This is a genomic window from Falsiroseomonas sp. (assembly GCF_051859025.1).
GTDB lineage: Bacteria > Pseudomonadota > Alphaproteobacteria > Acetobacterales > Acetobacteraceae > Falsiroseomonas.
This window is the reverse complement of sequence record NZ_JBHYGL010000001.1, coordinates 654,342-708,836: the sequence shown is the minus strand read 5'-3', so window position 1 is coordinate 708,836 and position 54,495 is coordinate 654,342. Positions and strand designations below refer to the sequence as shown.

The following is a 54,495-nucleotide window of genomic DNA, read 5'->3' as shown; positions in this document are numbered from 1 at the left end:
AATGGGAGACGCGGGAAAGCAGGTAGAAGCCCACCGCGACGGCGGTCCAGACGATGCCGAGGAAGATCAGGTTGAACTGCTGCGGAGAGACATCGCCGCGCCACGGGCCGGGGATGCCGCTGATGCCGTCCGTGCCGTTGGTCAGCCAGATCTCGTTGGAGGCAACCAGGCGGATGACCTCCGCGAAGCCGAGCGTCACGATGGCGAGGTAGTCGCCCCGCAGGCGTGCAACGATGAGGGCCATGATGCCGCCGGCGATGGCGGCGATGGTGGCGCCGGACAGCCAGCCCAGCGGCATGGGCAGGCCGGCCTTGGTGGTGAGCAGCGCGGAGGCATAGGCCCCGAGGCCGAAGAACCCGACCAGGCCAAGATTGACCATGCCGGTCAGGCCCCAGATCACGTTCAGCCCCAGCGCCATCAGCGCGTAGAAGCCGGCGAAGACCAGCATGGCGACGAGGTAGGCTTCCATCAGTTGCGCCCCCCGAGCAGCCCCTGCGGCCGGAAGGTCAGCACCAGCAGGATCGCCAGGAAGGCGGTGACGGTGCGGTAGGCGGGTTCGAGGATCACGCCGGCCAGTTCCTCACCCACGCCCACCACCATCGCACCCAGCGCCGCGCCGGGGATGGAGCCGAGGCCGCCGACGACGGCAGCCGCGAAGACGGAGAGCACGACGCGGAAGCCGGTCAGCGGATCGATCGACGTGTCGATGCCGATCAGCATGCCGCCCATGCCCGCCAGCCCCGCGCCGATGAAGACGGCGACGCGCGCGATGCGATTGGGGTCCACTCCCTTGATGTCCGCCAGCACGGGATTGTCCGCCACCGCCCGCATGGCGCGGCCGAGCCTGGTGAAGGCGAGCAGCGCGAAGAGGCTGCCGGCGGCGATGATGGCGTAGCCCGTATTCTGCAATTGCTGCGGGTTCACGCGGATGCCGTCGAAGCGCCAGTCCCGCAGGATCGCCAGATCATAGCCCTTCAGGTCGTTGCCGAAGAAGAAGCGGATGATGTTTTCCAGCAGGATGGTGATGGCGACGGAGGCGATGGCGACCGTCAGCGGCCCCGCGGGGCGGAGCGGCTTCAGGGCCACTTCCTCCGACAGCAGCCCCACCGCCGCCGCCGCCAGGAAGGCGATGGGCAGCGCGGCGATGACGGGCACGCCGAACTGCACATTCGCCACCCAGCCCGCGAAAGCGCCGAACGTACAGAAGCCCGCCACCGCGAAGTTCGGGTAGCGTAGCACCGCGAAGATGCAGTTGAACCCGATGGCGGGCAGCATCAACACGCTGCCCGCCATCACGCCATTCAGAAGGACCTGGGCGAGGTCGCGCCAATCCTCCATCAGACCAGTTCGAGCAGCCGGAAGCGCCCGTTCTCCGCCACTTCGTAGCGGAACTTCGTGCCCTGGATGTCGCCACGCTCGTCGAAGGAGACGGGGCCGGAAGCGCCCTCGAAATTCACGGCACGGCCGGCAGCGATCAGGCGGAGGCCGTCGGTGACGTTGTCGACCTTCTCGCCATCGCCCTGGCTGATCTTGCGGACATTGTCGCGGATGGCGGTGCCCGTCGCCTCACCGGCCTGGGCGGCGGCGAGGATCGCGAGCGTCGCGTGGTCGTTGGTCTGGGCGGAGTAGGGATCGACCTCCACATTGCCGAAGCGGTTCTTCAGGCGGTTGAAGGCGCCGCTGTCGAGGTCCGGGCTCGGCTGGAAGGTGATGAGGCCGTTCGTCACCTCATTCGGCAGGGACTGGAAGGTGGTGGCGTTGGCGGCATAGGCGAAGGTGAAGCGCCGGCCCTCGAACCCCGCGCGGAACAGTTCGCGCAGCAGGATCGTCACGTCGGGCAGGTAGCCGTTCAGCATGACGGTGTCGGAGCGGCTGCGCATGATCTGGTCGACTTCCGACCGGAAGGCGGTCTTGTCACGCTCATAGACGATGTAGCCGGAGACGGCGCCGCCGCCGGCGCGGAACTTCTCGACCATCACTTCCTGGCTGGACGCCGCGAAGGGGGATTGCGCGGCCAGGTGGAAGACGCGGCGGGTGCCCTTGGCCATCAAATAGTCGCAGGCGGTGCTGATCTGCAGCCGGCTGTTGGGCTGGGTGCGGAAGATGTAGCCCTGGTGCGGCAGCAGGGTGATGCTGTCGGCGCCGGAGACGGTGAAGAGGCTGACCCGGTTCTCCCAGCACAGCGGCGCGACGGCGGTGGTGCTGGCGCTGGCCCAGGTGCCGATGATGCAGGCGGCGCGATCGACGTCGATCAGCTTGCGGGCGCCGCGGACGGCGGCATCCGGGTTGGTCTGGTCGTCCTCCGCCACGACGCGGATCTGCCGGCCACGGATGCCGCCAGCGGCGTTGGCTTCCGCCACCACGCCCTGCACGGCGCGCAGCATGGCGGGGCCATAGGGGCCGCCCGCACCGGTCAGCGGCGGCAGGACGCCGAAGGTGATCGGCGCGCCTTGGGCTGCGACCTTGCCGCCGATGGCGAAGGTGGACAGCGCGCCGGCGGTGCCGAGCAGGGCCGCGCGGCGATTGAGGCTGAAGGTGGTCATCCCAGTCTTTCCCCTGTTGCTTGGTTGAATGGTTCAGCCGCCCAGGAACAGGCGGCGCACTTCCGGATCGGCGGCGAGCGCCGCGGCCTGCCCCGTGCGGGCGACGCGGCCATCGACGAGGACGATCCCTTCCTCCGCGATGGCCAGCGCTTCCAGGGCGTTCTGCTCCACCATCAGGATGGCGGTGCCTTCCTGGTGGATGGCGGCGATGCCATCGAACAGCGATTCCGCCGCCTTAGGCGAAAGCCCGGCCGAGGGCTCGTCCAGCAGCAGCAGCTTCGGTTCCACCATCAGCGCCATGCCCATGGCCAGGATCTGGCGCTGGCCGCCGGACAGCGTGCGGGCGGCGCGGCGGCGCTTTTCCGCCAGGATGGGGAAGCGGGTGAAGAGGCCCTCCACCCGGCGGGCGACCGTCGCGCGGGGCTCCAGGTAGCCGCCCATCTCCAGATTCTCCCGCACGGAGAGGCTGCCGAAGACGTTGGATTCCTGGGGGACGAAGGCGACGCCGCGCGCCGCGATGCCGCGGGGCGGCAGGCCGGTCAGGACCTCCCCCGCCAGGCGCACCTGGCCGGCCTTGAGCTTCACGAGGCCGGCGATGGCCTTGAGGAAGGTGGATTTCCCCGCGCCGTTCGGGCCGACGATGGCGGCCATGCGATGCGCGGCCAGGGTGACGGTAATGCCCTTCAGGATCTCATCCGCCGCGCCATAGCCGCCGACGACGCCCTCGGCTTCCAGCAGCGCGGTCACGCGTGCACCGCCCGGCGGCCCATATAGGCTTCCTGCACGCGGGGGTCGTTCGCCACCTGGTCGAAGCTGCCTTCCATCAGGGGCCGGCCCTCCGCCATGACGATCACGGGGTCGCAGAGGCTGGCGACGAAATCCATGTGATGCTCGACGATCAGCACCGTCATGCCCTCATCGCGAAGGTGGGCGATATGGGTCGCGATCTCGGCCGAGAGGGTCGGGTTCACGCCGGCCACGGGTTCATCAAGGATCAGCAGCTTGGGGTCGGCCATCAGGGCGCGGCCGATCTCCATCAGCTTCTTCTGGCCGCCGGACAGCGCGGAGGCCGGGTTGTCCAGCACCCGGGCCAGGTTCAGGCGGCCGGCGATGGCGCGGGCCTTCTCCTTCAACGCCTCCTCCCGCCGCTTCTGGGCGGGGGTGGCCAGGAAGGAAGTCAGGACCGATTCGCCGGGCTGCGCCTGGCCGTACAGAAGAAGATTCTCCAGCACCGTCAGGCGGGGGATGCCGCGGGCGATCTGGAAGCTGCGGACGAGGCCGGCGCCGGTGATGCGGTCCGGCCGCCAGCCCGTGATGTCCTGGCCATCGAATCGCACCGTGCCGGAATCCGGGCGGATGACGCCGGAGATGCACTGGAAGGCGGTGGATTTGCCGGCGCCGTTCGGGCCGATCAGGGCCGTGACCGTGCCGCGCCGGACCGTCAGGTCCAGCCCGGCCAGCGCCACCACGCCGCCGAAGCGGCGCTGCAGCCCGCGCACCTCAAGGATCGATCCCGTCATGGCCGCGGACGCTACACGGCCGGTTTACAAACAGAAAGCGGGTCATTTACGCGCGATGCTGCGGCGCGGCATCATGGGGCGACCGATGCAGGAGACGCCCATGACCCAGGACCCCCGCCTGGCCGCGATCGAGACGATGCTGGAGCATCGGGCGGACGGCAATTACGGCCTGCACGCCATCACCCAGAAGCAGCACGCCCTTCAGGCCGCCATGTTCGCGGAACAGCTCGGCTGCGCGGAGCCGCTGGTGGTGGCGGCCCTGCTGCATGATGTGGGCCATCTGGTCCATGACCTCGGCGACAACCCGGCCGAGGCGGGAATCGATGACCGGCATGAGGAGCTGGGCGCCACCTGGCTGGCGCGGCATTTCGGGCCGGAGGTGGCGGAACCGGTGCGGCTGCATGTCGCCGCCAAGCGGTTCCTCTGCGCGACGGAGGCGGACTATTTCAGCAAGCTGTCGCCGGACAGCGTGCTGTCCCTGTCGCTCCAGGGCGGGCCGATGTCCCCGGCCGAGGTCGCTGATTTCCGCGCCAACCCGCAGCACCAGGCGGCGGTGACGCTGCGGCGCTTCGACGAGCAGGCCAAGGTCACGGGGCTGGAGACGCCCCCCGTGGCGCATTTCCTGCCGATGGTGGCGCGCCAATTGCGGCCGGCAGCGTAGCCCGGGGCTCCGCCTTCGGCAGCGGCTTCCGCACCGCGGTTTCCGCTGCCGCCTGCGCCATCGTCGCGCCGCGCAACAGGCCCGAAGCGAGCAACCGCTCACGCCGGAAGTCCCTGTCAGTCATACCACTCGTCCTTCTCAACCCCGGGGCTTCCTGCCCCGCCCCGCCCCGAATGCGGGGCGGTGCCGCAACGCTTCTGCCAGGGCTTCGTGTCATCACCCCGGCAGGCGGATGACGCGAGGGTGACACGCGAAGGGCTTACGGAGTGTTGAGATCGGCGATGGCTTACTCCTCCCAGCCCGGGGCTTCGCCCGCCAGCCAGCGGCGGCCGGCGGCATAGAGGGCCTGGACCCGCTCCCCCTTCAGGCCCGGCATGTCGGTCTTCACCTCATAGCCGATCTGGGTCTGGAGATAGGCGAGGTGGCGGTAGCCCTCCGGGAAGCGGGCCAGGAGCGCGGGGTCCAGGCTGAGCTTCGCGGCCGGGTCCACCGGGTCCATCCGGTCCTTCTCATAGATCGGCTGGCGCAGGACGATGCCCCACTTGCCGTCGCGTTCCTCGATGAAGTCGTGGAAGCGGCCGGTGCAGACGACATCCACCAGCACGCCATGGACCTCCGCCCGCTGGCTGATGGTCATCTTGGTCTGGGCGATGGCGCGGTGGCCGTTCAGGTCCACGGAACAGCCGCCGAGGAAATGCAGGATCGACACGCCCTTGGCCCAGCCGGCCTTCGAGGCCTCGATGAACTGGGCGGCCGGGGCCTGGCACCAGGTGGCGAACATGCGGCCATCGCTGTGCCAGCAGGTGGCGAAGCGGTCCCAATCCCCGGCATCGCGCCAGACGGCCCAGTTCTGCACGAGTTCGGCGACCTGGAGGCGGCGGAGGAGAAGCGCGTCTGACATCGGGGGTGGGCTCCGGTGGTGGGGCGGACGGGATGTTTCGGCCTTGACGGCCCTGTCCCGTGCCGTAGGAGGACGCTTAACAAACGATTGCACGCCAATTGGCAAGGAGGTTCCGTCATGGCCCATTCCGCGAGCCTGTCCCGCCGCGCGCTGCTGGCCGCCGGCGCCGGGCTGATCGCCACCCCGGCCCTGGCCCAGCCGCGCTGGCCGGACCGCCCCGTGCGCTTCCTGCAGGGCTTCGCCGCCGGCGGCACGACGGACATCCTGGCGCGGCTCATCGCGCCTTCCATGGCGGCGGCCTTCGGCCAGCCGGTGGTGGTGGAGAACCGGTCGGGCGCGGGCGGGACCCTGGCGGCGGAGGCGCTGGCGCGGTCCACCGATGGCCACACGCTGATGCTGCTGAACAATGGCTTCGCCGTCTCTGCCGCGCTGTACCGCCGCCTGCCCTATGACCCGCGCGCCGATATCGAACCCATCGCCATGGTCGCCTCCATCGGCCTGGTGCTGCTGGCGGGTACGGGGCCGGAGGCCCCGACAGACCTGGCCGACCTGGTGCGGCGGGCGAAGGCGCGGCCGGAGCAGATCAATGTCGCCACCGTCGGCGTCGGCAGCACGCAGCATTTCGTGGCGGAAGCCATCCAGGCCGCGGGCGACTTCCGGCTGATGCACATCCCCTATCGCGGCACCCCCGCCGCCATCGTGGCGCTGCGCAACAACGAGGTGCAGGTGGTGAGCGAGACGGCCTCCGCCGTGCTCGGCCAGCTCCGCGGGGGCGAGGTGCGCGCGCTGGCCATCACCTCCCGCACCCGGTCCCCGCTGCTGCCGGAGGTGCCGACGGTAGCGGAGGCGCTGGGTCGTCCTGACTTCGATATCGAGACGTGGTATGCGATCGGCGCCCCCGCCCGAACGCCCCCCAGCGTGGTGGAGCGCATCACCGAGGTCGCGCGCGGCATGCATGCCGACACGACGCTGCGGGCCAGGCTCGGTGAGCTGGGCCTCGCGGCGCGGGAGCCCGGAACACCGGCCGAGACCAAGGCCACGGTGCATGCGGAAATCGCACGCTGGGCCGAGGTGATCGAGCGGACCCGCATGGAACGGCAATAGAGGACCTCCCCGCATGACCGACCGCAACGCGCCGACCGCCCACCCCATCCACCCGCTGATCGCGGGCCGCCACAGCCCGCGCGCCTACACCAATGCGCCGGTGACGGCGGAGCAGCTGGCCTCCATCCTCGAGGCTGGGCGCTGGGCGGCTTCCTGCTTCAACGAGCAGCCCTGGAACTTCGTGGTGGCGCGGCGGGATGCAGACCCGGAAGCCTTCGCGACGCTGCTCGGCCTGCTGGGCGCCTTCAACCAGGTCTGGGCGAAGGATGCGGGCGCGCTGGTGATCACGGTGGCGCGCAAGGTCTTCACCGGCAACGGCAACCCGAACGCCGTGGCGCTGTACGATGTCGGCCAGGCGGCGGCGAACATGGTGCTGCAGGCGGCGTCCATGGGCCTCGCCTCCCGCCAGATGCGCGGCTTCGATGTGGAGCGCGCGCGGGTGGAACTCGGCGTGCCGGCGGATAACGACCCCGTCTCCGCCATCGCCTTCGGCGTGCCGGGCGATGCGGCGAAGATCCTGCCGCCGGATGTGGCGGCGAAGGAAGGGCTGCCGCGCGTGCGGAAGCCGATCGGCGAGTTCTCGCATGTCGGGAAGTTCGGGGTGAGCTTCGGCGCGTAAGGGTCGCCCCCTCACCCAACCCTCTCCCCCTGGGTAATGCCCCTTGGGGGAGAGGGCTTTTCGAATCAGACCGCGGCGCGGATCAGGTCGGCGCGGATCTCGAGAAAATCGTCCATGGCGGCGAGGAAGCCGGCGCGTTCCTCCGCGCCCACGGCGAGCGACAGCGCGATCATGCCGCGGCGGGCGATGTAGAAGCCGCGGTCGAGCAGGTCGAGGAACAGCAACTCCTTCAGCGGCTGGTTCATGGCGCCAGCTTCCGCCGCGTTGCGGGGCGCGGCCTGGCCGAAATGGAAGGCCATCATGCTGCCGCGGCCCGTCACCAGCATCGGGACCTGGTGCCTCCGCGCCAGCGCGTTCAGCGCATCGCGCAGCGCGTCGCCATTGGCGTTGTGCGTGATGGCGACATCGGGGGTGTAGATCTCCGACAGCGCGGCGATGCCGGCGGACATGGTGAGGGTGTTGTTGTTGAAGGTGCCGGCATGGGGCACGGCATCCGGGCGACGCGGGTCGAAGATCGCCATCAGGTCCGCGCGCCCGCCGAAGGCGCCGAAGGACATGCCGCCGCCGACATACTTCCCCAGTGTCGTCAGGTCCGGCGTGATGCCCGTGGCTTCCTGGAGGCCCCCGGGGGCGAGGCGGCTGGTCATCACCTCATCGAAGATCAGCACGGCGCCGGTTTCCGTCGCGACATCGCGCAGCGCGCGCAGGAAGGCGTCCGTGGCGGGGATGCAGCCGCCACCGCCGAGCATGGGCTCCAGGATGATCGCCGCCAGATCGCCGGCATTCACGCGCGCCATCGCGACCGCGGCGTCGATGTCGTTGTAGGGGGCGAGGACCACCTGGTGCGGCACGTTAATGGGGTTGGTGGCGGCGCCGAAGGTCATCAGCCCGCCATGGTAGCCGCCCTGGAAGCCGAGGATCGTCCGGCGGCCCGTCGCGATGGTGGCGGTGGCGAGGGCCAGCAGATTGGCCTCGGTGCCTGAATTGGTGAAGCGAACCCGATCCAGCGACGGGAAACGGTCGCAGACCAGCTTGGCGAAGCGGCCCTCGAAGCGGTTATGGGCCGTCAGGTTCACGCCGGAATCGAGGGCGCGCATCACCGCCGCGCGGATGGCGGGATGCGAATGGCCGAAGAGGCCGGCGGTGAACTCCCCGATCATGCTGACGGTCTGGTGGCCGTCGATGTCGGTCAGCACGCAGCCTTCCCCCTTCTCCGCCGTGAAGGGAAAGGGGCCGTGGAACAGGACGGATCGCGTATTGCCGCCCGGCATGACGGCCAACGAGTCGCGATGCGCCGCGGCGCTGGCGGGCCGGGCGGCGGCGTAATGGTCCCGCGCCTCGACCAGCGCATCCTCGAGCATGGCGTTGCGGCCGGACATGGTGCGATCCCCTTCCAGAAGGGGAAAGCCTATTCCGCGGCGGCGCGGGCCGGAAGAGCGGCGCGGATGGCGGCGCCGTGTTCATCGAGGCGCGGTGCGGGGGTGCGCACGGCGGGCGGCGTGGCCGACAGGCTGAAGGGCGTGGCGAGGGTGGCGCGGATACCCTCCGTCGCGCCGGGGATCGTGGCCAGGACCTGCATCGCCTCGGCCTGGGGATGGGCCAGGGCCTCGTCGTAGCTGAGCACGGGTTCGGCGGGGATGCCGGCTTCCGCGAAGGCAGTCAGCCAGTGGTCGCGGGGCTTTTCCGCCATGCGGCCGGCGATGATGGTGACCAGGGCGGCGTTGTTGGCGACGCGGTCGGCGTTGGTGGCGAAGCGCGGATCGGCGGGCAAATCCGGCACGCCGATGATGGCGCAGAAGCGCGGCCAGAAATTCGCCTGGGCCGCGCCGACGGTCAGCCAGCCATCGGCGGCCGGAAAGGCGCGGTAGGGGGAGGTGCCGCGATGCGCCTGGCCAAGGCGTTCGGGCCGCGTGCCCAGCGCCAGCACATGCGCGGCCTCATAGACGCCTAGCGAGAGGGCAGAGGTGAAGAGGCTCGCCTCCACCCGCTGCCCCTGCCCCGTGGCGTGGCGGGCGTTCAGCGCGGCGAGGATGGCGATGGCGCAGTGCATGCCCGCCGTCATGTCGCTGATGGCGATGGGCAGGCGGTGGGGCTCGCCCTCCGCCGGGCCATTGCCGGCCATGAGGCCCGCCATGCCCTGCGTCATCAAATCGAAGCCGCCATGGCCGGCCCAGGGGCCGGTCTGCCCGAAGCCGGAGATGGAGGCGAGGATCAGGCGGGGATGCCAGGCGTGCAGCGCATCCCAACCCATTCCCATGCGGTCCAGAGTGCCGGGCCGCATGTTCTCCACCAACACGTCGGCCTGGGCGATCAGGGCGCGGAGGGTTTCCGGTTCCTTCTTCGCGTCCAGCACGATGCTGCGCTTGTTGCGGTTCCAGACATCGAAGGGAGCGGAGCGGCCATCGACGAAAGGGGGCATGGTCCGCGCCTCGTCGCCGCCCGGCCGCTCCACCTTGATGACATCGGCGCCGAGGTCGCCGAGCAGCATGGTGCAGTAGGGGCCGGAGAGATGCGTCGAGAGGTCGAGGACCGTGATGCCGGCAAGCGCAGACATCGTATCAGACCTTCACGATCAACTCGCGCGGGCAATCCTTCGTCCAATGGTCGTTGCCGGTGGCGTGGACGTGGAAGGTTTCCTCCGTGTGGTGCCGTACGCCGTCACAGTAGTAGCTGTACTCAACACACAGCACGCTGTCGGGCTCCACCACCGTGCGGTTCACGGCGTTCATGCGCGGCTGTTCATGGCTGCCGAGGCCGATGCCGTGGCCGAGGAATTCGCGGGGGAATTTCTCCAGGTACTTGCTGATGTGCTTGTAGCCGCGGTCGAAGATCTCGCCGCCCGTCACGCCGGGGCGGATCCAGGCGCAGAGTTCCAGCTGCACCTCGTTCAGCCATTTCCAGATGTCCTGCTGGCGCTGGCTGGCGGTGCCGATGAAGTAGCTGCGCACGAAATCAGCGGAATAGCCGAGCACCTGCGCGCCCATGTCCACCTTCACGAAATCGCCGTGCTGGAGCGTGTAGCCGCGGGGGAATGGGTCATGCGCCGCGAAGGAATTCGCGCTGCCGGCGCCCACATTGATGAAGTTCACGGCGGTGGCGCCTTCCTGCAGCATGGTCAGGCAGGCGGCGCGGTGCAGGTCGTTGTCGGTCGCCCCTGGGCGGATGGCGGCGCGGAAGGCGGCGTGGGCCTTCACCGTGATCTCGGTGGCCAGCTTCAGGCGGCGAATTTCCTCGGGGGTCTTCACCATGCGGACCATCTCCATGTCGAAGGAGATGTCTTCCACGCTGTTGCCGGTGAGGATGCCGTCCAGCAGCGTGCGGAAACCGCTGGTGAGGTTGTCGCCCTCCGTCCCCACCTTCATCCCCGTCACGCCGCGCTCGGCCAGGATCGCCTTCGCGGCGCCCGCGAAATCGTCGTAGAAATGCGTGTCCACGTCGGTGAAGAATTCCGCCATGGCGTAGGCGCGGACATCCTCGATCCAGGTCAGCGTCATCGCCAGGTGGAGATCGACGGCCGGGACGACGAAGGCGGGCTTCCTGGCGGGGTCGCGGAAGTAGAAGACGCAGAAGGGGCGGTAGCCGAGGTTGCCGCCGTTATGGAAGAACTCGCTGATGTAGCGGGAATTCTCCACGCCCCGCACGATGACGAGGTCGAGGCCCTTGCGGTCCATCATGGCGCGCATCCGCGCCTCGTTGAAGATGGTCGGGGTGCGCGGCATGCGGTCGTTCTTCCCTGGCGTTTCTGCGATCAGTCGAGGCGGAGGCCGGTTTCCTGCACCACGCGGCGCCATTTCGGCACCTCCGCACGGATCAGGGCACCGAGTTCGTCGGGCGTGCCGGGCGCGGGTTCGAAGGCCTGGCGCTTGAGGAATTCATCCACCTCCGGCAGGCGGATGACGGCGGTGATTTCGGTGTGCAGGCGGCGCAGCACCTCGGCCGGCACGCCGGCGGGCAGCAGCAGGGCCTGCCAGCTATCCACCACCACATCGGGCAGGGCCTCCGCCATCGCCGGGACATCGGGCGCGAAGGGGGAGCGGCGGGCGGAGGTGACGGCCAGCGCCCTCACCTGCCCCGACTGCATGAAGGGCAGTGCCGCGGGCAGTGTCATGATGCCGCCCTGGATGTTGCCAGCGACCGTGTCCTGCACCGCGGGGCCGCCGCCGCGATAGGGGACATGCGTCAGCGGCACGCGGGCATGGACCAGCTGCGCCACCGCCATGTGGCCGGGGGATGCGGTGCCGGCGGAGCCTATATTGATCTCCGGCCCGCCGGAACGGGCGAGCGCGATGAACTCCGCAAAGTTGCGCGCGGGGACGGAGGGATGGACGACCAGCACCTGCGACAGCGTCGCGATCATGGTCAGCGGCTGGAAGTCCCGCACGGGGTCGAAGGGCAGCGTGCGGAACAGGCTGGGGTTCACCGCCAGTGGTTCGGAGGCGATGAGGACCGTGTAGCCATCCGGCCGCGCCTTCGCGACGGCGTCGAAGCCGATATTCCCGCCGCCGCCGCTGCGGTTCTCCACCGGCACCTGCCAGCCGAGGCGTTCGCCGAGGTGGCGCGCGATCAGGCGGGCCAGGATGTCGAGGCTGCCTCCCGGTGCGGAGGGCACGATGAACCGGATGGGCCGGCTGGGGAAATCCGACTGCGCCAGGGCGGGCAGTGCCACGCTGACGAGACTGGCGGCGAGTGCCGCGCGACGCGTGAGGCGCATCGGCCTTCTCCTTCCGGGGTTCAATCCACGATGAACAGGGTGGCGCCCGTCTCCGTCTGGCTGCGGTGCGGTTCGGCGTTCTCGGCGACCTGGTAGGACACGCCTTCCTTCATGACGAACACGCGGCCATCGGCGAGTTCGGTGGTGAGCTGGCCCTTCAGGACCAGCAGGACATGGCCGCGGGAACACCAGTGGTCCGCCTTGTAGCCCGGCGAATACTCCACCATGCGGACGCGGATGTTGCCGACCTCCAGGGTGCGCCAGGTGGCGTGGCCGGTTTCGCCCTTGTGGTGCGTCTCCGGCCAGGCGGACCAGTCCACCGTCTGGAAGGGGACGCCTTCGATGATCATGGCTTGCCTGCCCAATTGAACACAGGATGAATACAAGTCTGTTGACGCCGATGCCGCAAGAGGAAAATCTATGTCGGCGTGATGCCTCGTTGGCATCGGGGCGGGAGAAGAACGACGATGATGCCACCGGGCTTGCGCTGCTTCCTGGCTGTGGCCCAGGCGGGATCGATGCGGGAGGCCGCGCTGCGGCTGCGCCTGGCGCAATCCGCCATCAGCCGGCGCATCCAGCAGCTGGAGGAGGAGCTGGGCGTCCAGCTTCTGGAACGCGGCGCGCGGGGCGTGGCGCTGACCCCGGCGGGGGAGATCCTGCTGCATCATGGGCGGGAGGCGACGCAGCTGACGGAGCGGCTGCGCGCGGACCTCGATGCGCTGCGGGGCGTGCGGCGCGGGCATGTGGTGGTGCGGCTGGTGGAGAGTTTCGCGGCATCCGGCCTTTCGGCGGCGTTGGCGTCCTTCCGCGCGGCCTATCCGGCGGTGACGCTGGACATCGCGGTGGTGGGGTCGGAGGCGATTCTGGCCTCGCTGCGGGACCGCACCTGCCACCTCGGCATCGCGTTCAATCCTTCCGCCGATCCGGAGGTGGAGGTGCTGGCCTCCGCCGCGGAGCCGCTGGCGGTGATGGTGGCGCCGAACCATGCGCTGGCAGGGGCGGAGAAGCTGACCTTGGCGGAGCTGGCGGGCCTGCCGCTGGTGGCGCCGTCCTATCTCGGTTCATCGCGCACGCTGTTCGACACGGCCTGCCGCGCGGCGCGGGCGCCGATCCGGCCGGTGCTGGAGACCAATTCGCCGCATGTGGCGGCGGCCTTCGTGGCCGATGGCAAGGGGGTTGCGGTGATGGTGCCTCGGGTGCTGGCGCTGCATGCGGCGCTGGGGCGGGTGAAGGCGATTCCGCTGGTGGACCCGCTGTTGAATGGCGGGCGGATCGCGCTGCTTGCGCGGCGGGGCCGGCGCCTGCCCGCGGCCGCGGAGGCGATGAGCGCATCCCTGGCGCGCGTGCTCGAACAGCAGGCGGGATAATTGACGATGGTCCAGGGGGCTCTGCCCCCTGGTGGATGGGGTATGGGGAAGGCAAAGCCTTCCCCATCAACCTAGGCCGCGTGCACCTCGTTCACATCACTGCCGAAGCGGTCATACCCTACCCCGTAGCAGTGGATGGAGATCGCCGTCCGGCACGACAGGTTCGCGATCCGGTGGATCAGCCGCGGGTCCGCCGCGCCATGGCTGCTCTCCCCGGGTCGCAGCAGCGTCGTCGCGGTCGGGATCGGGTGTTCCTCGCCGGGTTCGTAGTAGGTTTCCGTCAGCGTGCCCTGGTGGACAGCCAGCGCACACCAGGTGCGATGGGCGTGCACGGGGGACATCTGGCCGGGGCGCCAGACCAGCGCGACGACGGCGTAGCGGCCCTCAGGATCGGCGCCCAGCAGGTGGCGCACATAGCGGTCCGGGCAACAGGGGCAATCCACATCCGCGAGCAGCGTCGGGTCCGCCGCGAAGGCCGCGATGGCGGCGGCGACCGCGCCGGGACGTGCCTCGATCGGTTCACGCGCCGCGGCGGCGATGCCGGCGAGCATGGTGTCCAGCGGCGGGCGGGTGCGGATGTAGGTCATCGGGGCATCTGTCCTCTGCCTGCGCAGGATAACAGCGTCTTTTTTCTCCACGCAACCGCTAAAGGGATGGTTGTTCCCTTTCGTGGCATCCGGGTGGCATGGTCGTCTCCTGTCGCCATGCCGCGGAGAACGGAAGCGGCGGCGGGCATGGCCCCTGGATGCGGCGGGCAGTCCCGGTATGCTGGCGGGATACCAGGATGAGGACCGACCCGATGCGCCGCCGCACGCTGCTTTCCGCGCCGCTGCTAGCCAGCCTTGCCACCCCGGCGCTTGGCCAGGCCACCCGGCGGCCGCTGCGCCTCGTGGTCCCCTTCCCCGCAGGCGGCACGGCGGATTTGCTGGGCCGGCTGGCGGCGCGGGAGATCGAGGCAGGCATGGGCATGCCGGTGGTGGTGGAGAACCGCGCCGGCGCCGGGGGCGCCATCGGGTCCGATTCCGTCGCCAAGGGCCCGAATGATGGCAGCGCGATCGTGCTGTCCAACATCGCATCCCAGGCCATCGGCCCGGCGGTGTCGCGCAACGTGCCCTATGACCCGATCCGTGACTTCACGCATATCGCGCTGGTCGCCGCCGTGCCCTCGGCCATCGCGGTCAGCGCCGCCGGGCCGATCCGGACGATGGCGGACCTCGTGCAGCGTGCGAAGGCGTCCCCGGGCGCGGTGCGCTTCGGGTCGACCGGGATCGGGACCTCCAGCCATGTGAAGCTGGAACTGCTGAACCGCGCGGCGGGGATCGAGATCACCCATGTGCCCTATCGCGGCAGCGCCCCGGCGGTGACGGATGTGATCGGCGGCCAGGTGGAGGGGCTGATCGCGGCGGTGCCGGATATCGGCCGGAACGACCGGTTGCGCCTGCTGGCCATCACCCTGCCCGCCCGCGCCGCGCGCTGGCCGGATGTGCCGACGGTGGCGGAGGCCGGCTTCCCGACCCTGGTCGCCACCAACTGGTTCGGCCTCTCGGGCCCCGCGGGCATGCCGGCGGAGATCGCGCAGCGGATCAACGAAGCGGTGGTGGCGGGGTTGAACACGCCGGCCATGGTGGACCGCCTGGCGGATCTCGGCGCGCCGCCCAACCGGATGAGCGTGGCGGAGTACACCGCGATGGTGGCCACCGAGGTGCCGCGCTGGGCCGCGGTGGCGCAGGCCGCGAATATCCGGGCGGAGTAGGGCCGGTGGACACTTGGCTGAGGGCGCGCTCGGCGGCGCCTTTCCGCGCCTGGGGCGTCGGGGTCAGGGCGACGATGGAACCCCATCGCCGCCCCGCCCCCGCTGTGACGCCCCCTTGGCAGGCACGAAAATCCACTCGCCGATCGCATCCCGGGCCAAGTGTCCACAGGCCCTAGCGCCATGCGGCGGGGGGTGCTGGTGCTGGGGATGCACCGGTCCGGCACCTCCGCCCTGACGCGCGTGCTGTCCCTGCACGGGCCGGCGCTGCCGGCGGATCTGCTGGCGGGGCGGGCGGACAACCCGCGCGGCTTCTTCGAATCGGCGGGGATGGTTGCGCTGGATGACCGGATGCTGGCGGCGCTGGGCCGTGCCTGGGATGATCCGCGCCCGCTGCCGCCGGACGCGCCGGCGGTGCTGGCGGGCTTCGCGGGGGATGCGGCGGCGCTGCTGCGGGACCAGGTGCCGGAGGGTGCCGATTTCATCCTCAAGGACCCCCGTGCCTGCCGGTTGCTGCCGGCCTGGCTGCCGGCGCTGGCGGCGGTGGGGGCGCGGCCCTTCGCGGTGATCGCGGTGCGCAACCCGCTGGAAGTCGCGGCATCGCTCACCGAGCGGGACAGGATGGCGAAGCGGGACGCGCTGCGGCTGTGGCTGGCGCATGTGGTGGCGGCGGAGCGTGACACGCGGGCAATCGACCGCGTGGTGGTGCATTACGACGATCTGCTGCGGGACTGGCGCGGCGTGGTGGCAGATGCGGGGCTGGCGGTGCGGGGCGCGCAGGCCGCGGCGACGGAAGCCTTCCTGGCCGGCACGCTGCGGCACCATGGCCGGACCACCGATGCGCTGCTGCGGGATGCCGGCGTGCCGGCCGTGGTGAAGCGCGCCTATGCCGAATTGCGCCGCGCACCGGGGGAGGAAGGGCTCGATGCCCCCGTGTTCGACGCAGCCGAGGGATCGATTTTCCTCCGGGGCTGATCCCCTTGCCGAAGGGGCATCGCTGCCCGCATGCTCCGCCCCTGGAAAGAGCGCCGCGCAAGGCGCACCACCTTGGGAGGGGAACCGGATGTCCATCGTGATGAACCGCCGTGCCGCGCTGCTGGCCGGCGCGGGGCTGCTGGCGCTGCCGCATGTCGCCAAGGCGCAGGCCGCCTACAAATCCGAATACAAGCTGACCGTGGTCGGCAACCGGCCGATTCCGCTGTCCGAAGGCGCGTTCCAATGGGCGGACATGGTCACGCAGCGCTCCGGCGGGCGGATCAACGTGAAGGTCTATCCGGGCAGCCAGCTCGTCGGCGGCGACCAGACGCGCGAATTGGTGGCGATGCGCCAGGGCGTCGTCGATTTCGGCGTCTTCTCCACCATCAACATCTCTCCCCAGATCCGGGAGATGAATGTCTTCTCCCTTCCCTTCCTGCTGAATGACCACAAGGGCTTCGACGCCATCATCAACGGTCCGGTGGGTGAGGAGCTGTTCCGCACCCTCTCCTCCCGCGACGTCGTCCCGGTGGCCTGGGGCGAGAACGGGTTCCGGGAGATCTCCAACAGCCGCCGTGCGATCCGGGAGCCCGGCGACATGCGGGGGATGAAGATCCGCTTCGCCGCCGGCGCCATCTTCAGCGAGATCTTCACCGCCCTCGGCGCCAACCCCGTGCAGATGTCCTTCGCGGACCTCCAGCCCGCACTCTCCACCGGCGCGGTGGATGGGCAGGAGAACCCGATCAACCTGTACCTGGCGTTCCGCATGGACACGCTGGCGCAGCGGCACCTGACGGTGTGGAACTACGTCGCGGATGCCGGGGTCTTCACCGTCGCCAAGTCGGTGATGGACAGCTTCGCGCCGGCTGACCGGCAGCTGGTGCAGGAATGCGCACGGGATGCCGCGCGGGCGCAGATCGCGGCGAGCCGGAAGGGCATCGGCGTCGATGCCGACCGGTCGAGCCTCGAGGAGCTGGGCCGTCGCGGCGTGACGGTGACGACGCTCAGCGACGCGGAGAAGCAGGCCTTCGCCCGCGCCACGCGGCCTGTCTATGACAAATGGGCGCAGACCGTGGGGGCGGATCTGGTGCGTCGCGCCGAAGCCGCGGTACGCGGCGCGCGGGCCTGAACCGCTTCGGCTGACACGCCTCGCGGCCCGCCGGGATGACCGGCGGGCCGTTTTCCTTCCTGCCCCTTTTCAAGCGAACGAACCGCCATGGCTGCCGAGCCCGATCCTTCCGCCTTCCGGGAAAACCCGCCGACCCGCATCACCCTGAAGATCGAGGAGGCGCTGGTGGCGGCGGCGATGGCGGCGATGGCGCTGATCACCGCGGCGAATGTCGCCACGCGCTACCTGACAGACATCAGCATCAGCTTCACGGAGGAATACTCCGTCGTGCTGATGGTGCTGGTGGCGCTGCTGGGCACCGCGATCGCAACCGCATCCGGGCGGCACATCAAGATCGGCTACTTCACCGACATGCTGTCCCCCCAGGGGCAGAAGGTGGCGGAGATGGTGGCGATGGCGCTGACCATCCTCTGCTTCGGGCTGCTGGTCTGGCATGGCTGGCGGCTGGCCTATGACGAATACCGGTTCGAGGTTCTGTCCTCGGGCCTCGGCCATCCGAACTGGTGGTACACGGGGTGGCTGCCGGTGCTGTCCGCCATCGTGGTGCTGCGGGCGGCCGGGCGGTTCATCCGCCTGGCGCGCGGCGGGGAAGGCTGAGGCGATGATCGGCTCCATCCTGTTCCTGACCTTCCTGGTGCTGCTGCTGGGGGGCATCCCGATTGGCGTGGCACTCGGCCTGGCGGGGGCGCTGGCGATCCTGCTGGCGGACCAGTCGATCCTGGCGATGCCGACCAATGTCTATGCGGGCATCGCCAAGTACCCGCTGATCGCCATCCCGATGTTCGTCCTGGTCGGCAGCGTCTTCGACCGCACGGGGGTGGCGCTGCGGCTGGTGCGCTTCGCGACGGCGCTGGTCGGCGCCGGGCGCGGGGCGCTGGCATCCGTCTCCGTCCTGGTCGCCATGGTGATCGGCGGCATCAGCGGGTCGGGGCCCGCAACATCGGCGGCCGTGGGGCAGGTGGTGACGCGGAGCATGGTGGCGGATGGCTATCCCCGCCCCTTCATCGCCGCGACGGTGGCGGCGGCGGCGGCGACCGACATCCTGATCCCGCCCTCCATCGCCTTCATCATCTATGCGGTGCTGGTGCCGGGCGTCTCCGTCCCCGCGATCTTCATGGCGGGGATGTTCCCGGGGATCCTGGCGGGCTGCGCCATCATCGTGGCGGTGCTGGCGCTGTCCTTCGTCAACGGCTTCGGCGGCAAGGCGCGGGCGGAGGAAAGGCTGCATGTCTGGCAGACCTTCAAGGAGGCGATCTGGGGGCTGATGGCGCCGGTCGTGATCCTGGGCGGAATGCGCATCGGCGCCTTCACGCCGACGGAAGCCGCCGTCATGGCCGTGTTCTACGGGCTGTTCGTGGGCGTCGTCGTGTATCGCACCCTCACCTGGCGCGACATGTACGAGATGCTGGTGGAGGCGGGGGAATTATCCGCCGTCATCCTGATCGTCGTCGCACTCGCCAGCGTCTTCGCGTGGTCCACCTCCACGCTCGGCATCGTGCAGCCGGTGGCGACCTGGATCGTCGGGCTGGGGCTCGGCGAATACGGGACCATCGCGCTGCTGATGATCGTGCTGATCTTCATCGGCATGTTCCTGGACGGTGTCTCCACCTTCCTGATCCTGCTGCCGGTGCTGATCCCGATCGCCAACGCCTTCCAGTGGGACCTGACCTGGTTCGGCGTGATCCTGACCATGAAGATCGCGATCGGGCAGTTCACGCCGCCGATGGCGGTGAACCTGATGGTGTCCTGCCGGATCGCCGGCGTGTCGATGGAAACGACCATCCCATGGGTGATCTGGATGATCCTGGCGATGTTCGTGTCGCTGGCGCTGGTGGTGGTGTTCCCGGACATCGCGCTGTGGCTGCCGCGGACGCTGGGCACGATGTAGCAGCGCCTCCGCGGGGCGGGACGGGCGCGGCAGGCGAACAGGGGTACGCGACGCAACCGCGGCCCCGCGCGCGCGAGAATGGCGGCGGCCCTAAACTGTTGCGTCATCGCACTATTATGTATTAACTGTTTTTTAATCATAAACGCCCTGCGGTTGAACGGTACCGCATGTTACACAAGCCCGGTGGGCAGCAGCGTTCGTATAACGCCTTCAGGTAGTCGTTATACACGCATCCTGTGCCGCAATCGGACTGCCAATTCCGGGAGCTGGGCGATGCGGGCTGTGGCGGCGACAGGCGTAGCATGGCTCTGCCATGCGTGCATCCAGGAAAGCATAAACAACCTGGGATTGTCGCCTCGCGGCACCGTGCAGTCAGGAAATGTCGGCTTCGTTTAGATTCACAACGTAAGTGAATGATAGCGAAGCCTACGCGACTGTAGAGCGCCTGGATCGAGTCACGATGACCCATAGGCTCCCCCTCCCCGCGCCGACCCTGACGCCTTCGTCGCGGGGCCCCGCGCGATGACCACCTTTTCCGCGCTGACGCCGCTGGACGGCAGCGGGCCAGGCGACCGCATCCGGGGCCGGGCGCTTCCCATGATGCAGCGCGCGGCGGTCGGCATGGCGGTGGCGGCGAGCATCGTGGGTGCCTGGTGGCTGGCGGCGCGGGTCACGGATGATGCGGCGCAGGCGGAAATGTCGCGCGTCTATGCCCGTGCGGAATCGGATGCGCTGGCGGCGGACAATCTGGTGCGCCGCATCGCGGAGGACGGGCGGGTGCTGCGCGACCTGGCGCAGCGCTGGGTCCTGGCGGAAGGCCCGCAGGCGGAGGCCCGGCAGGAAGAGATCGAGCTGTCGCTGCGCACGCTGCTCTCGCTGCGCAGCCTGCCGGTCTTCCACCTGATGATCACCGGGCTGGATGGCGTGACGGTGTGGCAGAGCGGGCCCGGGCGGCCCACGGTGAGCCTGGCGGATCGCCCGCATGTGCTGGTGCACCGGACGAACGTCCCCTCGCCCTGGTTCGGCACGCCCGTCACCTCCCGCGCTACCGGGGAACAGGTGGTGCCGGTGACGCTGCGGCTGGATGATCCGCTCGGCCGCCAGGCAGGCGTGCTGGTGATGCATTACCGGCCCGCCGATCTCGGCCGCGCCCTGGCGCTGATGGGCAGCGGCAGCGACACGAGGCTCTCCCTGATCCGCAATGACGGCGTCCTGCTGGCGCACAGCGCCATGCAGCCGGAGCTGCTGGGCCGCCGCATCCTGCCGGATGCCGTGCGGCAGGTGAATGAGGGCGCGCGCGTCCTGCGCCAACGCACCACCGGCAGCGCCGAGGAGGAGGCGATGCTGGTCGTGCTGCGCGCGTCCGACCAGGCAAATATCATCGCGGTGGCGGGCCAGGCGGCGGAGACGGCGCTGGCGCCGGTGGTGCGGGTGCGGAACCTGTCCCTGGCCACCGCGGGCGGCTATTCGCTGGCCGCGCTGCTGATGCTGGCCTTCGGCTATGGCGTGGTGCGGCAGCGGCGGCTGCGGCGCGAATCCGCCATGCTCCGCGCCGGGCGGGCGGAGGTGGAGCGGCTGCAGGGCAAGCTGCCTGTCGTGATCTTCCTGCGGAAGGTGTTCCCCGATGGCTCCTCCCGCATCCTCTACCGCACCGGGGATATCGGCGGTGTCACCGGCTGGACGAACGGGGAACTGGAGGGGCTCGGCCCCTGGGACAGCTACGTGATCGAGAGTTCCCTGTCTCGCGCCGAAGGCAATTCGATCGTGCTGCGCGACGGCTTCGCGCAGGCCACATGGAAGCTTCGTCAGCCCGATGGCAGCCACCGCCGGATGCTGACGCAGATGGAGCGGCTTTCGGTGAACCCGGCCGGCGGCGGGGAGATCGTCGGCTACATCAGGGACCTGACGGCGGAACACAGTGCCAGCGAGCGCGAGGCGGCGGCGCGGCAGGAGCTGGACGACACGCTGGCCCTGGCCCCGGTCATCGTCTTCCGCGCCATGCTGGCCTCCGACGCCCGCGCGATGATCGAGGCAGGCCGGCCCTGGTACCGGGAGGTCTTCGTGAGCCGCAGCGTCGAGCCGGTTTCGGGCTGGACGCCGGAAACGCTGGCCGCCGAAGGCGGGCTGCCGGGGGTGCTGGAACCCTGGGACAGCCTGGCGGAGGGGATCGAGGCGCTGAAGCAGGACGGCGCCTGGGCCGCCGACCTCGGCCTGCGGCACGGCAACGGGGGCAGCATCGTCGTGCGCATGACGGTGCGGCTGGTGGCGGAGGACGGGGATGCGCTCTCCGTCGTCGGCTACATCGCGGATGTGACGGCGGAACGCGATGCCAAGGCGCGCGCCATCGGCAGCGCCAGGCTGGCCTCGCTGGGTGAATTGTCGGCCGGGCTGGCGCATGAGCTCAAGCAACCGCTGCAGGCGATCGAACTGGCGGTAAGCAACGCGCATAGCGCGCAGAAGCGCGGCAACATCGGTGCCATCGGCCAGCGGCTGGACCGCATCACCAGCTACACCCGCCGCGCCAACCAGGTGATCGAGCATCTGCGCCGCCTGGCGCGCGGCACGGATGACGCGGCGCCGGCGGAGCCCGTCCATATCGAGGAAGCGCTGGCCGGCGTGCTGGCGCTGATGGCCGGGCCGCTGCGCGATGGCGGGGTGGTGACGCGGGTGGAGCTGACGGACCCGCCGCCGCGGGCGATGGGGCACAATGTCGCGCTTGAACAGGTGCTGGTGAACCTCCTGGCGAATGCGCGGGACGCGATGCAGTCCCTTCCGCCGGACGATACCCGCCTGGTGACCCTGAAGGCGGAGACGCTGGCGGAGGGCCGCGTGCTGATCACCGTCTCCGACACCGGGGGCGGCATCCCGGCCCCCGTCATGGCGCGTCTGTTCGAACCCTTCGTGACCACCAAGGGGCTGGAACGCGGCACCGGGCTCGGCCTGTCCATCTGCCAGGGGTTGATCCGGCGGATGGGCGGCACGATCACGGCGACGAATGAGGGGCCGGGGGCGGTGTTCCGCATCTCCCTGCCCGCCGCGCCGGCGCCGGCCGCGGTGGCGGAGCCGTCGCTGGACCAGGTGCGGGGCGGCCAGGCGGCGGCGTAGGCGTAAGCGCGGGCTGGGAAGCCCCCCTCACCCAACCCCTCCCCCCCCGGGGGGGGAGAGGGCTTTCCGGTGACTACAGGCTCATGTCCAGCGCCGGCGTCGCATCCGGCGGCAGGGGGCTTTCATAGGGCTTGCCGCCGGTGCGCTTCCGGTGGTCGGCCTTGGCCTCCGTGATGATGGTGGGGTTCAGCAGCGCATCCACCGCCGTGCCCGCCATCACCTTTGCCACATGCACCATGCCCTTGTGCGCGGCCGGCAGCTTGCCCTGGCCGGTCAACTGCCAGGAATGGAAGGGCGTGCCGATGGCGCAGGTGGCGCCGCGGGCCTGCACGGTCGGCACCTTCCAGGACACGTCGCCGACATCGGTCGAACCGATCATCGGCACGCCCTTGGCGGATTCGGGGACCACTTCCTCGCACAGCACCTCGCCCGGGCGGGGCTCCACGCCGACGCGGCGCCAGGCGGAGGAGATGTCCTCCGGCAGCAGGGTCGCCTGGAAGGCGGCGGCGACCTCCCGGTCCTTGTCGTCCCAGACGGGGGCGCCGAGGCGGGCGAGGTTGGCGTGCATCGCCTTTTCCAGCGCCGTATTGCCGACGAGTTCGGAAACGGCCGAGACGACGCGGGTGGAGACGGTGCATTCCGTCATCAGCGCCGCGCCATCGGCGATCTTGCGCACGCGCGTGACCAGCTGCTTCAGCTCCTCCACGTTGCGAGCGCGGATGAGGTAGCGGACCTTGGCGGTGGCCTGCACGACGTTGGGCGCGATGCCCCCGGCATCGAGATAGGCGTAGTGCACGCGGGCGTCGCTCGGCATGTGCTCCCGCATGTAGTTCACGCCGACATTCATCAGCTCCACCGCGTCCAGCGCGGAGCGGCCGAGATGCGGCGCGGCGGCGGCGTGGGAGGCGCGGCCGACAAAGGAGAAATCGATGCGGGTATTGGCGAGGCTGATCGCGTCATCGACGCCCGCGAAATTCGCGGGGTGCCAGGTGATGGCGATGTCCACATCGTCGAAGGCACCGTCGCGGACCATGAAGCCCTTGGCGGCGCCACCTTCCTCGGCTGGGCAGCCGTAATACCGAACCCGACCGGGCAGGTTGTTGGATTTGAGAAAATCCTTCACCGCGGCGGCGGCCATCAGGCTGGCGGAGCCCAGCAGATTGTGGCCGCAGCCATGGCCGCGGGACTCGCCGGGCACGGGGCGCGGCTCCGTCACGCCGGCTTCCTGGGACAGGCCCGGCAGCGCGTCGTATTCGCCGAGGATGGCGATGACGGGACCGCCCTCCCCGAATTCGCCCATCACGGCGGTGGGGATGCCGGCGACGTTGGTCGTGACCTTGAAGCCCTCGGCTTCCAGCATGGCGCGGTGTTCGGCGCTGCTGCGGTGCTCGTCGTAGCAGAGCTCCGGCATGCCCCAGATGCGGTCTGCAAGCTCGACATAGGGCTCGCGGCGCTGATCGACCAGGCGCCAGATCTCTTCTTCATTGGCCATGGGGGTGCTCCTTCGGGACTGGCGGCATTGTCGCGCGGATCGGCTGGGGCGACCAGAAGGGCCAGGCGGGATTGAGATAAGTCATTGGCGAGGCGCCCCGCCCTGGCGGACAGTGGGGCCATGCCGATCCCGATCATCATCGACGGACACGCGATCGAGGCCCCGCCCGGAGCCTCCCTGATCCAGGCCTGGATCGCCGCCGGGCTGCCGCTGACGGAGAATGTCGGCTGCATGGGCCTGGGGGTCTGCGGGGCCTGCCGCGTGCTCGTGCGGCGGGAGGGGGAGCGGATCGCCACCGCCGCCCTGGCCTGCGAGACCCGGGCGGAGCCAGGCATGCAGGTGGCCTTCATCGACCATTTCCCGGCCCGGCGGCCCCATGCCTATGACCTAGCGGCGATGGGCGACAGCTGGACGGCACTCGGCCAGGTGGATGCGGTGTTCCCGGAGGCGAAGCACTGCCGCCATTGCGGCGGCTGCGACGCCGCCTGCCCCAAGGGGATCGAGGTCCAGAAGGCGGTGAACCTGGCGGTGGAAGGCCGCGCCCTGGCGGCGGGCGCGCTGTTCGACCATTGCGTCATGTGCAACCTCTGCGTCGCGGCCTGCCCGGAACATATCGCGCCCTCGCATCTCGGCCAGTTCCTGCGGCGGATGGCGAACAGCCTGACCCTGCGGCCGGGCGATTTGATCGAGCGGCTGCGGCAGATCGAGGAGGGCGGCCAGGACATTGACCTGGACGCGCCGGGGGCGGCGCCGTGATCGCCTGGGACCAGGCGCTGGCCGCGCCGCGCGACCCTGCGCCGCCACCGGCTTCCGACAGGGACGCGCTGCTGCGGGGCTTCCACCCCGACCACGCGCCGGGGGCGATGGAGCGGCTTCGGGTGGGCGTATCCGCCGGCCAGCCCTGCCCCGCCGCGCTGGCTGCGCTGCTGCAATCCAACGCGCTGGTGGAGGATGTCGATATCGCCGGCCGCGCGATGCGGGAGGCGGAGGTGCTGGTGCTGGGCGGCGGCGGCGCGGGCTGCATCGCCGCGCTGACGGCGGCCCGGGCGGGCGCGCGGGTGCTGCTGGTGACGAAGCTCCGCATGGGCGACGGCAATACGGTGATGGCGGAAGGCGGCATCCAGGCCGCGGTGGGCGCCGAGGATTCGCTGCAGCGTCATTTCGAGGACACTGTGCGCGCCGGCCATTTCCGGGCCGACAGGGGCCTGGTGGCGGCCATGGTGAAGGATGGCCCGGCTTCGATCCGCTGGCTGATCCAGCAGGGCATGGGCTTCGACCTGGAGGAGGGCGAGGACCGCATCGGCGGGCATCTGCTGCGGAAGAAGCCGGGCGGGGCCACGGCGGCGCGGCTGCTGTCCTTCCGGGACTATACCGGCCTGGAATTGATGCGGGTGATCCGGGAAGCGGTGCTGCTGACGCCGGGCATCACCGTGCTGGAACGCCACCCGGTGGTCGAATTGCTGACGGACCCGCATGGGCGCTGCGCCGGCGCCGTGCTTCTGGATCTGGACCGGCGGGCGATCGTGCTGGCCCGCGCAGGGGCGGTGGTGTTGGCGACGGGCGGCGCGGGGCGGCTACACTTGAACGGCTTCCCGACCAGCAACCACTACGGCGCGACGGCGGATGGGCTGGTGCTGGCCTATCGCCTGGGTGCCGGGCTGCGGGAGGTGGAGAGCTTCCAGTACCACCCGACCGGCATCGCCTGGCCGCCCCACCTGGCCGGCACGCTGATCAGCGAGGCCGCGCGCGCCGCCGGCGGGCTGCTGTTCAACGGGCTCGGCCAGCGCTTCGTCGATGAACTGGCACCGCGGGATGTCGTGGCCGCGGCGATCCTGCGGGAGATCGCGGAAGGCCGCGCGGTGGCACGCGATGGCTGCGAGGGCGTGCTGCTGGATACGCCGGGGCTGGAGGCCGCGAATCCCGGCATCCTGGCGAAGCGGCTGGTGACGCTGTCGCACCTGGCGCATCGCGCGGGCTTCGACCCGGCGCGGGAGCCCTTCCTGATCCGCCCCACGCTGCACTACCAGAATGGCGGCATCGCCATCGATGCGGAGGGCCGCACGGCGGTGCCCGGCCTGTTCTGCGCGGGCGAGGCCTCCGGCGGGTTGCACGGGCTGAACCGGCTGATGGGCAATGCGCTGCTGGAACTGGTGGCCTTCGGACGCCGGGCCGGGGCGGCCGCGGCGGAGGCCGCGCGCGGCGACCGGCCGAGGGGCGTGGGCCTCGCGCATCTGGCGGCGTGGGAAAGGGGGCTGGTGGCGGCGGGGCTGCCGCTGGACCGGCGGGCGCCGATGGTCTTCCCCCCCTATGGCAATGTCGATTTGGCATCGATGCTGCGGCAGCGGGTGGCGGCATGAGGGTGCTGACCGATCCGGCGCTGCGCGGCGCGTCGCTGGACGCCTACCTGGCGGTGGCCGGGGCCGGGCTGCGGGCGGCGCTGCGCGACCCGGCCGCGATCATCCCGGAAATCGAGGCCGCGGGGCTGCGCGGCCTCGGCGGCGCGGGCTTCCCGGCGCATCGGAAATGGGCGGCGGTGGCGGCGGCGCCCGGCCCCGGCCGATGGATCATCGCCAATGGGAACGAGGATGAGCCCGGCACCTTCAAGGACCGCTTCCTGCTGGCGGAAACGCCGCACCAGGTGATCGAGGGAGCGCTGGTCGCGGCCGTCGCGGTCCGGGCGGCGCAGGTGGCGCTGTATGTGAACCCGCGGGAGCCGGCGACGGTCGCCGGCCTGCGCGACGCCGCGGCGCAATGGGCGGCGCATCCGCTGCTGGCCGAGGTCTCGGCGGCGGTGGGAGAGGCCGTCGCGCTGCGGGTCGTCGAGAGCAGCGGGCTCTATATCGGGGGGGAGGAGACGGCGGCCGTAGCCTCCGTGCAGGGGGGATTTCCCTTCCCGTCGCTCAAGCCCCCCTTCCCCGCCCAGCATGGCGTGCATGGCGCGCCCACGCTGGTGACCAATGTGGAGACGCTGGCCCAGGCCGGGCACATCCTGGCGAAGGGGGCGGCCTGGTATCGCGGGCTCGGCATCGGGGATGCGGCGGGGACGAAGCTGTTTTCCCTGTCCGGGGATGTGCTGCGGCCGGGGCTGCATGAACTGCCGATGGGGACCAGCCTGCGGGCGCTGGTGTTCGACCATGGCGGGGGGATGCTGGGCGGGCGGCGGTTCAAGGCGGTGTTCACGGGCGGGCCGTCCAACACGCTGCTGACGGAACGGGACCTCGATGTCGCGATGGATTTCGACAGCCTGCGGGCGCGGGGGTCGCGGCTGGGCACCGGGGCGATGATCGTGGTGGGGGATGGCACCTCCATCCTGCGCAAGACGGCGGAATATGTGGCCTTCTTCGCGGCATCGAGCTGCGGGCAATGCCCGCCCTGCAAGATCGGCACCTTCCAGGTGGCGCGGCTGCTGGAACGGCTGGAAGCCGGTGGCGGCGGGCCGGGCGACCTGGCGGCACTGCGCAACCTGGCGGCGCTGCTGCCGGGCAGCGGGCGCTGCGGCCTGGTGGATGGCGCAGCGACGGTGCTGGCGAGCAGCCTGGCGACCTTTCCGGAGGAGTATCAGCGGGCGTTGCGCTGACAACCGCGGCCCCCGCCCCGCGTTGCCCCATCAAGCAACCGGGAGACGATGCATGCAGGTCCAGGTCAACACGGACAACGACACCAATGGCAGCGCCGCGCTGGTGGAGCGGGTGCAGGAGAAGGTCGAAGGCCAGCTCGGCCGCTTCGCCCAGCACCTGACGCGCGTGGAGGTCCACATCAACGATGTGAACGCCGACAAGGGCGGCACCGACAAGCGCTGCATGATCGAGGCGCGACCGTCCAACACCAAGCCGATGGCGGTGACGCATGAGGCGGAGACGGTGAAGCAGGCGCTGGCCGGCGCGCTGCAGAAGGCGGCGCGGCAACTGGACAATGCCCTCGGCAAGCGGATGGACCGGAAGGGCGGCGAGTCCATCCGCACGGCCGAGCTCAGCGAATGAGCATGATCCAGGGTATGCCCACCACCAGGAACACGGCCAGGAAGACCGCACCGAACACGGCGCCAAGCCGCCAGTAGTCCCGCGCCGGCAGGTAGCCGCTGCCGTAATAGACCGGGCTCGGCCCCGTCGCGTAGGGCGTCAGGATGCCCATGATGCCGAGGGTGAGGACGAGGGATAGCGTCAGCGCCTTCATGTCCATCCCTGGCACGGCGGCGCCGACCGTCAGCATCACCGGCAGCAGCGCGGTGACATGCGCGGTGACGGAGGCGAAGGCGTAGTGGGCGAGGTAGAACACCACGACCAGCGCCACCAGCGCCGTTGTCGGCGAAACGCCCGCGACGGCGCCGCCGACCCGGCCGGCGAACCAGGCGACGAAGCCCACCTGCGCCAGGCCGCCGGCCAGCGCCACCAGCGTCGCGAACCAGGCCAGCGTGTTCCAGGCCTGCTTGTTGGCCAGCACGTCGTCCCAGCTCGCGATGCCGGTCAGCACGATGGCGGCGAAGACGGCGAGCCCGACGGTAGTGCTGTTGATCGCCGGCTCCCCGAAGACCCAGAGGCCGAGCGCGACCACCACCAGCACGCCGAGCAGAGCTTCCTTCCTCGTCAGGCCGCCCATGCGCGCCAGTTCCTCGCCCGCCCAGGCGACGACCTCCCCGCCCTCCGTCACCTCCGGCGGGTAGAGCTTCCAGGCCAGCAGCGGCACGGCCAGCAGCAGGATGGCGCCGACCGGGGCGAAGGCCAGGAACCATTCGAACCAGGTGATGGTGACGCGCGCCGTGCGGGCCGCGAGTTCCAGCGCCAGCAGGTTCGGCGCCAGCGCGGTGAGAAACATCGAGGAGGTGACGCAGGTGGCGGCGATGGCGGTCCACATGACGTAGCCGCCGATGCGCCGGGCGGAGGGATCATTCGGCAGGCTGCCATAGAGCGGCGGCAGGTTGCGGACGACCGGGTAGATGGTGCCACCGGACCGCGCCGTGTTGCTCGGCGTGAAGGGGGACAGTGCCAGATCGGCGAAGGCGATGGCGTAGCCCAGCGTCAGCGTCCGCCGCCCCATGGCGCGCACCAGCAGCAGCGCGATCCGCCGGCCGAGGCCCGATTTCTCGTAGCCCAGGGCGAACATGAAGGCGGCGAAGATCAACCAGACGGTGGCGTTGCTGAAACCCGACAGCGCCCAGGCCAGGGACGCCGTGGCGGGGCGGAAGCCCGGCCGCGCCAGTTCCGCCGGGCCATAGAGCACCCAGGGCGAGAGCAGCGCGATAAGGGTGACGCCCGTCAGGCCGATCAGCGCGCCGGGGATGGGTTCCAGCACCAGCGCCAGCACCACGCCCGCGAAGATGGCGAAGTAGAGCCAGGCATGGGGCGCCAGGCCATCCGGTGCCGGCAGCAGCGCCAGCAACGCCGCCAGCGCCACCGGCGCGACCAGTTTCATCCAATGCGGCATGCCCCACCCCGATCCGTGATCCGCCGCCAGATTGCGCGCGCCAGGGCCGCCCCGGCATTGATGCGGCGCAAGACACGCGAACGTCATGCCCGCGCCGCATTCGCGGGGCAGGAAAGGGTCCACACCCTGGTCCGCGCCACATCCGAGACTGGAGCCGCCCCATGCCCGAGATCCCGCTCGCCACCATCATCCTGGTTGTCATCGTCGCCCTGGCCGTCATCACCGTGGCGAAGGGCGTCCGCACCGTGCCGCAGGGGGAGGTCTGGTCGGTGGAGCGTTTCGGCGCCTTCACGCGCCTGCTCCAGCCCGGGCTGAACCTGATCATCCCCTATGTCGATGGCATCGGCCGCAAGCTGAACGTTCAGGAAGTGGTGCTGGACATCCCGGAGCAGTCCGTGATCACCAAGGACAATGCCTCCGTCGCCGTGGACGGCATCGTCTATTACCGCGTCATGGACCCCGCCAAGGCGGCCTATGCGGTGCAGGACCTTAAGCAGGCGCTGGTCGCCATGGCGATGACCAACATCCGCGCCGTGATCGGTGAGATGGACCTGGACCAGACGCTGTCCTCCCGCGACCGGATCAACACATCCCTGCTGACGATCCTCGATGGCGCGACGGAAGCCTGGGGCGCCAAGGTCAGCCGCGTGGAGATCCGCAAGATCGAGCCGCCGGAGAACCTGATCCGCGCCATGAACCTGCAGATGACGGCGGAGCGGGAGCGCCGCGCGAGCGTGGCGAAGGCGGAGGGCGAGAAGCAGGCGCTGGTGCTGCAGGCCGAGGGCCGGCGGGACTCAGCCCTGCGGGATGCGGAGGCGCGGGAGGCGCTGGCCCAGGCGGAGGCGAATGCGACCCGCATGGTGGCGGAAGCCGCCGCCGGGGCGGGTGCCGACGCGCTGCGCTACTTCATCGCCCAGCAATATGTGAAGGCGTTCGAGGCTCTGGCCGCCAACCCCTCCTCCAAGCTCGTTGTCGTGCCGATGGAAAGCGCCTCCCTCGCCGGCGGGATCACGCAGGCGATGGAATTGCTGCGGGCCTCCCCCGGCGGGCCCGCCGGGACCGCGCCGCCAACCGCCTCGGCGCCGCCGCCGGTACCGCCCGCCACGCCGACCCTGCCGGGGGTGAGCCCATGGAACCGGGGCTGATCTGGATCCTCGCCGGGCTGGTCGGGCTCGGCGCGGAATTGCTGCTGCCGGGGGTCTGGTTCCTGTGGGCGGGGCTGGCCGCCATCGGCACGGGGCTGGTGGTGCTGCTGCACGACCCCGGCTTCGGGCTGGAAGTCGCGGTGTTCCTCGTGCTGCTGGGCGCCGGGGTCCTGGCCTCGATCCGCATGAAGAAGCGGGTGGAGGGGCCGGCGCACCGCGTCAACGCGCCCGAAGCCGGGCTGGCCGGCCGCCTGGCGACGGTGATCCAGGTGGAGGCCGGCGGCCTGCGCGTCAGGCTCGGGGACAGCGACTGGGCGGCGCGCCTGCCGCGGGATGCGGAGGCGGCGGTCGGCGACAGCGTCCGGGTCGAGGGGGTGGACGGTACCGTATTGATTGTGAGGCCCGCCGGCACCCCGCGCGCTTGATGCCACGGCGGAATCCCGCCTAGCCTTCCGGAAAGCGCGCCGGCGCAACGGCGACGCATGGGGAGGAATGTCGAGATGACCCGCGTGACCCGTCGTACCCTGCTGGCCGCGTCCGGCCTCGGCGCCGCCAGCCTGGCGCTGCCCGCCCTGGCGCAGCCGCGCTGGCCGAACCGGCCGATCCAGATGATCGTCCCCTGGGGCGCCGGCGGCGGCACGGACGCGACCGCGCGAATCGTGGGGTCGCTGCTGGAACGGGACCTCGGCCAGCCCGTGAACGTGGTGAACCGCACGGGTGGATCGGGCGTGGTGGGCCACAGCGCCATCGCGACGGCGGCGGCGGATGGCTACACGATCGGGATGATCACGGTCGAGATCGCCATGATGCACTGGCAGGGCCTGACCGAACTCAAGCCCACCAGCTACACGCCCCTCGCCCTGCTGAACGAGGATCCGCCGGGCGTCCAGGTGGCGCAGAACTCCCCCTATGCCGACATCAAGGCGCTGGCGGATGCCATCAAGGCGGCGCCGGCCGGGCGCTTCCGGGCCAGCGGCACAGGCCAGGGCGGCATCTGGCACCTGGCGCTGGTGGGCTGGCTGCAGGCGATGGGGCTGCGGGCGGACCATGTGCGCTGGGTCCCCTCCAACGGCGCGGCGCCGGCCATGCAGGAACTGGCGGCGGGCGGTGTCGATATCGTCACCTGTTCGGTGCCGGAGGCGCGGGCGATGATCGATGCCGGCCGCGCGAAGTCGCTGGCGATCATGGCGCCGGCCCGCAACCCGATGTTCGCCAATGTGCCGACGCTGAACGAGGCGCTGGGCATCACCTACTCGACCGGCGCCTGGCGCGGGATCGCCGGGCCGCGGAACCTGCCGCAGGACGTGCAGCGCCGCCTGATCGACAGCCTGAAGAAGGCCTATGACAGCAGCGAGTACAAGGACTTCATGGCGAGCCGTGGCTTCGGCGTGGTCTGGGGCGACCAGGCGGCCTTCACCAGCTTCATGGCCGAGGCGGACAAGGCGATGGGCGAGGCGATGCGCGGCGCCGGCCTGGCGCGCGGCTGAACCCGGGGCGGCCGGAAGGGCATCGCGATGCGACTGAACGATGCCCTTCTGGGCGCCATCCTGCTTGGCTTTGCGGGGGGGGTGTGGTGGCTGACCACCTTCTTCCCCGCCTTCCCCGGGCAGGATTACGGCCCGAACCTGTTCCCGCGCATCCTGGCGGCCGGCATCGGCTTCTGCGCGCTGATGCTCGTGCTGCGGGGCGTGCGGGCGCGGGGCGGCCTGGTGGTACTGGAGGGATGGACGCGTGAACCGGCGCGGCTGCTCTCCTTCCTCGCCATTCCCGGCGCGGCGCTGTTCTACATCCTGCTGAGCGATCCGCTGGGCTTCATCCCGACCGCCTTCATCCTGCTCTCGGCGCTGTTCCTCTGGTTCAAGGCGCGGCCCGTGCTGGCGCTGCCCGTGGCGGCGGGGATGGCGCTGATGGTGCATTGGTTCTTCGCCGGGCTGATGCGCGTGCCCCTGCCCCGTGGCCTGATGGACCCGTTCCTCTGATGGATGCGCTGATCCAGGCCTTCGGCCTTGTCTTCGATCCCTATGTGCTGGCGGTGATCGGGGCTTCCGCCGTCTTCGGCATGTTCGTCGGCGCCATGCCGGGGCTGACCGCCACCATGGCGACGGCGCTGCTGGTGCCCGTTACCTTCTTCATGTCCCCGGTGCCGGCGCTGGGCGCCATCGTGACCGCCACCGCCATGGCGATCTTCGCCGGCGACATACCGGGCGCGATGCTGCGCATGCCGGGCACGCCCGCTTCGGCCGCCTATACCGACGAATCCTACGCCATGACGCAGAAGGGGCAGTTGAACCTGAACCTCGGCGTGAACCTGGTCTTCTCCGTCGCGGGCGGGTTGGTCGGCGTCGCGGTGCTGATCGCCTGCGCGCCGCTGCTGGCGGAAGTGGCCATCAACTTCTCCTCCTACGAGTATTTCTGGCTGGCGCTGCTGGGGCTGACCTGTGCGGTGTTCATGACCAATGCGGACCCGGTGAAGGGTTTTCTTTCGCTGTTCATCGGGCTGCTGCTGGCCAGCGTCGGCATCGACCCGGCGGCGGGGTATCCGCGCTTCACCTTCGGCGACGTCAACCTGATGTCCGGCATCAACTTCGTGCCGACGCTGATCGGCATGTTCGCGGTGAGTGAGTTGATGCGCGGCGCGGTGTCGCTGGACGGCACGGGCCGCGTCGTGGTGCAGCAGGTCGGCAACATCTTCCGCGGCGTGGGCGCGGTGTTCCGGCGCTACTGGTTCAACTTTCTCCGCGGCAGCCTCCTCGGTACCGCCATCGGCGCGCTGCCGGGCGCGGGCGCGGATATCGCGGCCTGGATCAGCTACGCCGTGTCCAAGCGATTCTCCAAGGAACCGGAGAAATTCGGCACCGGGCATGTCGAGGGCATCGTGGACAGCACCTCCGCCAATAATTCGGCGCTGGGCGGGGCATGGATTCCGGCCCTGGTCTTCGGCATCCCGGGGGACAGCATCACCGCCATCGTCATCGGCGTGCTCTACATGAAGGGGATGAATCCGGGGCCGACGGTGTTCACCGAGAATCCGCAGCTGATCTATGCGGTGTTCCTGATCTTCATCCTGGCCAACATCATCATGCTGCCGCTGGGCTGGGCCGCCATCAAATCGGCGCGGCAGATCCTGCGCGTGCCGCGCAACCTGCTGCTGCCCATCATCCTGCTGTTCTGCCTGGTCGGCAGCTTCGCCATGACCAACAGCCTCTATGGTGTCGCGCTGATGCTGGTGATGGGCATCTTCGGCTGGTTCCTGGAGGAACACGGCATCCCCGTGGCGCCGCTGATCCTGGGCCTGGTGCTGGGGGAGATGCTGGAACAGACCTTCGTGCAGTCCATGATCAAGTCGGATGGTGCAGTGCTGGAATTCTTCGCGCGCCCGATCGCGGGCGTGCTGGGCGTCGCGACCATCCTGATCTGGGTGGTGATGATCGGGCGGGGCATCCAGCGCTCCATGGCGCCGCGGGCGGCGTGACAAGGGGGCGGGGAGCCCCCTACCCTGCCCGGCATGGAACCGCTGAATTCGCTCGATGAGCTGTCGCCCGGCCAGGAATTCGACCTCGGCCGCTTCGCCCTGCCACGGCAGGAGGTGCTGGATTTCGCCCGGAGGTATGACCCGCAATACTTCCACCTGGATGAGGAAGCGGCGAAGGGGTCGATCTTCGGCGGGCTGGTGGCTTCCGGCCTGCACACCCTGTCCTCCGCCATCGGGCACCTGGTCCGCAGCGGGCTGATCACACGCATCAACCTGGCGGGCGGGGGGATGGAACTATCCTGGCCCGCACCCCTGCCCCCGGATACGGAGGTGGCCTTCACGCTGGGGGTGGTGGAGATCCGGCCATCACGGAGCAAGCCGGAGATGGGGATCGTGAAGCTGCGCTACCTGCTGAAGCGGGTGGACAATGGCGCGGTGGTGCTGGACGCGACCGCCACGCATTTCATGAAGCGGTAGGGCCGAAACGCGAACGGCGCGGGGGTTTCCCCCCGCCCCACCCGCGGGAGGCGGGGTGAAACACAAACGGCGCCGGGGTTGCCCCCGGCGCCGCTGGTGTCAGCCGATCCCGATGGGATCAGGCGGACTTCTTCATGATCTCGTCGGCCACGTTGCGCGGGACCGGATCATAGTGGTGGAACTGCATCGAGAAGCTCGCGCGGCCCTTGGTCATGCCGCGGAGGTTGGAAATGTAGCCGAACATTTCCTTCAGCGGCACGTGGGCGCGCACGATGACGGAGGTGCCGGCCATGTCCTGCGACTGGATCACGCCACGGCGGCGGTTCAGGTCGCCGACGACGTCACCCACGTGATCCTGAGGCGTGGTGACTTCCACGTCCATGATCGGCTCGAGGATGACGGGGCTGGCCTTCTTCATGCCTTCGCGGAAGCAGGCCTTGGCGGCGATTTCGAAGGCCAGGGCCGACGAGTCGACGTCGTGGTACTTGCCGTCGATCAGGGTGTACTTGAAGTCCACCGTGGGGAAGCCGGCGAGCACGCCGGTATCGGCCTGCACCTTGATGCCCTTTTCGACCGCCGGGATGTATTCCCGGGGGACGGAGCCGCCGACGACGCCGTTGACGAACTCGATGCCCTCGTTCCGCTCCTTCGGCTCGAAGACGATCTTCACCTCGGCGTACTGGCCCGAACCACCCGACTGCTTCTTGTGGGTGTAGATCTCGGTGTGCGGCTTGGTGATCGTCTCGCGATACGCAACCTGCGGGGCGCCGATGTTGCACTCCACGTTGTATTCGCGGCGGAGGCGATCGACGATGATCTCCAGGTGCAGCTCGCCCATCCCGGACAGGATGGTCTGGCCGCTTTCCTGGTCGGTCTTGACGCGCAGCGACGGGTCTTCACCCGCGAGCTTGCCGAGGCCGATCTGCATCTTCTCGACCGCGTCCTTGGTCTTCGGCTCGACGGAGATGTCGATGACGGGGACCGGGAAGGCCATGCGCTCCAGCACCACCGGATCGTCCTGGCTCGCCAGCGTGTCGCCGGTGCCGGTGTCCTTCAGGCCCACGAAGGCGGCGATGTCGCCGGCGATGACTTCCTTGATTTCCTCGCGCTTGTCGGCGTGCATCTGGAACATGCGGCCGATACGCTCGCGATGGCCCTTGGTGGTGTTCATGATCATGTCGCCCTGGCGCAGCGTGCCGCGGTAGACGCGCACGAAGGTCAGGTTGCCGTACTTGTCGTTGATGATCTTGAACGCCAGGCCGGCGAAGGGCGCGGTTTCGTCGGCGGGGATGTGCCGGCGTTCCTGCGTCTCGTCGAAGCCTTCATCCGGGGCGACCTTGATGCCCGGGACGTCGATCGGGCTCGGCAGGTAGTCCACCACGGCGTCGAGCAGGGGCTGCACGCCCTTGTTCTTGAAGGCCGTGCCGCACAGCACCGGGCGGAACTCGCCGGAGATGGTGCCGAGCTTGATGCAGCGCTTCAGCGTCTCGACGGACACGTCGCCCTTGTCGAAATACTCTTCCATCGCGGTGTTATCGATGCCGACGACGGTATCGACCAGCTTCTGGCGGTATTCGGCGGCCTTGTCGGCGAGGTCGGCCGGGATCGGCGCATCCTCGTACAGCGCGCCGAGCTCGTCGCCCTTCCAGATGATGGCCTTCATCTCCACCAGGTCGACGACGCCCTTGAAGGTGTCCTCGATGCCGATGGGGAGCTGCAGCGTCACCCAGTTGATGCCGAGCTTCTCGGTCAGCGTGTCGGCCGCGCGGTAGAAGTCGGCGCCCGTGCGGTCCAGCTTGTTGATGAAGATGATGCGCGGGACGTTGTAGCGGTCCGCCAGGCGCCAGTTGGTCTCGGACTGCGGCTGCACGCCGGCCACGCCTTCGATGATGAAGACGGCGCCGTCGAGCACGCGGAGCGAGCGGTTCACTTCGATGTTGAAGTCGATGTGGCCGGGGGTGTCGATGACGTTGATGCGGTAGTCCTTCCACACGGCCGTCACGGCGGCGGAGGTGATGGTGATCCCCCGCTCGCGCTCCTGCTCCATGTAGTCGGTCGTGGTGTTGCCGTCGTGGACTTCACCAATCCGGTGGGACTTGCCGGTGTAGTAGAGAATCCGCTCGGTCGTCGTCGTCTTGCCGGCATCGATATGCGCCGTGATGCCGATGTTGCGGATCTTGTCGAGCGGTGTGCGCGCCACGATGGGCCTCCATACGCGAAAGCGGGCCCGACAGCGGGGAAATCCCCGTGCCGCCCGCGCAATGGTTCCGAATCTAGCCTTGTGCGGAGGGGGAGATGCCCTCTCCCGGGCGGTTTTGCAAGCGTTCCCGGATGGCGGGCAATGCGGGGCTGCCCTGCGACGGGCGATGCGGGGCGACCCTGCGGCGGGCGATGCGGGGCGACCCTGCGGCGGGCGGCGTCCGTTCCCCGCTGCGGGCCGATGGCCCGGCGTCACCTTCCGTCACGAGATGGATGCTGCAGCGGCGCCGGGCTGGATGGTAAGGCTGGCGCATGAGCACCCGTGGTTACATCGCCGCCATCCGCTTCGGCTATGGCCTGCGGCTTGGCGAGGCCCCTCCCGCCGACCCCGAGGCATGGCTGCTTGACCAGATCGCGCGCCCCGCGCCCGCGCCGGAGGGGCTCGGCCTGTCGGAGGGCATGCAAATGCGGATGGTGGACCAGGCCGCGCGGCTGGCCGGGCAGGAGCCCCCCCGCGCCGCCAATGGCCGTTCGGTGTTGAACGAGGCGATCCGGAGCGAGAACATCGCCTTCGCCCATCGCCGCCTGACCACCGGCCAGGGGTACCGGGAAAGGCTGGTCGATTTCTGGATGAACCATTTCACGGTCAGCCGCCGCGTCGGCTCCATCCAGCCCATCATTGGCGCCTTCGAGCGCGACGCGATCCGCCCGCATGTCACGGGCCGCTTCGCGGACATGGTGGTGGCGGTGGCGCGGCATCCGGCCATGCTCATCTACCTCGACAACGTGGGATCGGTCGGGCCGAACAGCCAGGCTGGCCAGCGGCGCCGGCGTGGCCTGAACGAGAACCTGGCGCGGGAGGTGCTGGAACTGCACACCCTGTCCCCCGCCGGCGGCTACACCCAGGGCGACGTGCAGGAATTCGCCCGGCTGCTGACCGGCTGGTCGGTGGATTTCCGCAACCCGCCCTTCGGCTTCGCCTACCGCGCCGCGGCCCATGAACCCGGGGACAAGCGCATCCTCGGGCGCCGTTTCGGAGATGGGGAGGCGGAGGGCGAGGCTGCGCTGCGCTTCCTGGCCGAACACCCCGCCACCTGGCGCCACCTGGCCCTGAAGCTCGCCCGTCATTTCGTGGCCGATGAGCCACCGGCGGCAGCCGTCCGGGCGCTGGAGACCGTGCTGCGGGAGACCACAGGCGACCTCGGCGCCGTCTCCCGCGCCCTGGTCCGGCTGCCGCAGGCCTGGGCCTCGCCGCTGGCCAAGTTCCGATCGCCCTCGGACTACGTCATCGCCGCGACTCGCGCGATCGGCCTGGCGGAGGAACGGGCGGATGTCCTCCTCTCCGGCATGTCGGCGCTGGCCCAGCCGAACTGGAGCGCGCCACAGCCGAATGGCTGGCCGGACACGCTGGCGGAATGGGCATCGCCGGAAGCCATGATGCGGCGGGTGGACTGGGCCTACAGCCTGGCGGGACGGGCGCCGCGGGCGGATGCGCAGGCGGTGGCGGCGGCGGCGCTGGGGCCGCTCGGCCGGGCGGAGACAGCCACCGCCATGGGGCGCGCGGGTTCCGTGCGCGATGCCTTGACCCTGCTGTTCGGCAGCCCGGAGTTCATGCAGCGATGAGCGACGCCGTGACCCACGCTTCCTTCAGGCCAACCCGGCGCGGCCTGCTGCTCGGCCTTGGCGCCACCGTCGCGCTGGGGCGGTCGCGCCTCGCCCTGGCGCAGGCGCCCGGGGACCGGCGGCTGGTCGTCATCATCCTGCGCGGCGCGCTGGACGGGCTGTATGCCGTGCAGCCCTATGGCGATCCCGGCGCCGAGGAACTGCGCGGCGCCCTGATGCTGCCGGAACCGGGGCGGGAGGGCGGGCTGCTCGACCTCGGCGGGCGCTTCGGCCTGCATCCCGGCTTCGCGAACCTCCATGCGATGTATCGGGCGAATGAGGCGATGGTGGTGCACGCCGTCGCCGGCCCCTATCGCAGCCGCAGTCATTTCGAGGCGCAGGACCTGCTGGAGGCCGGTGGTGCCCAGCGCCTGACCAGCGGCTGGCTGAACCGCGCCCTCCAGGCGGTGCCGGCGGCGGGCGCGTCTCGCGCCGGCATCGCCATCGGCGGCGGCGTGCCCCTGCTGCTGCGGGGCATCGTGCCGGTGGGCGCCTATGCGCCCCCGGGGCTCGACCGGCCTTCCGAGGACCTGATGTACCGCCTGGCGGCGTTGCAGGGCGCCGATCCCCGCCTCGCCGGCCCCTTCGCGGAGGGCATGCGCGCCCGCGGCTTCGCCATGCAGGCGCTGGGCGCGCCGACCAATGACCCGGATCGTGGCAGCTTCCCGCGCCTGGCCGCGGCGGCGGGGCGCCTGCTGTCGGAAAGCGGCGGGCCGCGCGTGGCGGCGCTGGAACTGGGGGGCTGGGACACGCATTCCAGCCAGGCCGGGCGCATCATGGGACCGATGCGGCAACTGGATGAGGGGATCGGGCAGCTCAAGACCTCACTCGGCGATGCCTGGGCGCGGACGGCGGTGCTGGTCATCACCGAATTCGGCCGGACCGCGCGGGTGAACGGCAATCTCGGCACGGATCACGGCACGGGCGGCGTCGCCTTCCTGATGGGTGGCGCGATCGCCGGCGGGCGGGTGGTGGCGGATTGGCCGGGGCTGGCGCCCGCGCAATTGCTGGACAACCGGGACCTCCAGCCCACGCGGGATCTCCGCACCATCGCCAAGGGCCTGCTGCGCGACCATCTGCGCCTGCCGGATGCGGCGGTGGCGCAGGCCTTCCCGGACAGCCGGGATGCGGCGCCGATGGCGGGGCTGGTCCGGGCCTGAGCAACCACGGCGGCGCCCGTGGCGTTGCCCCTCCGCGACAGGAGGAATGCCACGGTGCCGGAACGCTTCGCCGTCTATCGCTACGAGATCGAGCGCCCCGGGGCGCCCCCGGGGGAGGCTGACGAGCCGCGCTACTCCCTCGCCCCCATGAAGGGCGTCGGCTACGCGGGTACTGACGAACCCTCCGACGCGCATCCCCGCGGGAATGAGCCCGTGGAGGCGACGCAATCCCACCGCGCAGGCCATGTCGAGGCGCCGAATGGGTCGACCATCGCGAGTTTCGAACCACCGACGCTGGAGATTCCGGGCCGCGGCCGGGTGGACCTTTCCGCCGTCATCGGCGTGACGGAAGGGGATGCGGCGGAACTCGGGCCCCTGGTGCGCTGGCTGCCGGGGTGAAGCCCGGCAGCCGCGATTCTCAGCAGCCCTGGCGGGCCGGGCGATCATCCGCGCCGACCAGGGTGAAGCGCCAGGGATCGGCGGCGGCGGGGTCGACCTCCACGCGCACGGCCCGCGTGTCGCGCTCCCCGGGCACCATGATGCGGGTCAGGTTGGGGGCGGCGGCCAGGGGGCGATCATGCAGCCAGAAATGGCTGTCGCCATGCACCAGCAGCACCGGCTTGCCGAAGGCGGCGGCTTCACGCTCGATCGCTGCGCGGGTGTCGCGGTAGCCGCTGTCATAGCCGCGGCCGCAGCGCTGGACGTAGAAGAGGTCCGCCTGGGTGGCGATGACGAGGGCGCGGGAATCGGCGCGCCGGGCCTCCGCGAAGGCGGCCACCAGCCAGGCCAGGTTGGCGGCGTTGCGGGCGGTGAATTCCTCCATCGCGCCAAGTGGCGGGACGATGGTGCCGGCCTCCCCGGGCTCCGTCGGGCGGTTGTTGTTGGACCCCGGCACATGCAGCGTCACGAAGGTGACGGCGCCGCGCTGCCAGCGCGCATTCTCGACATAGAGGCGGTTCGCCGGGTCCAGATCCGCCTGGCGGGCCAGGGGCATGCGCTGGCGGCCGAGGCTGCGGCCATCCGCGAAGAAGCGGGCGCGCAGCAGGGCCAGGCGTTCCAGCGGGTCGAAGCGTCCCGCGCGGTCCTGCCAGCAATCCGTCCATTCATTGTCGCCGGGGGTGTAGACCAGGGGATGCGTCGCCAGGCCGAAGAAGGAGAAGGCGCGCAGCACCGTGTCATCGGTGCAGACTTCGCTGCCGCCCTTGGTGTCCCCGACATAGAGGCTGAAGGCAGGCCGGGTGGCGTTGATGTCGCCCATCAGTCGCGCCACGCGGCCCTGTTCCGCGGGGCAGTCCTGCGGCGCGGTGGGCTGGCAATAGGGCATGTCCCCGAAGGCGACGAAGCTGAAGGGCGCATCGGGGGAGGCCTGGGGTGAGGTCTGGGCCGGCGCCGGCTGGGAAGCAAGGAGAAGCGGCAGCAGGAAAAGGGCGAGGCGACGCATCGGGGACTCCGCAGAAGGAACGGCTCTCGTTCTTCTACCGCGCGGCCCGGCCCGCGTGCATGACGGATCGGCGGCGTTCCGTGCTGGACAAGCCGGGGGGGCCGGGCCACATGCCGCGACCATGCCGGATGCCCCGCCCCTCCCCTTGCATACCCTGCCCTTGCAGACCGGGGATTTCGACTACGACCTGCCGGAGCGCCTGGTTGCCCAGGCCCCCGCACGCCCGCGCGATTCCGCACGGCTGCTGGTGGTGGGCGATGGGCGGCTGGAAGACCGGGGCGTGCTGGACCTGCCGGCAATGCTCGACCCCGGCGACGTGCTGGTGGTGAACGACACCCGCGTGATCCCGGCCCGACTGCATGGGCGGCGGGGCGAGGCCCGCGTCGAGATCATGCTCAACCGGGCGGAGGGCGGCGGGCTGTGGCACGCGCTGATCCGCAACGCCCGGCGGCTCCGCCCCGGCGACATCGTGGCGATCGAGGGCGCGGAAGGCTGCGAGGCGCGCGTGGTGGAGCGCGACGGCGGCAGCGCCATGCTGGATTTCGGGCCGGACCAGGCGGCGCTGGCCATGGCGCTGGAAAAGGCGGGGGAGGTCCCCCTGCCCCCCTACATCCACCGGGACGGCAAGCCGGGCGCCGAGGATGTGGCGGATTACCAGACGATCTTCGCGGAACGCCCCGGCGCCGTCGCCGCCCCCACCGCCAGCCTGCACTTCACGCCCCGGCTGCTGGAAGCGCTCGACGCCCGCGGCATTCGGCGCGCCACGGTGACGCTGCATGTCGGCGCCGGCACCTTCCTGCCGGTGCGGGAGGACGACCCCCGCGCGCACCACATCCACCAGGAATGGTGCGACGTCTCCGCCGAAGCCGCCGCCACCATCAACCAGGCCCGCGCGGCAGGCCGCCGCGTGGTGGCGGTGGGGACGACGGCGCTGCGCACGACGGAAAGCGCGGCGCAGCCTGACGGGACGGTGGCGCCCTTCCGGGGGCTGACGGGCCTCTACATCCTGCCGGGCTACCGCTTCCGCGCGGTGGATGCGCTCGTCACCAACTTCCACCTGCCGAAATCCACGCTGCTGATGCTGGTCTCCGCCTTCGCCGGCACGCGGCGGATGCGGGCGGCCTATCGGCACGCGGTGGCGCAGGAATACCGCTTCTTCTCCTACGGCGACGGCAGCCTGCTGTTCCGCTGCGACCAGGATTCCCCCGAGTGACCCTGCACTGGAAGATGGCCGCCCGCGACGGCGCGGCCCGCGCCGGCACCCTGATGACGGCGCATGGGGAGGTGCCGACGCCGGTCTTCATGCCGGTCGGCACCGCCGGAACTGTGAAGGCCATGACGGCCGATGCGGTGCGCAGCACGGGCGCTCGCATGGTGCTCGGCAACACCTACCACCTCATGCTCCGCCCCGGGGCGGAACGCGTGGCGCGCCTCGGCGGGTTGCACAAGCTGATGGACTGGCACGGGCCGATCCTGACCGACAGCGGCGGTTACCAGGTGATGTCGCTGGCGGGCCTCCGCAAACTCGATGCGGATGGCGTGACCTTCCAATCCCATATCGACGGGTCGAAGCACCGGATCACGCCGGAACGCAGCGTGGAGATCCAGCACCTGCTGGGCGCCGACGTCACCATGTGCTTCGACGAATGCACCCCCTACCCCGCCACGCATGACCAGGCGGCGGAGAGCATGCGCCTTTCCATGCGCTGGGCCGCACGATCCCGCGCCGCCTTCAAGCCCCGCGACGGCCATGGCCTGTTCGGGATCGTCCAGGGCAGCACCTTCGAGGACCTCCGCACCGAAAGCATCCAGGCCCTGACCTCGATCGGCTTCGAGGGCTACGCCATCGGCGGCCTGGCCGTCGGCGAGGGGCAGGCGGAGATGCTGCGCGTGCTGGATTTCACCACGCCGCAACTGCCGCAGGGCGCGCCCCGCTACCTCATGGGCGTGGGCACGCCATCGGACCTGATCCAATCGATCCGCCGCGGCGTGGACATGTTCGACTGCGTGATCCCCACGCGATCCGGCCGCACCGGCCGCGCCTATACCAGCCGCGGCGTGCTCAACATGCGCAACGCGAGGCACGCCGAGGACACCAGCCCGGTGGACCCGGATTGCGACTGCCCGGCCTGCCGCAACCACTCCCGCGCCTATATCCACCACCTCATCAAGGCCGAGGAGATGCTCGGCCCGATGCTGCTGACCTGGCACAACATCCGCTACTACCAGCGCCTGACCGCGCGGCTGCGGGCGGCGATCCTGGCGGGGCGGTTCGAGGAAGAGGCGGCGGCGATCGAGGCGGGGTGGGGTGGCGCGGGTGACGCTGGGGACGGGGCGCTGCCCCATCCCCAGACCCCTGCCCCGCGAGGGGCCAGCGGGCCCCTCGACCCCATGGATTAATCAGAGGGTGGTGGGAGGGACACGGTGCGCGTTCGCGTCCGACGCGCCCGCGCCGACCCCGCTCACGGCCTCCATCCCCGCAACTCCGCGAACACCCCCGCGACGGCTTCCGGCGGTTGGCCGCCGGGCCAGCGCAGGGTGGTGGTGCCCTGCGACAGGGTGCAGGTCATGTTGCCGGGCGGCTGGCTCGCCAGGCGGGAAAAGCCAACGGCAGCGAGGGCGGCGGTCCAGCGGCGGAAGGCGGCTTCGTCCTGGCCGAGGGGGGTCGCGACCTCCGGAGAACCTGCGGTGTTGCGGCTGAGGCGGGTGATGGTGCCGTCGGGGGTGATGCGGGTACCGTTGCCGCCGCCGGTGACGCCGCCGCCGCACCAGGCGGTGACGGGCGATTGGGCCCAGGCGGGGGTGGCGAGGGCCAGGCCCAGCGTGACCAGAATTGCGCGCATCCTCGCCCCATCCTTCCCGCGCTGCTATAGGCGGCGCCTTCCAGGCTAGTGGATTGCAGGCGGTGACGGGACCTTCGATTTCGACGGATACGAGTGGGCTGACCATGCTCGGCCACATGACGGCGCAGCCGGCGACGCCGGAAGCCGCGGTGCTGGAGCGTGTGCCGAACCCGCATCCCGGCCAGCGCTATTGCGTGCGCTTCACGGCGCCGGAATTCACCTCGCTCTGTCCCATGACGGGACAGCCGGATTTCGCGCATCTCGTCATCGACTATGTGCCGCGGGATTGGCTGGTGGAGAGCAAGTCGCTCAAGCTCTATCTGACCGCCTTCCGCAACCACGGCGCGTTCCACGAGGCCTGCACGGTGGGCATTGCGCGGCGGCTGGTGGAGGAACTGGATCCGGAATGGCTGCGCATCGGCGGCTACTGGTATCCCCGCGGCGGCATCCCGATCGACGTGTTCTACGCAACGGGGGATGTGCCGGCGGGGGTCTGGGTCCCGCCGCAGGATGTGCCGGGGTATCGTGGGCGGGGCTGAGGCCCGGGACGCGATACGGGCCCGCGCGCTGGCGCTGGGCTTCGATGCGGTGGGCTTCGCGCGGGCGGCCTTGGCGCCCGAGGCGCGGGAGCGGCTGGGCGCGTTCCTGGCCGCGGGACACCATGGATCGATGGGCTGGATGGAGGCCCGCGCCGACCAGCGCGCGGACCCGAGGGCGCTGTGGCCGGAGGCTGTGAGCGTGATCTCGCTCGGCCTGAACTACGGGCCGGAGCATGATCCGCTGGAGAGCCTGGCCTGGCGCGACCGGGGCACCATCAGCGTCTATGCCCGCAACCGGGACTACCATGACCTGGTGAAGGGGCGGCTCAAGCAACTCGGCGGCTGGATGGCCGGGCGCTTCAAGGGAAGCGAGCTGAAGGTCTTCGTGGATACCGCGCCGGTGATGGAAAAGCCGCTGGCGCAGCAGGCGGGGATCGGGTGGCAGGGGAAGCATACCAACCTGGTCTCCCGCCAGTTCGGGTCCTGGTTGTTCCTGGCGGAGGTCTTCACGACGCTCGACCTGTCTCCCCTTGGGGCGCCCGACGACGCCGAGCGCGACCATTGCGGCAGCTGCGACGCCTGCCTGCGGGCCTGCCCGACCGAGGCCTTCCCGGCGCCCTATCGGCTGGATGCCAGGCGCTGCATTTCCTACCTGACCATCGAGCATCACGGGCCGATCCCGCATGAGCTTCGGCCGAAGATGGGCAACCGCATCTATGGCTGCGATGACTGCCTGGCGGTCTGCCCCTGGAACAAATTCGCCCAGGCGCATGAGGAGCCGGCCTTTGCCCCGCGCGCGGCGCTGGATGCGCCACGGCTGGTGGAACTGGCGGCGCTGGACGATGCAGGGTTTCGGGCGCTGTTCAGCGCCAGCCCGATCAAGCGCATCGGCCGCAACCGCTTCGTGCGCAACGTCCTGGTCGCCATCGGCAACAGCGGCGATGCGTCGCTGCGCGCCACGGCGCAGGGCCTGTGCGATGATGCGGATGAAACCGTCGCGGAATGTGCGCGATGGGCAAGCGAGAGGCTGGCGTGATGGGTGATGGAAAGGCGCTGGTGCTGTTCTCCGGCGGGCAGGACAGCGCCACCTGCCTGGCCTGGGCGCTGGACCGGTATGGCACGGTGGAAACGCTGGGCTTCGACTACGGCCAGCGGCATGTCGTGGAGCTGGAGACGCGTGCCGCCTTCCGTGCGCATGTCGCAGTGCATCCCGTCTGGGGCGGCAGGCTTGGCGCGGACCACGTGCTGAAGATCGATGCGCTGGGCGCGATCAGCGACACGTCGCTGACCCGCGATGTCGCGATCGAGATGGAGACGGGCGGGCTGCCCAACACCTTCGTGCCCGGGCGGAACCTTATCTTCCTGACCTTCGCCGCGGCCTTGGCGTTCCGGCGCGGGCTGCGGCACATCGTCACCGGCGTGTGCGAGACGGATTACTCCGGCTACCCCGATTGCCGGGACGATACGATCAAGGCGCTGCAGGTGGCGCTGAACCTCGGAATGGCATCTGGTCCCACGGGGCGCTTCGTCCTGCACACGCCGCTGATGTGGCGGGACAAGGCCGCGACCTGGGGCCTGGCGGAGGAATTGGGCGGGGATGGGTTGGTGGAGGCGATCCGCACCATCACCCATTCCTGCTACCTCGGCGACCGGACCCCGCATGAATGGGGTGCGGGTTGCGGCCATTGCCCGGCCTGCGATCTGCGATCCCGGGGCTGGCAGAAGTGGCGCGCGGCATGACACCGCGGGCGGAGGGCTTCGTCTTCCTCGCGGCCTTCGGGCTGTGCATCCCGGCGGCGAATTGGCTGATCGGTCATGTCGGCACGGTCTGCATGCCGGGCGGGCCCTGCCTGGTGCCGGTGGCGCCAGGCATGATGGCGCCGTCGGGGGTGCTGATGATCGGGCTCGCGCTGGTGCTGCGGGACCTGGTGCAGCGGCGGCTCGGCGTGCGATGGGCCTTCGGCGCGGTGCTGGCGGGGGCGGCGCTGTCGGCGCTGGTGGCGCCACCGGCGTTGGTGGTCGCCTCCGCCCTGGCTTTCCTGTTGTCGGAGATGGCAGACCTCGCCGTCTATACGCCCTTGCAGAAGCGCGGGCTGCTGCTGGCGGTCGCGGCGAGCGGCGCAGTGGGGCTGGTGGTGGATAGCGCGGTATTCCTGTGGCTGGCCTTCGGGAGCCTCGACTTCATGGCGGGCCAGGTGGCGGGCAAGGCGTGGATGGTGCTGGCGGCGCTGCCGATCCTGCATGTGATGCGCAGGCGCGATGCGGCGCGGGGGATTGCATGAAGATCCTGGTAGTGCGGAACAGCGAGACAGCGCCGGAGGGCGCCTTCGGCGACTGGCTGCGGGCGCAGGGCCATGAGCTGGAGATCGTCGCCGGCAGCGACGTGACGGACACGCAGATGCAGGCGGCGGCGCTGGTGGTGATGCTGGGCTCGCCGCGCGGGGTCTATGAGGGCGCGGCCCATCCCTGGATCGACGCGCAGCGCGCGATGGTGGCGAAGCGGCTGGCGGCGCAGCGCCCCGCCATCGGTATCTGCTTCGGCGCGCAGATGATGGCGGCGGCCGCCGGTGGCAGTGTGGGGCGGCACCCCGATGGCGTGTTCCATCGCGGCTGGATCGGCAATGCGGAAGCCGCGGAACCCTTCCTGGATGGCGTGTGGCCACGCTGGCATGGCGACGTCATCACCCCGCCGCCCAGGGCCACCGTGCTCGCCCGCGATGCCGGCACGGTGCAGTGCTTCGCCCTGCCCAACGCCATCGCCGTACAGTTCCACCCGGAGGCCACGCCGGACATCATGGATAATTGGGCGAGCCTGTCGCCGCCCGGCGTGGTGGATCGCGACGCGATGCGCGGCCAGGGCGCGGCGCTGTTCGAGGCACGGCGCGCGGCGCGGGAGGCCTTGTTCGCCGAATTGCTGCGGCGGGCCGGGGTGTGATCCCGGTGCTGGAAACGCCGCGGCTGCGCCTGCGCCCGCATACCGTCGAGGATTTCGAGGCGCTGGCCGCGTTGTGGGCGGACCCCGAGGTGACCCGCTTCATCGGCGGCCGGCCCGCGACGCGGGAGGAAAGTTGGGCGCGGCTGCTGCGCTATGCCGGGCTCTGGCGATTGCTGGGCTTCGGCTATTGGGCGGTGGAGGATCGCGAAACCGGCGCCTATCTCGGCGATGTCGGCTTCGCGGATTTCCACCGACCGCTGGACCCCGCGCCCCCTGCCCTGCCGGAGATCGGTTGGGTGCTGGCCCCTGCCGCGCATGGCAGGGGCCTGGCGACGGAGGCCGCGGGGGCGGCGCTGGCATGGCTCGGCCGCGACTGCTTCTGCATCATCGATCCCGCCCATACGGGTTCGCTGCGCGTCGCGGCGAAGCTGGGCTTTCTCCAGGTTGGCGTGCCGCGTTATCGCGACGGCGTGACGACCTTGTTGATCCGCCGCCATTGAAGGCGGGGCCCGGGGGGCGCCACGCCCCCCGGCGGGGGTGCGGGGGCGGCGCCCCGCCCTTACGCCTTCCCCGGCGTCTGCAACGCGTAATACCCGTGCCGCTTCCGTGCCTCCGCCAGGTCAACGCCCGCGCGGATGTCGCGAAGGATCAGTTCCTCCTTCGCGTCGATCGATTCCGCAATGCCCAGCACATCCATGGCGCGGGATAGCGGCACGCAGACGACGCAGCTGTCATCGGCGCAGATGACGTCGCCCGGATCGACGCGGACATGGCCGAGCACGACGGGCACGTTGGTCGCATCCAGCGCCACGCGGTCCTTGCCGGTACGGGAATGGTTGGCGCGGGACCAGATGGGGTAGCCGTATTCGCGGCTTTCGGTGACGTCGCGGTTCACGCCCTCGATCACCGTGCCGGCGATGCCCTTGGCCTTCGCGGCCTCCGTCAGGATGTTGCCCCAGACGGTGCAGTCAATGCGGCCGCGATTGTCGATGACGATGACGTCGCCCTTGTCGGCCAGGTGGAGGAAATCCCCCACCGTGCCGCCGGCCGGGCCCATCGGCAGGTAGCGCAGCGTGACCGCCTGGCCGCAGATGCGCGCGCCCTGCAGCATGGGCTTCAGCCCATCCACCTGGCCCGGGATGCCAAGCTTGTCGCAGGCATCCGAGATGCAGGAGGAAGGCAGCTTCGCGAAGCGGGCGAGCACATCGGCAGCCAACCTGTCGAAGGCGGGGCGGTCGAAGGACATGGCGGTGTTCAGTCCGGCTGGATGTTGTTGGCGCGCACGATGGCGCCCCAGGTTTCGACCTGGCGGGCGAAGAAGGTCCGCAGTTCCTCGGGCGAGGAGAGCACAAGGCGGGCCTGCTGGGTTTCCGTCATCACACGGCGGGCGCGTTCTTCCGACAAGGCTTCGCGGAGCGCGGCGTTCATGGCGGCGATCATGGCGGGCGGCGTGCCGCGCGGGCCCCAGACGCCCCACCAGGCCTCGGCCTCCAGCCCCTGGTAGCCCGCCTCGGCGGAGGTCGGCGTATCCGGCAGGCCGGCCAGGCGCGCCGGGCCGAACTGCATCAGGGGGCGCAGCGACCCGCCGCTGATGTGCGGCAGCATGAGGGCGGCGCTGCCGATCATCATGTCCACATGGCCGGCGACGGCATCGTTCACCGCCAGGCCGCCGCTGCGATAGGGGACGTGCTGGAAGCTCGTGCCTTCCCGGTCGCCGAGTTGGATCATGGTGAGGTGGCCGATGGTGCCGTTGCCGGTGGAGCCGTAGGAGACGCTGTCCCGCTGCGCCTTCGCCCGCGCCACCGCATCCGCCATGGTGCGGAAGGGCTTGTCCGGCTTGCAGGCGACGGCATAGGGCGAACCGCCGATCAGCATGACGGGATCGAGGTCAGTCAGCACATTCAGGGGCGGCGTGCGCAGCAGGGCCGGGATGGTCGCGTGGCTGTCGAAGGTCAGCATCCAGGTCAGGCCATCGGGCCGTGCCTTGGCGACAATATCCGCCCCGATGGAGCCGGCGGCGCCGGAGCGGTTTTCCACCACCACCGTCGCGCCGAGCCTGGCGCCGACGCCGGGTGCCACCAGCCGCGCCACGGCGTCGGTGGAGCCGCCCGGGCCGAAGGGCACGACGATGCGGATGGTGTTGGACTGGGCGCTGGCAAGACGCGGCGCGGCAAGCACCGCGGCGGCGCCAAGCAGCGCGCGTCGGTTGATCCGGACCATGGACTATCCTCCCGAGTTGAGCCGGCGCTCAGACGCCGTGCGTCGTCTCGTGGAAGAGTGCCTCCGGCTGGACGTCCTGGGAAGTCAGGCCATCGGCGGCGGAGAAGCGGCACATCGCCGCCATCTCCGCCCGGTTGCGCTGGAACCCATAGGGCCAGGGGTCGCCGCCCATGAATTCGGTCTGCTTCGCGACTTCCGATGCAATCCAGGGGATGGAGACGCGCAGCACATTCACCATCGCGGCTTCCGCCAGCGCATGGGCCTTGGCGGCGCTGAAGGCGTTGAACAGCGCCATGGCCAGGCCGGGGTTGGCCGCCGCGACGTCGCGCCGGATGGCGATGCAATGCATGATCGGGAAGAAGCCGGTCGCGGTGTAGTAGGCTTCCTCATGCGTTCGGAAATCCGGGAACAGGCGGGCGACGGGCGCCGTCTGGTTCACGAAGCAGGCAGGCGGGCGGGGGGCGATGACTGCATCGATCTCACCGGCGGCCAGCATGGCGTCCAGCGTCTGGCCCTCCGCGATGCTTTCCTTGCGGATGTGGGGCGGCAACACGATGGGCGTCCGTTCCCCCGCGACTTTCCAGGTGATGCCGGACAGGTCCACGCCATAGTGTTCGCGCAGCACGCCGCGCACCCAGACCGCCGCGGTCTGCTGGTATTCCGGCAGGCCGATGACGCGGCCTGCCAGGTCCTTCGGCCCGGTGATGCCGCGATCGGTACGGATGTAGATGGCGGAATGGCGGAAGGCGCGGGACGGGAAGACGGGCACGCCGATATAGCGGCTGTCACCGCGCGCGACGGAGAGGATGTGGCTGCCCATCGACATCTCCGTGATGTCATAGCGGGCCTCCCGCATGGCGATGCGGAACAGGTCCTCCGGCTCCCCCGGCGTGAAGGCGATGTCGAAGCCCTCGACCTTGATGCGCCCTTCCACCACGGCGCGGGTGCGATCGGTCAGCGTGCAGGCGAGGGAAAGCTGGGTCATGCATCATCCATGGCGCGGGCGATATTCTCGGGCGTGAAGGGCCAGCGCGTAACACGGACGTCAAGCGCATCAGCGATGGCATTGGCAATCGCGGCGATGACGGGGCCTAGGCTGCATTCACCAGCGCCGAGCGGGGGCGCTTCCGGCCGCGCGATGAGTTCGGCCTGGACGCGCGGCACATCGGTAAAGCGGAGGATCGGGTAGGTTTCCCAGGAATCCGAGGTGACGTTGCGCGCATCGTGCCGCACGGCTTCCAGCAGGCAGAGCGAGGTAGCCTGGATGGCGCCGCCCTCGATCTGGTTCAGCGACCCGTCGGGGTTCACGACCTCCCCCACATCGGCGGCGAGCCAGAGGCGGCGGCAGCGGATAGTCTCCCCGGCCTCGATCTCCGCGACGGCGGCACACCAGGCGCCGCTACCCTTATAGCGTGACACGGCGAGGCCCATGCCGATGCCGTCCCGCTTCACGCGGTTCGGCCAATCCGCCATGGCAGCAGCGCGCGCCAGGACATCGCGGGACCGAGCGTCGTCGAGGTGGCGGAGGCGATGGGCGAGAGGGTCCTCCCCCGCCTGCGCGGCGAGTTCGTCCATCACGCTCTCGATCGCCCAGACATTCACCAGCGCGCCGAGACCGCGGAGTGCCGAAGTGCGCAGCGGCATGGCGGTGATGCGGGCCATGTCGACGGTCAGCGCCGGCACGCGATAGGGCGGCACGGCGTTGCGCTGCGCACCGCCACCGCCGGCGAGCGGCGGATTGATGGCGGGCGGAACCGCGAAACCGTCTTCCATCATCGACGCGGCCAGCAAGGTCGGCAGCGCGCCGCGGCCGGGGCGACCGGAATGGCCGTTGGACAGCACCTTCTGCGACCACCGCAGCAATGTCCCGGCCTCATCGGCCTCGGCCGCCACATCCACGATCATGGCCGGCGATGCGGGGCCCCAGGCGAGTTCCTCGGCGCGGGACCACAGCACGCGGATCGGCGTGCCGGGATGCGCGCGGGCAATGAGGGCGGCATCGAGGGCGACGTCATCCGCGCCGTTGTGGCCGTAGCAACCGGCGCCCTCCATGTGGTGGATGAGGATGGCCTCGGCCGGCATCCGCAGCGCCTTGGTCAGGTCCGCGCGCAGATTGTAGATGCCCTGGCTGTGACACCAGATTTCCACCTGTTCGCCATCCCAGATGGCGATGGCGCAGCTTGTACCGATCGATCCGTGGGTGATGAAGGGGCGGAAGAAGCGGCGCGTGATCCGACGCGCGGGCTCGGGCGTTTCGGCAGCACGTTCCAGCACGGAGGAATCCTCGCGCGGCGCGGCTTCCATCCAGGCCGCGATCGCGTGCTCCTCCGGCAGCGTGTCCGTCGCATCCCAGGTAGCGCGGCTGGCAAGGCGGGTTGCGGCGGCTTCGGCGTGGTGTTCCTGCGCGGCGACGGCGGCAAGGACGCTGCCGCTGCGGAAGATGGCGGCGCCGCCGGGCAGCGGGCCTTCGCGCAGCGCGGCGAGCGTCGCACCGCGCGCGGCGGGGCGCACCATGCGGGCATGCAGCATGCCAGGCAGGCGCATGTCATGGACGAAGCGCGGCTGGCCGAAGATTTTCGCGGGGAGGTCAAGCCGGGGTGCGGAGGTGCCGGTGATTCGGCGCGCGCTCGCGGGCTTGGCGCGGTCGCCCGGCGTTGCCTCCAGATCCAGCAGCGCCGCATCGGCCATGGACCAGTAGGAGCCGATCACGCGGCCATCGGGGGCGACGAAATCGCCGTCCTGCACGGCGATTTCGTCCCGGGAGACGCCCGTCCGCTGGGCGATGACACCGACAAAAATGCCGCGTGCCTCCGCGCAGGCATGGCGCAGCGCCATGCCGGATTCCTGGACGGAGAGGCTGCCGCTGGTCACCGCCTCATCCGGGCTGCTGGGCGTGGAGGCCGGGCGCACCACGATGCGCGGCAGGGCTACATCCAGCTCCTCCGCCGCGATCTGGGACAGCGCCGTGAGGATCCCCTGCCCCAGTTCCACCTTCCCCGGCGTGATGGTGACGGTGCCCTCGGGCTGGATGGACAGCCATTGATCCAGCCGCCGGTTCACATGCAGGCTGCCGGGGAGCTTCGGCTTGTCGTCGCCGCCCTGCACGGCGTTGCGGAAGGCGAGGTTCATGCGGGCTGCCCCATGCCATTCCCCTGGGCCGCCGCGCGCAGCACGGCGCGGATGATGCGGTTGTGGCTGCCGCAGCGGCAGAGATGCGGATCGAGCGCCACGCGCACATCATCCTCCGTCGGCGCGGGGTTGTCGCGCAGGAGGACGGAGGCGCGGAGCAGGATGCCGGAGAGGCAGAAGCCGCATTGCCCTGCCTGGAGTTCGAGAAACGCCGCCTGCAAGGCATGCGGCGCGTCCGGCGTGCCGAGACCTTCCACCGTCGTCACGGAACGGCCCGCGACGGCGCCGCTGTGCAGCGTGCAGGCATACGCGGGCTGGCCATCGACCAGCACCAGGCAGGCGCCGCATTGCTCCGCCCCACAGCCATAACGCGTGCCACTCAGCCCGAGCGGCCCGCGCAGCGCGGCCAGCAGCGGCGCATCATCCTCGATCGGCGCGGCCACCGCCGCGCCGTTCAGGGTGAAGGCGACCGTCACGTCGGCGTCATGCGCGCCATGCGGATGAACTCCGCCTGACGGGTGATGTCGCGGCGCATGAAGGCATCGAAATCCGAGATGGACATGGGCATCGGCGCCGCGCCCGCGCGGGCCTGCGACTCCTGCGTGGCCGGCAGCGCGAGGATGCGGTTCACCTCCGCGTTCAGCCTCTCCTTGATCGGCTGCGGCAGCGCGACGGGCGCCATCAAGCCGAGCCAGATGGAGGCCTCATAGCCCGGCAGCGCTTCCGCCACCGCGGGCACATCCGGCATCAGCGGGCTGCGGGTCGGCCCCGTGGTGCCAAGCGCGCGGACGCGGCCGCCCGCGACCTGTTCGCGCATGGTCGGGATGGCGTCGAACATGATGGGCACCTGGCCGCCGATCAGCGCCGTGCGTGCCTCGTTCGAGCCCCTGAAGGGCACGTGCTGCGCCTGGACGCCGGCCATCGCCAGGAACACTTCCCCCGCCACGTGATAGGGCGTGCCAGGGCCGGAGGAGGCGTAGTCGTAGCGCCCGGGGTTCGCGCGCAGCAGCGCGATCAGTTCCGGCACCGTGGTCGCCGGGACGGAAGGATGCACGGCCAGCACGTGGTAGGCGACGTTGATGGCCGCGACCGGTGCCAGATCGCGCATCAGCTGGTAGGGGCGCTGGGGCAGCAGCGTCTCATTCGCCGTGTGGGTGTTGGACATCAGCAGCAGCGTGTAGCCATCCGCCGGCGATTTCACGACCAGGTCGGTGCCGATCACGGCGCCGGCGCCGGGCCGGTTCTCGATCACGAAGGGCTGGCCGAGGGATTGCTGCAGCTGTTCGCCCAGGAAGCGCGCCGCGACATCGGCGGAGCCGCCGAGGCCGAAGGGCACCACGATCTTCACCGGCCGGTTCGGCCAGGCGGCCTGCGCCGAAGCGATGGATGGCGCCGCGAGCAACCCCGCCGCGCCCAATAGCAGCCTGCGTCCGATCATGGTTCCCTCCCGATGCAACCGATTGCGGCTACATTGGCCAGGAATCGGTGAAGGGCAAGAGTATTTCAGAAGGCGGCCATTTCCCGCCTCACCCGGGACAGGAAGCTCGCGCGCTGGTGTTCGGTGGCGCGGTTCATGTCGTAGAGGGCGTGGTACTGCACCGCCGCACGCCCGGCGCTGACGACGCGGAAATAGCGCGTGACGATCTTGCGCGGCGGATCGCCCATCATCATCGCAGTCCAGCGCGGGCGGCCATAAGTGCTGATGCCCGCAACCTTCCTGATGTGCAGCAGGTTGGGGGAGGCGACGCCATCCTCCAGCTTGAAGGACACGCCGGGCAGCATCACGCGGTCCATCCAGCCCTTGAGGATGGCCGGCAGGCCGAAGCACCAGGTGGGGAAGGACAGGACCAGGGCCTCGGCTTCCATCAGGCGCCGGACGTAATCCGCCACGGGTTCCTGGTTCGCCGGCACCTCGTGGTAGCCGCGGCGTTCCGTGGCGCTCAGGACCGGGTTGAAGCCTTCGGCGTAGAGGTCGCAGAAATCCACCTGGTGGCCGGCATCGTGCAGCCCGTCCCGCGCGGCGCGGCTGATGGCGGCGTGGAAACTGTCTTCCAGCGGATGGGCATAGAGGTAGTGGATGCGCATCA

General features: G+C 70.2%; 56 protein-coding genes (2 of these 56 running past the window's edge). 31 read left to right on the top strand and 25 right to left on the bottom strand.

Annotated elements, in window-relative coordinates:
- The 5 genes in view from ACTIE5_RS03520 to ACTIE5_RS03500 are tightly spaced (at most 33 nt apart) and all read right to left on the bottom strand, a layout consistent with a single transcriptional unit that may run on beyond the window.
- Positions 1–469 carry the 5' portion of a branched-chain amino acid ABC transporter permease gene (locus tag ACTIE5_RS03520; protein WP_439548309.1) on the bottom strand. 428 nt of this gene lie to the left of the window's left edge, so 469 of the gene's 897 nt are visible here — the first part of the coding sequence; its start codon is at positions 467–469; its stop codon lies beyond the left edge, outside the window.
- Entirely contained in the window at positions 469–1,338 is an 870-nt protein-coding gene (locus ACTIE5_RS03515; RefSeq protein ID WP_439548308.1) for a branched-chain amino acid ABC transporter permease, read from the bottom strand. The genes ACTIE5_RS03520 and ACTIE5_RS03515 overlap by 1 nt, the downstream gene beginning before the upstream one ends.
- Positions 1,338–2,543: an ABC transporter substrate-binding protein gene (locus tag ACTIE5_RS03510; RefSeq protein WP_439548307.1), complete on the bottom strand. Its 1,206-nt coding sequence runs from the start codon at positions 2,541–2,543 to the stop codon at positions 1,338–1,340. The genes ACTIE5_RS03515 and ACTIE5_RS03510 overlap by 1 nt, the downstream gene beginning before the upstream one ends.
- A 33-nt stretch (positions 2,544–2,576) precedes the next feature.
- Positions 2,577–3,290 (bottom strand): ABC transporter ATP-binding protein, encoded by a 714-nt coding sequence (locus ACTIE5_RS03505; RefSeq protein ID WP_439548306.1) that lies wholly within the window; start codon positions 3,288–3,290, stop codon positions 2,577–2,579.
- Positions 3,287–4,063, bottom strand: a complete 777-nt coding sequence (locus tag ACTIE5_RS03500; protein ID WP_439548305.1) for an ABC transporter ATP-binding protein — start codon at positions 4,061–4,063, stop codon at positions 3,287–3,289. The genes ACTIE5_RS03505 and ACTIE5_RS03500 overlap by 4 nt, the downstream gene beginning before the upstream one ends.
- 100 nt (positions 4,064–4,163) lie before the next feature.
- Here ACTIE5_RS03500 and ACTIE5_RS03495 point away from each other — a divergent pair, with 100 nt between their 5' ends.
- On the top strand, positions 4,164–4,724 hold the full coding sequence (locus tag ACTIE5_RS03495; protein WP_439548304.1) for an HD domain-containing protein: 561 nt from the start codon (positions 4,164–4,166) through the stop codon (positions 4,722–4,724).
- Positions 4,725–5,010: 286 nt separating this feature from the next.
- On the opposite strand, the gene ACTIE5_RS03490 is transcribed toward ACTIE5_RS03495, so the two are convergent.
- Positions 5,011–5,625, bottom strand: a complete 615-nt coding sequence (locus ACTIE5_RS03490) for a nuclear transport factor 2 family protein (RefSeq protein WP_439548303.1) — start codon at positions 5,623–5,625, stop codon at positions 5,011–5,013.
- A gap of 117 nt (positions 5,626–5,742) precedes the next feature.
- Between ACTIE5_RS03490 and ACTIE5_RS03485 the strand changes: the two genes are divergently transcribed.
- Both ACTIE5_RS03485 and ACTIE5_RS03480 read left to right on the top strand, forming a co-directional pair.
- Positions 5,743–6,729, top strand: a complete 987-nt coding sequence (locus ACTIE5_RS03485; protein WP_439548302.1) for a Bug family tripartite tricarboxylate transporter substrate binding protein — start codon at positions 5,743–5,745, stop codon at positions 6,727–6,729.
- Positions 6,730–6,742: 13 nt separating this feature from the next.
- Positions 6,743–7,348 carry a nitroreductase family protein gene (locus tag ACTIE5_RS03480; RefSeq protein WP_439548301.1) on the top strand — a complete coding sequence of 202 codons (606 nt, stop codon included), beginning with the start codon at positions 6,743–6,745 and terminating at the stop codon, positions 7,346–7,348.
- Positions 7,349–7,413: 65 nt separating this feature from the next.
- Here ACTIE5_RS03480 and ACTIE5_RS03475 read toward each other — a convergent pair whose 3' ends face one another.
- From ACTIE5_RS03475 to ACTIE5_RS03455, 5 genes are read right to left on the bottom strand one after another with little or no spacing between them, the layout of a single operon-like run.
- Complete coding sequence (locus ACTIE5_RS03475) at positions 7,414–8,727, bottom strand: aspartate aminotransferase family protein (RefSeq protein ID WP_439548300.1); 1,314 nt, start codon at positions 8,725–8,727, stop codon at positions 7,414–7,416.
- Between the two features lie 29 nt (positions 8,728–8,756).
- A complete protein-coding gene (locus ACTIE5_RS03470; protein WP_439548299.1) occupies positions 8,757–9,902 on the bottom strand; it encodes a CaiB/BaiF CoA transferase family protein in 1,146 nt (381 codons plus the stop codon).
- A gap of 4 nt (positions 9,903–9,906) precedes the next feature.
- Positions 9,907–11,067, bottom strand: coding sequence for a M24 family metallopeptidase (locus ACTIE5_RS03465; protein WP_439548298.1), 1,161 nt, complete (start codon positions 11,065–11,067; stop codon positions 9,907–9,909).
- A 29-nt stretch (positions 11,068–11,096) separates the two neighbouring features.
- The gene (locus tag ACTIE5_RS03460; protein ID WP_439548297.1) at positions 11,097–12,059 is read right to left on the bottom strand and encodes a Bug family tripartite tricarboxylate transporter substrate binding protein; all 963 of its coding nucleotides are present in this window, start codon (positions 12,057–12,059) and stop codon (positions 11,097–11,099) included.
- A gap of 20 nt (positions 12,060–12,079) precedes the next feature.
- A complete protein-coding gene (locus ACTIE5_RS03455) occupies positions 12,080–12,409 on the bottom strand; it encodes a DHCW motif cupin fold protein (RefSeq protein WP_439548296.1) in 330 nt (109 codons plus the stop codon).
- A 117-nt stretch (positions 12,410–12,526) separates the two neighbouring features.
- On the opposite strand from ACTIE5_RS03455, the gene ACTIE5_RS03450 reads away from it, so the two are divergent.
- Entirely contained in the window at positions 12,527–13,426 is a 900-nt protein-coding gene (locus ACTIE5_RS03450) for a LysR family transcriptional regulator (protein WP_439548295.1), read from the top strand.
- Between the two features lie 71 nt (positions 13,427–13,497).
- On the opposite strand, the gene ACTIE5_RS03445 is transcribed toward ACTIE5_RS03450, so the two are convergent.
- Positions 13,498–14,013: a cysteine dioxygenase gene (locus ACTIE5_RS03445; RefSeq protein ID WP_439548294.1), complete on the bottom strand. Its 516-nt coding sequence runs from the start codon at positions 14,011–14,013 to the stop codon at positions 13,498–13,500.
- 98 nt (positions 14,014–14,111) lie between these two features.
- Here ACTIE5_RS03445 and ACTIE5_RS03440 point away from each other — a divergent pair, with 98 nt between their 5' ends.
- The 6 genes from ACTIE5_RS03440 (at position 14,112) to ACTIE5_RS03415 (ending at position 22,273) form a co-directional block, all read left to right on the top strand.
- Positions 14,112–15,179, top strand: a complete 1,068-nt coding sequence (locus ACTIE5_RS03440) for a Bug family tripartite tricarboxylate transporter substrate binding protein (protein WP_439548293.1) — start codon at positions 14,112–14,114, stop codon at positions 15,177–15,179.
- Positions 15,180–15,338: 159 nt separating this feature from the next.
- Positions 15,339–16,151 carry a sulfotransferase family protein gene (locus ACTIE5_RS03435; protein ID WP_439548292.1) on the top strand — a complete coding sequence of 271 codons (813 nt, stop codon included), beginning with the start codon at positions 15,339–15,341 and terminating at the stop codon, positions 16,149–16,151.
- Positions 16,152–16,239: 88 nt separating this feature from the next.
- On the top strand, positions 16,240–17,280 hold the full coding sequence (gene dctP / locus ACTIE5_RS03430; RefSeq protein WP_439548291.1) for a TRAP transporter substrate-binding protein DctP: 1,041 nt from the start codon (positions 16,240–16,242) through the stop codon (positions 17,278–17,280).
- Between the two features lie 87 nt (positions 17,281–17,367).
- Positions 17,368–17,877, top strand: a complete 510-nt coding sequence (locus tag ACTIE5_RS03425; RefSeq protein WP_439548290.1) for a TRAP transporter small permease — start codon at positions 17,368–17,370, stop codon at positions 17,875–17,877.
- Between the two features lie 4 nt (positions 17,878–17,881).
- On the top strand, positions 17,882–19,168 hold the full coding sequence (locus ACTIE5_RS03420; protein WP_439548289.1) for a TRAP transporter large permease: 1,287 nt from the start codon (positions 17,882–17,884) through the stop codon (positions 19,166–19,168).
- A gap of 522 nt (positions 19,169–19,690) precedes the next feature.
- Positions 19,691–22,273 carry an ATP-binding protein gene (locus ACTIE5_RS03415; protein ID WP_439548288.1) on the top strand — a complete coding sequence of 861 codons (2,583 nt, stop codon included), beginning with the start codon at positions 19,691–19,693 and terminating at the stop codon, positions 22,271–22,273.
- Positions 22,274–22,346: 73 nt separating this feature from the next.
- Here the strand turns inward: ACTIE5_RS03415 and ACTIE5_RS03410 are convergent, their stop codons facing one another.
- Positions 22,347–23,765 (bottom strand): M20 family metallopeptidase, encoded by a 1,419-nt coding sequence (locus ACTIE5_RS03410; RefSeq protein ID WP_439548287.1) that lies wholly within the window; start codon positions 23,763–23,765, stop codon positions 22,347–22,349.
- 120 nt (positions 23,766–23,885) lie between these two features.
- Between ACTIE5_RS03410 and ACTIE5_RS03405 the strand changes: the two genes are divergently transcribed.
- The 4 genes from ACTIE5_RS03405 to ACTIE5_RS03390 are packed head-to-tail and all read left to right on the top strand — an operon-like array spanning position 23,886 to position 27,745.
- Positions 23,886–24,521 (top strand): 4Fe-4S dicluster domain-containing protein, encoded by a 636-nt coding sequence (locus ACTIE5_RS03405; RefSeq protein WP_439548286.1) that lies wholly within the window; start codon positions 23,886–23,888, stop codon positions 24,519–24,521.
- Positions 24,518–26,122 (top strand): FAD-binding protein, encoded by a 1,605-nt coding sequence (locus tag ACTIE5_RS03400; RefSeq protein WP_439548285.1) that lies wholly within the window; start codon positions 24,518–24,520, stop codon positions 26,120–26,122. The genes ACTIE5_RS03405 and ACTIE5_RS03400 overlap by 4 nt, the downstream gene beginning before the upstream one ends.
- Entirely contained in the window at positions 26,119–27,342 is a 1,224-nt protein-coding gene (locus ACTIE5_RS03395) for an NADH-ubiquinone oxidoreductase-F iron-sulfur binding region domain-containing protein (RefSeq protein ID WP_439548284.1), read from the top strand. Before ACTIE5_RS03400 ends, ACTIE5_RS03395 begins: the two co-directional genes overlap by 4 nt.
- Positions 27,343–27,394: 52 nt before the next feature.
- Positions 27,395–27,745 carry an HPF/RaiA family ribosome-associated protein gene (locus tag ACTIE5_RS03390; RefSeq protein ID WP_439548283.1) on the top strand — a complete coding sequence of 117 codons (351 nt, stop codon included), beginning with the start codon at positions 27,395–27,397 and terminating at the stop codon, positions 27,743–27,745.
- On the opposite strand, the gene ACTIE5_RS03385 is transcribed toward ACTIE5_RS03390, so the two are convergent.
- Positions 27,735–29,186, bottom strand: coding sequence for an anion permease (locus tag ACTIE5_RS03385; RefSeq protein WP_439548282.1), 1,452 nt, complete (start codon positions 29,184–29,186; stop codon positions 27,735–27,737). The genes ACTIE5_RS03390 and ACTIE5_RS03385 overlap by 11 nt on opposite strands.
- Positions 29,187–29,347: 161 nt before the next feature.
- On the opposite strand from ACTIE5_RS03385, the gene ACTIE5_RS03380 reads away from it, so the two are divergent.
- From ACTIE5_RS03380 to ACTIE5_RS03355, 6 genes are all read left to right on the top strand, one after another.
- A complete protein-coding gene (locus ACTIE5_RS03380; RefSeq protein ID WP_439548281.1) occupies positions 29,348–30,331 on the top strand; it encodes an SPFH domain-containing protein in 984 nt (327 codons plus the stop codon).
- Complete coding sequence (locus ACTIE5_RS03375) at positions 30,316–30,756, top strand: NfeD family protein (RefSeq protein WP_439548280.1); 441 nt, start codon at positions 30,316–30,318, stop codon at positions 30,754–30,756. Before ACTIE5_RS03380 ends, ACTIE5_RS03375 begins: the two co-directional genes overlap by 16 nt.
- Before the next feature lie 75 nt (positions 30,757–30,831).
- A complete protein-coding gene (locus ACTIE5_RS03370; protein WP_439548279.1) occupies positions 30,832–31,818 on the top strand; it encodes a tripartite tricarboxylate transporter substrate binding protein in 987 nt (328 codons plus the stop codon).
- A gap of 27 nt (positions 31,819–31,845) precedes the next feature.
- On the top strand, positions 31,846–32,310 hold the full coding sequence (locus tag ACTIE5_RS03365; RefSeq protein WP_439548278.1) for a tripartite tricarboxylate transporter TctB family protein: 465 nt from the start codon (positions 31,846–31,848) through the stop codon (positions 32,308–32,310).
- Positions 32,310–33,803 carry a tripartite tricarboxylate transporter permease gene (locus ACTIE5_RS03360; RefSeq protein ID WP_439548277.1) on the top strand — a complete coding sequence of 498 codons (1,494 nt, stop codon included), beginning with the start codon at positions 32,310–32,312 and terminating at the stop codon, positions 33,801–33,803. Before ACTIE5_RS03365 ends, ACTIE5_RS03360 begins: the two co-directional genes overlap by 1 nt.
- Positions 33,804–33,836: 33 nt before the next feature.
- On the top strand, positions 33,837–34,280 hold the full coding sequence (locus tag ACTIE5_RS03355) for a MaoC/PaaZ C-terminal domain-containing protein (RefSeq protein ID WP_439548276.1): 444 nt from the start codon (positions 33,837–33,839) through the stop codon (positions 34,278–34,280).
- A 118-nt stretch (positions 34,281–34,398) separates the two neighbouring features.
- Here ACTIE5_RS03355 and fusA read toward each other — a convergent pair whose 3' ends face one another.
- Positions 34,399–36,480, bottom strand: a complete 2,082-nt coding sequence (fusA, locus tag ACTIE5_RS03350; RefSeq protein ID WP_439548275.1) for an elongation factor G — start codon at positions 36,478–36,480, stop codon at positions 34,399–34,401.
- 311 nt (positions 36,481–36,791) lie between these two features.
- On the opposite strand from fusA, the gene ACTIE5_RS03345 reads away from it, so the two are divergent.
- The 3 genes from ACTIE5_RS03345 to ACTIE5_RS03335 are packed head-to-tail and all read left to right on the top strand — an operon-like array spanning position 36,792 to position 39,700.
- Complete coding sequence (locus ACTIE5_RS03345) at positions 36,792–38,102, top strand: DUF1800 domain-containing protein (RefSeq protein ID WP_439548274.1); 1,311 nt, start codon at positions 36,792–36,794, stop codon at positions 38,100–38,102.
- On the top strand, positions 38,099–39,301 hold the full coding sequence (locus ACTIE5_RS03340) for a DUF1501 domain-containing protein (protein ID WP_439548273.1): 1,203 nt from the start codon (positions 38,099–38,101) through the stop codon (positions 39,299–39,301). The genes ACTIE5_RS03345 and ACTIE5_RS03340 overlap by 4 nt, the downstream gene beginning before the upstream one ends.
- Before the next feature lie 54 nt (positions 39,302–39,355).
- Entirely contained in the window at positions 39,356–39,700 is a 345-nt protein-coding gene (locus ACTIE5_RS03335; protein WP_439548272.1) for a hypothetical protein, read from the top strand.
- Between the two features lie 19 nt (positions 39,701–39,719).
- Here ACTIE5_RS03335 and ACTIE5_RS03330 read toward each other — a convergent pair whose 3' ends face one another.
- Positions 39,720–40,742, bottom strand: a complete 1,023-nt coding sequence (locus ACTIE5_RS03330; RefSeq protein WP_439548271.1) for a hypothetical protein — start codon at positions 40,740–40,742, stop codon at positions 39,720–39,722.
- Between the two features lie 121 nt (positions 40,743–40,863).
- Here ACTIE5_RS03330 and queA point away from each other — a divergent pair, with 121 nt between their 5' ends.
- Positions 40,864–41,955, top strand: a complete 1,092-nt coding sequence (gene queA, locus ACTIE5_RS03325) for a tRNA preQ1(34) S-adenosylmethionine ribosyltransferase-isomerase QueA (RefSeq protein WP_439548270.1) — start codon at positions 40,864–40,866, stop codon at positions 41,953–41,955.
- Between the two features lie 14 nt (positions 41,956–41,969).
- Positions 41,970–43,142 carry a tRNA guanosine(34) transglycosylase Tgt gene (gene tgt, locus ACTIE5_RS03320; RefSeq protein ID WP_439548645.1) on the top strand — a complete coding sequence of 391 codons (1,173 nt, stop codon included), beginning with the start codon at positions 41,970–41,972 and terminating at the stop codon, positions 43,140–43,142.
- Between the two features lie 62 nt (positions 43,143–43,204).
- Here tgt and ACTIE5_RS03315 read toward each other — a convergent pair whose 3' ends face one another.
- Entirely contained in the window at positions 43,205–43,585 is a 381-nt protein-coding gene (locus ACTIE5_RS03315) for a hypothetical protein (RefSeq protein WP_439548269.1), read from the bottom strand.
- 104 nt (positions 43,586–43,689) lie between these two features.
- Here ACTIE5_RS03315 and queF point away from each other — a divergent pair, with 104 nt between their 5' ends.
- From queF to ACTIE5_RS03285, 6 genes are read left to right on the top strand one after another with little or no spacing between them, the layout of a single operon-like run.
- A complete protein-coding gene (gene queF / locus ACTIE5_RS03310; RefSeq protein ID WP_439548644.1) occupies positions 43,690–44,124 on the top strand; it encodes a preQ(1) synthase in 435 nt (144 codons plus the stop codon).
- Complete coding sequence (gene queG / locus ACTIE5_RS03305; RefSeq protein WP_439548268.1) at positions 44,096–45,160, top strand: tRNA epoxyqueuosine(34) reductase QueG; 1,065 nt, start codon at positions 44,096–44,098, stop codon at positions 45,158–45,160. Before queF ends, queG begins: the two co-directional genes overlap by 29 nt.
- The gene (gene queC / locus ACTIE5_RS03300) at positions 45,160–45,864 is read left to right on the top strand and encodes a 7-cyano-7-deazaguanine synthase QueC (protein WP_439548267.1); all 705 of its coding nucleotides are present in this window, start codon (positions 45,160–45,162) and stop codon (positions 45,862–45,864) included. The genes queG and queC overlap by 1 nt, the downstream gene beginning before the upstream one ends.
- A complete protein-coding gene (locus ACTIE5_RS03295; RefSeq protein ID WP_439548266.1) occupies positions 45,861–46,406 on the top strand; it encodes a VUT family protein in 546 nt (181 codons plus the stop codon). Before queC ends, ACTIE5_RS03295 begins: the two co-directional genes overlap by 4 nt.
- The gene (locus tag ACTIE5_RS03290) at positions 46,403–47,059 is read left to right on the top strand and encodes a glutamine amidotransferase-related protein (RefSeq protein ID WP_439548265.1); all 657 of its coding nucleotides are present in this window, start codon (positions 46,403–46,405) and stop codon (positions 47,057–47,059) included. Before ACTIE5_RS03295 ends, ACTIE5_RS03290 begins: the two co-directional genes overlap by 4 nt.
- A 5-nt stretch (positions 47,060–47,064) precedes the next feature.
- Positions 47,065–47,559, top strand: coding sequence for a GNAT family N-acetyltransferase (locus ACTIE5_RS03285; RefSeq protein ID WP_439548264.1), 495 nt, complete (start codon positions 47,065–47,067; stop codon positions 47,557–47,559).
- Between the two features lie 59 nt (positions 47,560–47,618).
- Here the strand turns inward: ACTIE5_RS03285 and ACTIE5_RS03280 are convergent, their stop codons facing one another.
- From ACTIE5_RS03280 to ACTIE5_RS03245, 8 genes are all read right to left on the bottom strand, one after another.
- The gene (locus ACTIE5_RS03280) at positions 47,619–48,305 is read right to left on the bottom strand and encodes an RraA family protein (protein ID WP_439548263.1); all 687 of its coding nucleotides are present in this window, start codon (positions 48,303–48,305) and stop codon (positions 47,619–47,621) included.
- An 8-nt stretch (positions 48,306–48,313) separates the two neighbouring features.
- Complete coding sequence (locus ACTIE5_RS03275) at positions 48,314–49,279, bottom strand: Bug family tripartite tricarboxylate transporter substrate binding protein (protein ID WP_439548262.1); 966 nt, start codon at positions 49,277–49,279, stop codon at positions 48,314–48,316.
- A 28-nt stretch (positions 49,280–49,307) separates the two neighbouring features.
- Positions 49,308–50,264 carry an ABC transporter substrate-binding protein gene (locus ACTIE5_RS03270; RefSeq protein WP_439548261.1) on the bottom strand — a complete coding sequence of 319 codons (957 nt, stop codon included), beginning with the start codon at positions 50,262–50,264 and terminating at the stop codon, positions 49,308–49,310.
- Positions 50,261–52,408 (bottom strand): molybdopterin cofactor-binding domain-containing protein, encoded by a 2,148-nt coding sequence (locus tag ACTIE5_RS03265; protein ID WP_439548260.1) that lies wholly within the window; start codon positions 52,406–52,408, stop codon positions 50,261–50,263. Before ACTIE5_RS03265 ends, ACTIE5_RS03270 begins: the two co-directional genes overlap by 4 nt.
- The gene (locus ACTIE5_RS03260) at positions 52,405–52,884 is read right to left on the bottom strand and encodes a (2Fe-2S)-binding protein (protein ID WP_439548259.1); all 480 of its coding nucleotides are present in this window, start codon (positions 52,882–52,884) and stop codon (positions 52,405–52,407) included. Before ACTIE5_RS03260 ends, ACTIE5_RS03265 begins: the two co-directional genes overlap by 4 nt.
- Entirely contained in the window at positions 52,881–53,846 is a 966-nt protein-coding gene (locus tag ACTIE5_RS03255) for a tripartite tricarboxylate transporter substrate binding protein (RefSeq protein WP_439548258.1), read from the bottom strand. The genes ACTIE5_RS03260 and ACTIE5_RS03255 overlap by 4 nt, the downstream gene beginning before the upstream one ends.
- Before the next feature lie 65 nt (positions 53,847–53,911).
- Positions 53,912–54,493, bottom strand: coding sequence for an NAD(P)H-dependent oxidoreductase (locus ACTIE5_RS03250; RefSeq protein ID WP_439548257.1), 582 nt, complete (start codon positions 54,491–54,493; stop codon positions 53,912–53,914).
- Positions 54,493–54,495, bottom strand: partial view of a cupin domain-containing protein gene (locus ACTIE5_RS03245; RefSeq protein WP_439548256.1) — the 3' end only. It continues 429 nt past the right edge of the window; 3 of the gene's 432 nt are visible here — the last part of the coding sequence; its start codon lies off the right edge, out of view; its stop codon occupies positions 54,493–54,495. The genes ACTIE5_RS03250 and ACTIE5_RS03245 overlap by 1 nt, the downstream gene beginning before the upstream one ends.

Coding starts and splice junctions, on each gene's coding strand:
- ACTIE5_RS03490 (WP_439548303.1), bottom strand. CDS start 5,625: ATGTCAGACGCGCTTCTCCTCCGCCGCCTCCAGGTCGCCGAACTCGTG.
- dctP (WP_439548291.1), top strand. CDS start 16,240: ATGTCCATCGTGATGAACCGCCGTGCCGCGCTGCTGGCCGGCGCGGGG.
- ACTIE5_RS03280 (WP_439548263.1), bottom strand. CDS start 48,305: ATGTCCTTCGACCGCCCCGCCTTCGACAGGTTGGCTGCCGATGTGCTC.
- ACTIE5_RS03340 (WP_439548273.1), top strand. CDS start 38,099: ATGAGCGACGCCGTGACCCACGCTTCCTTCAGGCCAACCCGGCGCGGC.
- ACTIE5_RS03445 (WP_439548294.1), bottom strand. CDS start 14,013: ATGACCTACATCCGCACCCGCCCGCCGCTGGACACCATGCTCGCCGGC.
- queA (WP_439548270.1), top strand. CDS start 40,864: ATGCCGGATGCCCCGCCCCTCCCCTTGCATACCCTGCCCTTGCAGACC.
- ACTIE5_RS03290 (WP_439548265.1), top strand. CDS start 46,403: ATGAAGATCCTGGTAGTGCGGAACAGCGAGACAGCGCCGGAGGGCGCC.
- ACTIE5_RS03500 (WP_439548305.1), bottom strand. CDS start 4,063: ATGACGGGATCGATCCTTGAGGTGCGCGGGCTGCAGCGCCGCTTCGGC.
- ACTIE5_RS03275 (WP_439548262.1), bottom strand. CDS start 49,279: ATGGTCCGGATCAACCGACGCGCGCTGCTTGGCGCCGCCGCGGTGCTT.
- queF (WP_439548644.1), top strand. CDS start 43,690: ATGCTCGGCCACATGACGGCGCAGCCGGCGACGCCGGAAGCCGCGGTG.
- ACTIE5_RS03265 (WP_439548260.1), bottom strand. CDS start 52,408: ATGAACCTCGCCTTCCGCAACGCCGTGCAGGGCGGCGACGACAAGCCG.
- ACTIE5_RS03480 (WP_439548301.1), top strand. CDS start 6,743: ATGACCGACCGCAACGCGCCGACCGCCCACCCCATCCACCCGCTGATC.
- ACTIE5_RS03250 (WP_439548257.1), bottom strand. CDS start 54,493: ATGCGCATCCACTACCTCTATGCCCATCCGCTGGAAGACAGTTTCCAC.
- ACTIE5_RS03475 (WP_439548300.1), bottom strand. CDS start 8,727: ATGTCCGGCCGCAACGCCATGCTCGAGGATGCGCTGGTCGAGGCGCGG.
- ACTIE5_RS03385 (WP_439548282.1), bottom strand. CDS start 29,186: ATGCCGCATTGGATGAAACTGGTCGCGCCGGTGGCGCTGGCGGCGTTG.
- ACTIE5_RS03330 (WP_439548271.1), bottom strand. CDS start 40,742: ATGCGTCGCCTCGCCCTTTTCCTGCTGCCGCTTCTCCTTGCTTCCCAG.
- ACTIE5_RS03440 (WP_439548293.1), top strand. CDS start 14,112: ATGGTCGTCTCCTGTCGCCATGCCGCGGAGAACGGAAGCGGCGGCGGG.
- ACTIE5_RS03345 (WP_439548274.1), top strand. CDS start 36,792: ATGAGCACCCGTGGTTACATCGCCGCCATCCGCTTCGGCTATGGCCTG.
- ACTIE5_RS03405 (WP_439548286.1), top strand. CDS start 23,886: ATGCCGATCCCGATCATCATCGACGGACACGCGATCGAGGCCCCGCCC.
- ACTIE5_RS03425 (WP_439548290.1), top strand. CDS start 17,368: ATGGCTGCCGAGCCCGATCCTTCCGCCTTCCGGGAAAACCCGCCGACC.
- queG (WP_439548268.1), top strand. CDS start 44,096: ATGTGCCGGGGTATCGTGGGCGGGGCTGAGGCCCGGGACGCGATACGG.
- ACTIE5_RS03295 (WP_439548266.1), top strand. CDS start 45,861: ATGACACCGCGGGCGGAGGGCTTCGTCTTCCTCGCGGCCTTCGGGCTG.
- ACTIE5_RS03390 (WP_439548283.1), top strand. CDS start 27,395: ATGCAGGTCCAGGTCAACACGGACAACGACACCAATGGCAGCGCCGCG.
- ACTIE5_RS03375 (WP_439548280.1), top strand. CDS start 30,316: ATGGAACCGGGGCTGATCTGGATCCTCGCCGGGCTGGTCGGGCTCGGC.
- ACTIE5_RS03315 (WP_439548269.1), bottom strand. CDS start 43,585: ATGCGCGCAATTCTGGTCACGCTGGGCCTGGCCCTCGCCACCCCCGCC.
- ACTIE5_RS03355 (WP_439548276.1), top strand. CDS start 33,837: ATGGAACCGCTGAATTCGCTCGATGAGCTGTCGCCCGGCCAGGAATTC.
- ACTIE5_RS03485 (WP_439548302.1), top strand. CDS start 5,743: ATGGCCCATTCCGCGAGCCTGTCCCGCCGCGCGCTGCTGGCCGCCGGC.
- ACTIE5_RS03410 (WP_439548287.1), bottom strand. CDS start 23,765: ATGGCCAATGAAGAAGAGATCTGGCGCCTGGTCGATCAGCGCCGCGAG.
- ACTIE5_RS03465 (WP_439548298.1), bottom strand. CDS start 11,067: ATGCCGCGCACCCCGACCATCTTCAACGAGGCGCGGATGCGCGCCATG.
- ACTIE5_RS03510 (WP_439548307.1), bottom strand. CDS start 2,543: ATGACCACCTTCAGCCTCAATCGCCGCGCGGCCCTGCTCGGCACCGCC.
- ACTIE5_RS03455 (WP_439548296.1), bottom strand. CDS start 12,409: ATGATCATCGAAGGCGTCCCCTTCCAGACGGTGGACTGGTCCGCCTGG.
- ACTIE5_RS03360 (WP_439548277.1), top strand. CDS start 32,310: ATGGATGCGCTGATCCAGGCCTTCGGCCTTGTCTTCGATCCCTATGTG.
- tgt (WP_439548645.1), top strand. CDS start 41,970: ATGGCCGCCCGCGACGGCGCGGCCCGCGCCGGCACCCTGATGACGGCG.
- ACTIE5_RS03255 (WP_439548258.1), bottom strand. CDS start 53,846: ATGATCGGACGCAGGCTGCTATTGGGCGCGGCGGGGTTGCTCGCGGCG.
- ACTIE5_RS03380 (WP_439548281.1), top strand. CDS start 29,348: ATGCCCGAGATCCCGCTCGCCACCATCATCCTGGTTGTCATCGTCGCC.
- ACTIE5_RS03420 (WP_439548289.1), top strand. CDS start 17,882: ATGATCGGCTCCATCCTGTTCCTGACCTTCCTGGTGCTGCTGCTGGGG.
- ACTIE5_RS03470 (WP_439548299.1), bottom strand. CDS start 9,902: ATGTCTGCGCTTGCCGGCATCACGGTCCTCGACCTCTCGACGCATCTC.
- ACTIE5_RS03460 (WP_439548297.1), bottom strand. CDS start 12,059: ATGCGCCTCACGCGTCGCGCGGCACTCGCCGCCAGTCTCGTCAGCGTG.
- ACTIE5_RS03270 (WP_439548261.1), bottom strand. CDS start 50,264: ATGACCCAGCTTTCCCTCGCCTGCACGCTGACCGATCGCACCCGCGCC.
- queC (WP_439548267.1), top strand. CDS start 45,160: ATGGGTGATGGAAAGGCGCTGGTGCTGTTCTCCGGCGGGCAGGACAGC.
- ACTIE5_RS03395 (WP_439548284.1), top strand. CDS start 26,119: ATGAGGGTGCTGACCGATCCGGCGCTGCGCGGCGCGTCGCTGGACGCC.
- ACTIE5_RS03450 (WP_439548295.1), top strand. CDS start 12,527: ATGATGCCACCGGGCTTGCGCTGCTTCCTGGCTGTGGCCCAGGCGGGA.
- ACTIE5_RS03415 (WP_439548288.1), top strand. CDS start 19,691: ATGACCACCTTTTCCGCGCTGACGCCGCTGGACGGCAGCGGGCCAGGC.
- ACTIE5_RS03515 (WP_439548308.1), bottom strand. CDS start 1,338: ATGGAGGATTGGCGCGACCTCGCCCAGGTCCTTCTGAATGGCGTGATG.
- ACTIE5_RS03365 (WP_439548278.1), top strand. CDS start 31,846: ATGCGACTGAACGATGCCCTTCTGGGCGCCATCCTGCTTGGCTTTGCG.
- ACTIE5_RS03495 (WP_439548304.1), top strand. CDS start 4,164: ATGACCCAGGACCCCCGCCTGGCCGCGATCGAGACGATGCTGGAGCAT.
- ACTIE5_RS03370 (WP_439548279.1), top strand. CDS start 30,832: ATGACCCGCGTGACCCGTCGTACCCTGCTGGCCGCGTCCGGCCTCGGC.